This is a genomic window from Raoultibacter phocaeensis (assembly GCF_901411515.1).
GTDB classification, from domain to species: Bacteria; Actinomycetota; Coriobacteriia; order Coriobacteriales; family Eggerthellaceae; genus Raoultibacter; species Raoultibacter phocaeensis.
Window position 1 is genome coordinate 1,095,485 of sequence record NZ_CABDUX010000002.1, and the last position, 57,671, is coordinate 1,153,155.

The following is a 57,671-nucleotide window of genomic DNA, read 5'->3' on the forward strand; positions in this document are numbered from 1 at the left end:
TAAATCCACTTCAGCGGAGCGCCCACGAAAGCCGTGAGGCCGATCGCCACGAAATCAAACCCGTAGCGGTTTCTGAGGGCTTCGGCAGTCTGCGCATAGTGCGTGCATCCGCCGGCCAGGGTCTCTTCAGGAAAATTCGACGCAGCCATATATCCCCGTTCATGCTGTTCAGTTCGTTTTGCCTGTTCCATGATAGCACTTGGGCAGAAAAGCGCGAGCGGTTTATCGGGAAACGATAGCAGGGGGTGCGGGATTCGCATTTCGCGATGCTATTCAGGGCTCGCTAGCGGAGCTGCTCTACCAAATTCGGCTTCGCGGAAACAGGGAGCGGCCCTCGCCCTAGGCTGCTTTCAGGCATGCTGCCGCTTCCCGAAGCGCGAATTGCCTACCGCAACCTTACGTGGGCCATTTCCCGAAGTTTTTTCGGGAAGCGGCTTTTCAGCTGCTAATCCAGGATTGTACGTGAAACGGGCTGTTTCTGGCCAATTGTCTCGGCCGTCCCATGCTCTTCCCGCCTCGGCCGAAACGCCGGGATCGTCGCACCTTTGTGAGCTGGCCATACAAATCTCGAGGCATCGCCGTGGGCAACGCATTGAAGCTTTTGCGGCCCTTTTCGTGGGACGGCCGAGACAATTGGCCAGAACAGGGTCCTCCCGCATGCAAGCCCCCGCCTGCGAACCGATGCTGACGCTGCCCCGCAAAGCACCCGATGGCGATCCGGCCTACGCCCATGAAGTCCCGGCGCGCGACAACCGCGCAAGGGCCCCAGCGCGCCTTGGAGCCCCGTCCGCCCTCAGCCACTCCGCAGGCGGTCGGTTGGCGGCGGTTGCGTCCGCGCGTCGATGGCGGCATGACGGCGGACCGCCCCTGAAAGCCCAAAAAGCCGCGCTGTGAAGGGATCGGGCGGGTTTTCGGGCCCGCTTCGGGCCGCGGGCGGCGGCCTCTCCCGCGGCCCTCGACATCGCAAGCCATCGACCTGGCGTTTCCCGAGTCGGTAGTTCGATGCGAGAAGGTAGCGCATTACCGGGTCCTTCACAGCGCGACTTTTTGGGCTTTCGACCCCCCGTTTAGCTGTTAGATGGTTGCGAAAGGCCCGCTATGCGACGCACGAGAGCCTCCGATGATCTTTTTGAGAACGAAAGAGATCCTCAATGATGAACAGGCTAGTAGCAATACGAAAACAGGTCAGACGGCTTTCACCATCTGACCTGCACAATTCATGGTGGGCGATACAAGATTTGAACTTGTGACCCCTACCGTGTCAAGGTAGTGCTCTCCCCCTGAGCTAATCGCCCGCTTGGGTTGCTCGCATTCGCTTTGCACACCAGCGAATGGATATACTACCAGATTGAGCGCGCTTGGCAAAGCTCTTTTTCAAAAAACATCGGCGAGAAAAATTTGAAAAAAGGGCTTGCGCTCGCCCTGGGGTTTCAGTATCATATCTCCTTGCGTTGCGGACGTGGCTCAGTTGGTAGAGCACGACCTTGCCAAGGTCGGGGTCGCGGGTTCGAACCCCGTCGTCCGCTCCATCGAAACAACGGGCCGGTCATTCATAGCTGTGTATGGCCGGCCTTTTTCGATGAAACCGCTCGTCGTGGCGACGTGGCCAAGTGGTAAGGCAGAGGCCTGCAAAGCCTTCATCCCCGGTTCGAATCCGGGCGTCGCCTCCAACGTCTTTCCAAACGCCTTCGGGCGTTTTTTCATTTCCAGCCTTAGATTGAAACGGGATGGTAAACACGTCCGAGCGCCGCATGGGCGCGAGTGAAAAGCAGGTGCTCGGCCGTCCTGAACGCCGTTTAATGCAGCTCGAACCAGCTGTTCCCCTCTTTGCCGGTGCGGTACATAAACTCCTGAAGCTCTTCGGAATCGAAAACGGCGAGCAGTTCCCTGAAATCGGGGACGAGCGGATACGAATCGATGTCGCCGCGCTTGATCCAACGCATCTTGCCCTCAGCCGAAGAGGAAAGCTCGCCCGTAAAATCCGAAGTCTTGAACAAAAGCGCGATGTAGCGCTCGTCGTCGGCAGACTGGTACTGCTTTACGCCGCACAGACGCGGATGCTCGATGGTCAGCCCCGTCTCTTCCCAAATCCCGCGTTTAACCGCCTCGACGAACGACTCGCCATGCTCGACGTGCCCGCCGGGAAACGTCACGCCGGGCCAGTTCTCGGCAACGCGGTCCTGAAGAAGGATCTCATCGCCGTGGTAGACCATGCACAGCACGGTCACGATCGCTTGCTCGCTGGCCATATCAACACGCTTTCATCGGGGCGGCTGTTTCCGTGGATTCATTATAGCGCGCCTTCGACAGACTGCCGCTCCCTCGTTTACCTGCCGTTTACGAGATACGTCCTCGCTGCTCGACACGCTCGAGCGCATCGGCAAGCGCGTCGAGCGAGGGGATCGTATCGTATCCGGAGTCCGACCAAATCCCAGCGCGGTCGACGATGATCGGATGCACGCCGGCACTTCGGGCACCCGCACCGTCCGCATCGGGCCTGTCCCCCACGTGAACCGCTTCCGAAGCGTCGATGCCGAGGCGTTCGAGCATGACGGTGAATATCATCGGATTCGGTTTCCGATAGCCGACATCAGCCGACGAAACGATCTCGTCGAAGTACGGAGCCATCCTGAGACCCCGAATCAGATCTTCGAGGTTCGAAGACCAGTTGGATACGATACCGAGTCTCAGATGGCGCCTCTTGAGCTCTTTGAGGCACGGCAACGCATCGTCGAACACTGCCCAGTTTGCAGGGGTACGGTACGCCTCGTTCATCTCCCGCGCGATGGCCTCGGCATCATGGCCAAGGCCGCACAAATGGCTCAGGTAGCGGTACATGTCCAGATACATCTGCTCGGAGCCTTCGTGGGAGCACCAGAAATCCCCATCGCGCAGATACTCCTCTTCGTAGAAGCCGTTGACCGAGGGCATGTGCTTTAGTACAACCTCAGGATCGACGACATGCCCGCGACGCGCCGCAACCGCACAGAACGTACCGTCGATATCGGGTTCGGGATCGATGAGCGTCGAACCTACGTCGAACAGCACCGCTTTGATCATGCCGCCCTCAATCCACGTGTCCGTCATCGGGTTCGATATGTACGAGTACCTCGATAACCTGGGGGTAGTTGAGCTTTATCGCATCCTCGATACGCTCGCTCAAATCGTGCGCGGCTCTGACCGTCATGCCTTCGTCTACGCATATATGCAGATCGACGTACACTTCCCCTTCGGTGCCCCGCGTCCTGATCCGGTGGGTGCCATCGACGCCGGGAATGTTCAGCACGAACCGCTCGAGTTCGTCTTCGGGAATGCGGGCGTGATCGGAAAGCGTGGCGAGCGCATGCTTGAACACATCGTAGGCCGTCGCGAGGATGGCAACCGTCACCACAAGGGCAACGATCGGATCGGCCGCCGGAAAACCGAGCGCGACAAAGACGAGGCCCACGATGACACCGACGGAAACGAGCGCGTCGGACAACGTATGGCTCGCATCGGCCGAAAGCACTTCGCTTCGCAGAAGCTTTCCCTGGCGGCGTTCATAGAATGTGACACCCAAATTCACGCACAGTGTGACGATCATGACGACGAATGACACGGGCGTAACCTCAGCCGTATAGTTCTGCGATACGAGTTTGACAACGGCGCTGCTTCCCACCTCGAACGCCGCGAGCAGAAGCAGGATGCCGATCGCAAGGCTCGCGTAGGTTTCAAACTTCGCATGCCCGTAGGGATGGCTCTCGTCGGCGGGACGCGAAGCGAGCGCGATGCCGATGAGGCCGATGACGTTGCCGGCCGAGTCGAACACCGAGTGGATGCCGTCTGCCTGCATGGCAGCCGAGCCGCTCAGTGTTCCGTAGATGTACTTCGCAGCCGCAACGCCGAGGTTAAGAAAGAGAATGATCCAGAGGATGCGCTTGATAGCGCGCATGCGCTCGGACACGGGAGGTTTTGCCAGTAATGCTGCCTTCGCCATTGGTCGCGTCCTTTCTCGCTTTCGGCCTCGCGCGACGGATGCCTTCTTTTCCTGTGCGCCCGATGCGCTATCCCAAAACGATCGCGTGCGCTTCGGCTCTTCCGGAAAGTCAAGGGGTCATACTTCGCTTACCTATAGAAAAAGGGAGCCACTCGGACTCCCTTCTAGCTTCCTGGTGTCGGAGGCGGGATTTGAACCCGCACACCCGTAATGTGGGCACTAGCACCTCAAGCTAGCGTGTCTGCCGTTCCACCACTCCGACCTATGTATTGCTCAAAAGCAACGTTGGATATTCTACCAAAACCAGCGCCGATGTACAGGACTTTTTTAAACTTTATGCAATCGTTCCTTGCGGATAGATGATCATGAGCACGATAAGCGACAACAAGAAGATGACCGCGAAGATGATCGTGATGCGGTCGAGATTCTTTTCGACGATGCTCGTACCCGTTTGCGTCGAGTAGACCGAACTCGCGATCATATCGGAAATGCCGGTTCCCTTGCCGGAATGCAGCAAGATGAATATGATCAAACCGACGCCTGAAATGACCAGCAGGGCCAGTGTGATAATCAACAGTGGGTTCAACGTTCTCTACTCCTCAAAGCGCCGGACGGCGTTGTCATACACGTCATCGGCCATCGAATGCTCACGAACAATCAATTATACTTATTTACTCCTTACGCGCAAGGAGGTTTTTACCCGTCATCTCAGAAGGAACATCGACTCCAATCAGGTTGAGAAGCGTCGGCGCAATATCGCAGAGTGCACCCCGCGTGTCGACGAGCGTCCATTCGGTGTCCGCGTAGTCGATGAGCACGAGCGGCACGAGGGCCGTCGTGTGGGCCGTAAACGGACTCCCGTCATCGTCGAGCATCTTGTCGGCGTTGCCGTGATCGGCGGTCAGAAGTGCTGTGCCGCCCTGTTCCTTGAGCGCTGCAAGCACGCTTTCCACCCCCGCATCGACGGCTTCGACCGCCTTCACTGCTGCGGGAATGCTTCCCGTGTGGCCTACCATATCGCAGTTGGCGAAGTTAACCAGATACACGTCCGCCTCGCTCGCGCGTATGGCCGCCGCAAGCGCCGACGCAACCTCCGGCTCGCTCATTTCGGGTTTGAGATCGTACGTTGCCACTTTCGGGCTCGGCACAAGCGTGCGCCGCTCGCCTTCCTTGGGTTCTTCAATGCCGCCGTTTAAAAAGAACGTCACATGCGCGTACTTCTCTGTTTCGGCGATATGGTATTGGGAAAGACCTTCTGCGGCAAGCACGTCGGCAAGCACGTTTTTGGGAAACTCCTTTTCGAAGGCAACCGGCGCATCTATGGTGGGATCGTACTCGGTGAGGCACGTAAACGACACGCGGGGCCGCACGCCGCGGTCGAATCCGGAAAAATCCTCGTCAGTGAACGCGCGGGTTATCTCGCGGGCGCGGTCGGGTCGGAAGTTGAAGAACACAACCGCATCGCCGTCGTGCACGCCGCGTTCGTCGAACGCGAGCGGAACGAAGAACTCGTCGGTTACGCCGGCACCGTACGATGCGCGCATCGCCTCTGCAGGCGATGTTTTTGTCAGGGGATCCGCCTGTACGATGGCACGGTACGCCTGCTCGACGCGCTCCCAGCGGTTGTCGCGGTCCATCGCAAAGTACCGGCCGTCGATCGAGGCGATGCGCATCGAAGTGGTATCGGTCGAGACGCGCTCGATGACCCGTTCGAGCTCTTCGATGTAGCCGAGGCCGCTTTTCGGCGGCACATCGCGACCATCCATGAAGCAGTGCACATACACCTCGGGCACGCCCATCGATGCGGCAAGCTCCAGAAGCGCATAGAGGTGCGCGTTGCTCGAATGGACACCGCCGTCAGAGACGAGGCCCATGAGATGAAGGGCGGCTTTCGGCTTGCAGGCTTCGGAAAATGCCGCGCGGATAACCTCGTTTTCGGCGATCGAACCGTCGCGGCAGGCGCGGTTGATACGTGTGAGCTCCTGATAGACCACACGCCCCGCACCAATGTTCAGATGTCCTACCTCCGAGTTGCCCATTTGCCCGTCGGGCAAACCCACCGGCTCCCCCGAAGCATCGAGGACGGTGTGCGGACAGGTCTCGAACAGCTCGTCGAGCACGGGCGTCGAAGCAAGCGATATCGCGTTGCCCTCGCCCGCTTCGGCGAGGCCGAACCCGTCCATGATGATGAGGCATGCGGGAAGCACACGTCCCTTAGCGCTTTTTTCGCTCACAGACACCGCCTACAGACAAGCTTTGATGAGCTGCACGAACGATTCGGCTTTGAGGCTTGCGCCGCCGATGAGCCCGCCGTCGATGTTCTCCATAGCCAAAAGCGCATCCACGTTACCCGGGTTCATCGAACCCCCGTACAGCACGCGCATATCCTCCGCCGTTGCCTCGTCGGCGATTTCGGCGACGGTCGCCCTGATGGCGGCGCACACCTCGTCGGCCTGTTCGGGAGTGGCTGTGCGGCCCGTACCGATGGCCCAGATGGGTTCGTAGGCGACGACGCACTGCGCGACCTCGTCAGCATCGAGTCCCGCAAACGCAGCGCGCACCTGGGCGGTTACGAATTCGATCGTCGAGCCGTCTTCCCGTACGGCGAGCGATTCGCCCACGCATACGATGGCTCCGAGATCCTCGGCGACGAGCGCCTTGACCTTCTTGTTCACCGTCTCATCCGTTTCGCCGAACAGCTCGCGGCGTTCTGAGTGGCCGATGATGGAATACGCGCAGCCGATTTCCTTGATCATGGGAACCGATATCTCGCCCGTATAGGCGCCCGAAGGCTCCCAGTACACATTCTGAGCTGCAACCTCGATCTTCACCTTGTCGAAATCGAGAACGGTTTTCGCGGGCTTGAGGTCGACAAACGGCGTGCACAGCACGATCTCGACCGCTTCGTCCCACTCCTTCTTCTCATACTGGTTAGCGATTTCCTGCGTGAGGACGACCGCCTCCGAGATGGTGTTGTTCATCTTCCAATTGCCGGCCATCATGGGCATGCGCGCCATAGTCATCATTCCTTTCGCGTGATGTGCGTTTACCTGAGAGCTTCGACGCCGGGCAGCGCCTCGCCCTGGACGAGCTCCATGGAAGCTCCTCCGCCCGTCGAGATAAACGTCATCTTGCTTCCCAAATCGAATTTGTTGACCGCAGCAACGCTGTCGCCGCCGCCGATGATGGTATCGGCTTCGGCGTTTTCTGCTACGGCTTCGGCCACCGCTTTGGTGCCGCTTTCGAACGCCTTCATCTCGAACACGCCCATCGGACCGTTCCAGAACACGGTATTCGCACCGGCGATGGCGTCGGCGTAGAGCTTCGCCGTTTCGGGACCGATATCGAGGCCCATCATATCAGAGGGTATGGCGTCGGCCGAAACGGTTACCGTTGCGGCATCTTCGGAAAATGCGTCGGCCGCGATCACATCGACCGGCAGCAGAATATCGACGCCTGCGTCTTTCGCGCGCAAAAGCGTAGCCGCTGCGCGTTCGATCCAATCCTCTTCTTTGAGCGAGGTGCCCACCTCTTTGCCCTCGGCCAAAAGAAACGTGAAGCACATGCCGCCGCCGATGATAAGCGTATCGCACTTATCGATGAGCGCGTCGATCACCTTGATCTTGTCCGACACCTTCGAACCGCCGAGAATAGCGACGAACGGCCGCTTCGGATTCTCGAGCATGCTGCCGAGCGTGGACACTTCCTTTGAGAGCAAATAGCCTGCATATGCGGGCAGAAACGCTGCGATGCCCGCTGTGGAAGCATGGGCGCGGTGCGCGGCGCCGAACGCATCGTTCACATACACGTCGCCAAGCGCTGCGAGCTCTTCACTGAACGTCGGATCATTCTTCTTCTCGCGCTTGTCGAAGCGCAGATTCTCGATGAGCAGTACTTGACCGTTTGCAAGCGAGGCGGCCTTAGCCTGCGCGTCGGGTCCTACCGTATCGGTCGCAAACACGACGGACTTGCCCAAAAGCTCGCTTAGGCGCCGGGCTGCCGGGCGAAGCGAGAACTCCTCTTCGAAGCCGTTTCCCGAGGGACGCCCCAGATGGCTCATCAGGATGACGCGCGCACCGTTTCCGACCAGGTACTCGATCGTCGGCAGCGCCGCCTTGATGCGCGTATCGTCTGAAACTTCGCCGTCTTTGAGCGGCACGTTGAAATCGACGCGCACGAGCACGCGCTTGCCCGAAACGTCGGCCTCCTCGAGGGTTTTTATGTCGGACACAGGGCCCTCCTATCTAAACGGAAAGCGCATTGTCACCCGAAAAACACGCCTCTGCGAAACGAGGCGTGTTTTCAAAGCGGCAATGCGCCCTCAAAGGATGCAGTTACAGCAAGATCTTCGCAAGATCCTTCACGCGGTTCGAGTAACCCCACTCGTTGTCGTACCAGGAGATGCACTTGGCAAACGTTCCCTGGCCGCCCATGACCATGGTGAGCTTGCTGTCGAAGATCGAGGAATGCGCATCGCCCACGATGTCGACCGAAACGATCGGGTCTTCGGTGTATTCGAGGATGCCCTTCATCGGGCCCTCGGCCGCAGCCTTCATGGCAGCGTTGATCTCGTCGATCGTCGCCTCGCGCTCAAGCTCGACCGTGAGGTCGACCATCGATCCGTCGGGCGTGGGAACGCGGGTTGCAAACCCGTCGAGTTTGCCCTTAAGCTCGGGGAGCACGAGCGACACCGCGCGGGCGGCACCGGTGGTGGTCGGGATCATGGAGAGGGCTGCTGCGCGGGCGCGGCGCAGATCCTTGTGGGGAAGATCGAGGATCTTCTGATCGTTGGTGTAGGAGTGGATCGTGTTCATGTAGCCGCGTTTGATGCCGAAGGTGTCGAGCAGAACCTTGGCGAACGGGGCGAGGCAGTTCGTGGTGCAGGAAGCGTTCGAGATGATGTTGTGCTTTTCTTTGTCGTACTCGCCGTCGTTCACGCCCATGACAATGGTGATGTCCTCGTTCTTCGCAGGAGCGGAGATGATGACCTTCTTCGCACCAGCATCGAGGTGCGCAGCTGCTTTCGTGCCGTCGGTGAAGAATCCCGTCGACTCGACGACGACGTCGACGCCGAGCTCGCCCCAGGGAAGGTTTGCGGGCTCGCGCTCGGAGAGCACCTTGACCGCGCGTCCGTCGGCAATGAACCCTTCGTCGGTAACTTCGACCGTGTCGAATGCACGTCCATGGATGGAATCGTACTTCAGCAGGTGAGCCATCGTGGGAATGTCGCCCAGATCGTTCACGGCAACAACCTCAAGCTCGGGATCGTTCGCCATCGCGCGGAACACCAAGCGGCCGATGCGACCGAATCCGTTTATACCTACCTTAGTTGTCATTCGTATCCCCTTTCATACAAGAATACCGTGGGTAGTCGTAACTAGGCTGATCATACCACGCGTTTCTCGCATAGGCGCAACCACTTGCCCTTTCCCATGAAAAAGCCGCCGAACGGTTACGAAGGCCGCAGCCACGCTGCTCGCCCGAGCGCCTAGGTGGCTGCGGGTAGTGGCGTTGAGGCCGGCTCTTAACGTACCACCAAGTCCGGGCGTCGAACCCGAACGCACCGCCGAGCCCGGCCCTGGGCGTACAACGAGACCCTGGGTTTACGAAAGCACCGAGCGGAATGTATATGCACCAGGATGAGAATGACGAAAGCAGCACCGTCGGCGCCGCGAGAACCCCAAATCTAGTTTCCGAGTTCTTTCGCCATCTGCTCGATGCGGCGCACGCGGTGATACACCGCCGATTTGGACAGCGGCGGATTCGCCTTCTCGCCGAGCTCTTTGAGTGTGGCGTCGGGATTGGTTACGCGCAGCTTGATGAATTCCTGCAAGGCGGGCGGCAAGTGCTCCATCCCGTAGGCATCCACCACCTTGCGGATCGCGAATATCTGATCGACCGATGCATTGGCCGCCTTCGCCTGGTTCGCGATCTCGGCGTTGGTGATGCGGTTCACATCGTTGCGCACGCTTTTGATCACGCGCTCGTTCTCCATGGAGAGCGCGCTGTGATGGGCGCCGACAAACGCGAGGAATTCGAGGATCGCCGTGCCGCTTTTGAGATAGACCATATACGAGCTTCGGCGTTGCATGATGCGCGCCTTGATGTCCTTGCCCCCCATCAGCTCGACCAATCCCTCGGCAAGGCTCTCGTTTTCCACCGTGATCTCGAAATGGAAATCACCGCGGGGATTCGCGATGAATCCGCTTCCGAGAAACGCACCCCGCAGATACGCCGCCGCGCAGCACTGCTTTTCCACGAGCTCGGGCTTGATGCCCATTTCGAGGCCGTCGTCGGAAAGCACGCCCATGTCGCGCAGCGCAGCCTCGAGCGACGGCTGTGTCATCACCTCGATCAGGTAATTCGGCGTTTTATGGAGCACGCTTCGGCGCACGGTGAGGTTCGTCTTAAGCTCGTAGATGCCGTGTAGGAGCTTGATGACGAGGCGGGCCACGCTCGGCACGTCGGTCGCGATCTCGATGCGATAGCGCCCGGGCCCGCTGAAGAACAGCGTGCCCTCTATGCGCACGAGCGCCGCAAGCGTCGCCTTCTCGCAATGGCTGCACATGGGAGCCACGCGAGCGAGCTCGTCTTTTACCTCCGCGGTGAACGACACAGCCTCATCACCCCCGCAAACGCCGCGCGGAGCGCGCGCGGATCATGCCAAGTGGGACGTTGCGGATCGACGAGGTTACGGGCAACGACCACCGGACCCTCGGCCTGGATGGCCTGCACGTCGGCATACGATACCGCAACCGGGCGGATGCGCCCCGAAAGCTGCGCATCGCCCAGATCCGACATAGTAGACGGGCATTCGCGCTCGCCGACGGCAGCGTTGTAGCTTTCTGAAAGCGCATTGTCGGGGCGCAACTGCGCAGGCGTATGCACGAGCACGTAATCGAGCAGCCCGTACATGCCGTGCTCCATGAGCGCTTCGATATGCTCCTTCGCCGAAAGACCCCAGGTCTCGCCCTGCATGTCGGCGAGCGAGCAGACGAAAAGCGTTCGCCCTTTCGAAGCGCGGATCGCATCGACGACACCGGGGATAAGCAGATTGGGTACGATCGAGGTGAAGAGCGACCCCGGGCCGAGCACGATCAGGTCGGCCTGCTCAATCGCCTCAAGAGCAGGCGCGTACGGCTCGGGCTCTTCTGCTGCCTGCAGCCACACGTATTGAAGCGCGGTTGACGAAGCGCATGCGTTCGCCTGGCCGACGAGGTTCGAGCCGTCGCGCGTACGGGCGCAGAGCGTCACCCGGTCGAGCGTGGAGGGATATACGTGCCCCCGGGCATCGAGCAGCTTCTCGCAGATGGCGATGGCCTCGGGAAACGATCCGCACGCATCCTCGAGCGCCGAGAGCAGAAGGTTTCCGAGCGTGTGGTTCTGAGCGAACTCGAAGCGGTACTTGAACGCACGCGTAAGGGGATCGTTCGGGTCTTTCGCGAACGCGGCGAGGCACTTGCGCACATCTCCCGGCGGCGTGACGTTCGCCTCCTCGCGCAGGATGCCCGTCGAACCGCCGTCATCCGCCATGGCGACAACGGCGCTCGTTTCAAAGCCCATCGAAAGCAGCGTGCGGATGGAAACCGGAGCTCCGGTTCCTCCCCCGATCACCACGGCACGCGTTTCGCCGTTTGCGGAAACGAGCGGTTCCGATCCGCTGATGGCCGCAAACGCTGCCGTATTGGACGGATCCTGGCTGAAAGGATGGCCGTTCATCGCACGGCCCGTCCCGCCTTGCCCGTATCGGCAAGCGACAGATCGCGATGTGCGATGCTCACGCGGTAGCCCATCGCCTTCAAGTACTCCCCCGTCGTCTCGGCAAGCGCGACGCTTCTGTGCTGGCCTCCCGTGCAACCGATCGCAATGGCGAGCTGCTGCTTTCCCTCGGCAACGTAACCGGGCATCACGCAATCGAGCAGCGAGCGCCATTTTTTCTGGAATTCCTCGGTCTCTTTCCGATACAGCACGAAATCGCGTACAGGAGCATCGAGTCCGGTGAGGGTCTTCAGCTCTGGTTCGTAGTAGGGGTTCGGCAGAAAACGGACGTCCATGACGATATCGGCATCGAGCGCCGCACCGTGCTTGAAGCCGAACGAGTACACCGTCACCGTGAGCGCCGCCCTCTCGTCGTCTTCGGAAAACAGCGAGCGGATTGTTTTTTTGAGCTCCTGCGGAAGCATGTCGGTCGTATCGATGATGTCGTTGGCCGTCTCCTTGATGGAGAACAGCAGCTCGCGCTCTTGTTGGATGCCTTGCCCGATCGTCATGCCCTCGTTGCACATAGGGTGACGCCGCCTGCTCGATTTATAGCGCGCGATGAGCTTGTCGTCGTCGGCGTCGAGGAACAGAAGGCGGTAGTCGACGCCCTGCTCCTTAAGCTCGCCGATCTCGCACATGAGGTCGGCGAAAAAATCGCGATTGCGCGCATCGCACACGACGGCGAGCTTTCGATTCGCATCGGGCTGGCCGGGCATGCCCTTGAGCGTGAGCAGATCGCCGATCATGCTTGCAGGCAGGTTGTCGATGCAGAAATACCCGAGATCCTCGAACGCGTGCATCGCCTCGGTGCGACCTGCGCCGCTCATGCCCGTGACGATGACGAGTTCGGGCATGGAAGCTTCCTGCTCTAAGGTAACCGAGCAGCTCTCGGTTGCGCTTTCGCTCATAATGCCTCCTCCAACGGCGTGTCCTCGCATGCCGCTTCGCCTTGTTTCCGATGCGCTTCTTCGCCGACCGCATGCGAGGCCGTGCCGTCTGCGCCTGCCTGAAGCGCGCTCGCTGCCGCTTCGGCAAACCCTGGCGTGGACGAAAGGTCCTCGGACGCTTCGCTCGAAGCGGCTGCGAGCTCGGTGTTCTCTTTGTCATTATACTGCCGAAGCACCGCGTAGAGCTCTTCGGCCACCTCTTCGGGTACGACCTTGGCGGCCTTGATCTCTTCAAGCGCAGCGCTTTTGAGGTTCCTGAAAGATTTGAACGCTTTCAGAAGCGCCTTCTTGCGCACGGGCCCGAGTCCCACCACATCGTCGAGCACGCTCGCCGTCATGCCTTTGCCGCGCAGCTCGCGATGGAACGTGATGGCGAAGCGGTGCGCTTCGTCGCGCACCTGCTTGACGAGGTAGAGCGACGACGATCCGCTCGGGAGCACCACGGGGCCGGTATCCTGCCAAGGCACGAACAGTTCCTCGTCGCGCTTCGCGAGGCCCGCGAGCGCTATGTCGTCGATGCCGAGCTCGTCGAACATCTCGAGAGCCGCCGAAAGCTGCGGCTTGCCGCCGTCGAGGATGATGAGGTCGGGCTTTTTCCCGAAGCGCTCGTCGGCCATGCGCTCGGGAGCATACCGCCGTCCGAGCACCTCCTGCATAGAAAGGAAATCGTTCGCCTCGGTAAGCGGCGTTTTGATCTTAAAGCGACGGTACTGGTTCTTGTCGGGCTTGCCGTTGGTGAACACGACCATCGAGGCGACCGTATAGGAGCCGTGGATAGTCGAGATATCGAAACACTCGATGCGCATCGGCGGCTCGTCGAGCGCAAGCGCGCTCTCAAGCTGCAAAAGCGCATCGTTGATGCGTTTGTCCTCGTAGTTCGTGCGCACTTTATAGCGCATGAGCGCGTGGCGGGCGTTCGTTTCAGCCATGTCGAGCAGATCGGCCTTCTCGCCCTTCTTCGGCGCGGTGAAGCGGACCTTCGCACCGCGCACGCTCGCAAGCTTCTCGGTGAGCCACTCTTCCATGACCGCATCGTCGTCGGGCACCTCGCGCACGATCACCTCATGCGGGATCGAGGTGGTCGTGTCGTAGTAGCGCAAAAGGAACATATGGAGCAGATCCTGGTCGGGAACGTCTTTGCCTTTGTTCAGGATGAACTCGTTGCTGTTGATGATGCGGCCCTCGCGGATCATGAACACGTTCACGCCCGCAATGGTCTCCTCGCGGCATATACCGACCACGTCGGCATTGAGGTTGCGCGACGAGACGGCATGCTGCCGGTCGCAGAGCGAATTGATGGTGTCGATGCGCGCCTTGATACGGGCGGCCTTTTCGAAGTCGAGCTCTTCGGCGGCACTCGTCATCTCGTCTTCGAGCTCGACGATGAACTCGCGATGCGACCCCGAAAGGAACCGCTCGATGCGCTTCACGTTTTCCTGATACTCCTCGGGCGTGATGCCCCCGCAGCAAGCACCGGGACCGAGACCCACGTGCGCATCGAAGCACGGCTTTGCGCCTTCTGCATCGAGAAACGTGCTGAGATCCTCGCTTTCGAGCTTGCGCTTCATGCGCCGCCAATCCGCGCACGATGCGGCGCACAAGGGAACCACCCTGCGTGCGATGTCCACCATCTCGCGGGCGGCGCGGCTGTCGGTGTAGGGCCCGAAGTACAACGTACCCGGCCGGTGCTTCTCGCGCGTGTACTTGATGGCGGGAAACACGTCGCCTTTCGTGAGCGCGATGAACGGGTAGCTCTTATCGTCCTTGAAATCGGCGTTGAAGTACGGCGAGTACTGGTTGATGAGGTTCTTCTCGAGGACGAGGCTTTCGTGCTCGTTTTCGGTCACGATATAGTCAAACGTTTCGATCTGATCCACGAGCAGCGGGATTTTGGCGCGTTCGTCCTGATAGTTCACGTACTGGCGCATACGGGCGCGCAGCTGCTTCGCCTTACCGACGTAGATGACCTGGCCGTCTTCGTCCTTCCAGAGATAGACTCCGGGAAGCGCGGGCACGCTCGCAAGTTCGTTTTTGATGCGTTCGAGTTTTTCCATGCATCAAGTATACGATATCGCGCAAACATGCGTTCACGGTTCCTTCATAGGAGCAGAACGCCGAATGGGCGGCGTCTACCGCCCGCAGAACAGCGCGACGATCTGTGCTACCGCAGGATACAGCGGCGTTCGCGCACCGCGTTCGACATGCTCGGCGAAACGAACCGCCCACGTTCCCACATGGCGCTCAAGGAAGATCGCCTGCGCGTTGCGCATTTTCTCGGCTTCGTCGGCATCGCCCGCCTCCCATGCCGATGCCTCCTTCTCTGCGACAAGCGCAAGGAACTCGAGTTCGACGGCTATATGGTCGGGAAGGTCGGTGAACGATTCGGGCACTTCGTACCCGCTTTCCCGATACGCTGCGACAACGGCGCGCTCCTCTGCGGTCCGCAGCCTTCCGAATCCATTTCCGTCCCTATCGCTGGCATAGTAGCTTTCGTAGGGCGGCGCGAGAAGGGCCGCAGGCCCTACGAACAACCGATTGTAATCGAGTTCGAGAGCAAGTCGCACGTTTTCAGGAGCTGATGAAGCACAGTCCTGCTCGAATGCGGCGATACGCGCGAGAAGAGAAGCGACCGTGCCCGCTTCGGCATCGGACAGTATGGCTCCCAGCTCTTCCGAAAAGCCCGACCCGATGATCTTTTCGGCCAACGCATCGTCGGGCCTCCTGAAGCATGCCGCCAAAAGACAGCACAGCCGACCTTGCGCGCGAGCCAAACCCCTTTCTTCACAATATCCCATTGCCGCCACCTCGCCAGTCCGTCTTCCGTCCATTCCGTGTCTCACCCGAACCGCTTGTCCGCTTTGCCGCGCCCGCAGCCCGATATACCCGTCCGGGCTGCGGGCACATGCGGCGCTATGCCATGGAATCCCAGTAGTACACGTTCGGTCCCGTTTCCTCGTCTTCGAGGAGGCGGATCGTGTCGTGCTCTGCGACGATTTTCGCGATCCCGGAGTCGGGATCGTCGAGATCGCCGACTGCTATCGCTCGCCCGGGGCATGCGATCTCGCACATCGTCGTCCCGAGGCCCGCATCGATTCGATGAGCGCACAGCGTGCATTTATCAACAGTATTCGAAGCCTCATCGTACATGCGGGCATCGTAGGGGCATGCTTCGATGCACGATTTGCATCCGGTGCAGAGCTCCTTGTCGATCGTCACGATGCCGTCTTCGCGCTTCTGACTCGCGCCCGTTGGACACACGGCCACGCACGGCGCCGTATCGCAATGCTGGCACGGAACCGGCGTCCACGTCATCGAAAGCTTCGGATACGCCCCCGTTGGAATGTCGTAGACGAGCTTCTCCTCGTCGTTGAGCACGCGCATGCGAAGAAGACCGTCGGCAACGCTGTTCTCCATCTTGCAGCTGATCGAGCAGGTACGGCATCCGATGCAGCGGTGCAGATTGATGGCAAATCCATACTTCGTCATGGCGCACCACCTATGCCTTTCTCACGTCGACGAGGTTGTCGTACGGTGCGAAATTCGTCTCCGATATCGCGTCTTGCGCAGGATTAAGGGTCATGTGGATAAGCGAGCTGTAATGCGTTTCTTCGGGGAAGTCCTTCGGCCACCATCCCTGACGCTGGTTCAAGCATCCGGGCTTGATCTCGGGTGTCACAAGCGCTTTCACCTTGTACGAACCGCGGTCGTTGAACACCTCTACCACATCGTCGGTCGCGATGCCGCGCGCCTCGGCGTCTTCGGGCGCCATCTCGAGCCACGGATCCGGCGCCACCTCGCGGATCCACGGAAGCTGCACGTGCTGCGAATGCGTCGTGTACACGGTGCGGCAGTTCATGAAGGTGAGCGGGTAGGTCGCCGCCATCTCGTTGCGGTTTCCTTCGAGCGGCTCGTAATGGCAGGCGAGCTCTTCGCCGAACTCGGTCAGGCTCTCGGTATACAGTTCGATCTTGCCGCTCGGCGTCTGGAACCGCATGCTTTCGAACGCCACGTAGTTCTCAGGGTAGTTCGCCCGTACGACCTTCTTTTCCATAAGCTCATCGGTATCGATCGAAGCGAATTCAGGGGCGATGCTTTCTTTGAGAATATGGGTCAAGCCGTATTCCTCGATGTCGAGCTTCCACTCGGTTTCCTCGAGGATACCGAAGCGTTCGGCGAGCATCTGGGCTATCTGATAGTCGGTCTTCGCTTCGAACATCGGGCTTATGGCCTGTTCGCGCACTTGCACGTAGAACGACGACCACGCCGTCACGATTTCGAAGGGCTCTTCGTAATAGCTTGTGACGGGCAGCACGAGATCAGCGTACTGCGCGCCCGGCGTCATGATCGAATCGGATACGATGATGAAGTCAAGCTGGGGCAGCACCTCATTGATCATGCGGTTGCGATCGGGGCCTTGCGTGCCCCAACCGTAGTTCTGGGTCCACAGAAGCTTTACAGGGTACGGCTTCTGCGAGGCGACGATGTCGTACCATTGCGATCCCGGCTGCGGTGTCGAAGCGTGGCCCTCCCGCGTAGTGACGGCTGTGGGTCCGAGCGCGAAGAGGATGCGCATGAGGCTTCCGCCCGCCCAGTTTATGTTCGCATGCGGCTTGCCCACGTTGCCGGTGATGGCGGCAAGCTGCACGAGTGCGCGGGTGGGAAGATGGCCGTTCCAATAACGGTTCGTTCCCTGGCTCACGCGCAGGCTCGCAGGCGCTTCATCCGTATAGAGATCGGCAAGCGCCACGATGTCCTCGGCCGGAACCTCGCATATCTCGCTTGCCGCTTCGGGCGTGTAAGCCTCGAGCGATTCGACGAGCAGCTGAAACGCAGGTTTCGCCTCGACGGTTCGGCCGTCGGTTTCGACGCTGAACACCCCGAGCAGCGCAGCGGTTTCAGGAACTTCGGTTTCCTTCGGCAGATCGCCGTTCACCTCGACTGACGGGTATGCGGGCTTCATCTCGTCGGGAACGGCCGCAACGGGAACGGCCTTGCCTGCGCTCTCGTCCCAAACCGCGTACCCATCGTCCAAGCGCACGAGCTTCTTCGTGACGGTATCGACAAGAAACGCGCCGTTCGTGTACGTTCTGATATACGCTTCGTCGTACTTTTTCTGAGCGACAATATGATTCATCATGCCGAGCACCATAGCCGCATCGGTGCCGGGACGAATCGGTATCCACTGGTCGGCTTTCGCCGCCGTGCGCGAGAAGCGCGGATCCACGACGATGAGCTTGCTTCCAGCCTCCTGGGCGTCGAACAGAAAATGCATCTCCTGCATGTTGGTCTCGGCGTAGTTGCAGCCGAACAGGATGATCGCCTTCGAGCCGACCATATCCTCCCACGAGCTCGCATCCTGCTGGACTCCGAGCGGCGGTAAAAACCCCATGTTGCAGGCGTTGTCTCCCATAATGCCGAAGTTCGTGAATGCAGTGCCGTCGTACGTCATGGCCAGCAAAGAAGCCATGATCTGAGGGAACACGCCGTAGTTGCCCGTCATACCGAGAAACGAGTTCGCGGTCGGACCGTACGTGTCGATGTTGTACTGCATCTTCTCGTAGATGAGGTCGATAGCCTCCTCCCAGCTAATGCGCTCGAAATCTCCTGAGCCGCGTTCGCCGACGCGCTTCATAGGGTATTTCACGCGATCGGGAGAATACACGCGCTGCATGGCGTTCGATACGCCGCGCAGGCAGATACGATGGTACGCGTTATCGGGGAATTCCGCAGGCTCCACCTTCACAATCGTATCGTCTTTGACATAGGCGTTGATACCGCAGCTGCCCACGCAGTTGGGCGCGCATACCGTCCTCACGATTTTGTCGTAGTCGGGCTGCCCGGTGCCGACAGGCGTCGACTCGGGCTGAGCCTCTTCTTCCTTCGGGGCACAGGAAACCAGCAGGGTTCCGGTTGCCGCCCCCGCTGCCGCACCGGCGGCAAGCTTGAGGAAGCTCCGCCTTTTCATGCTCAGCCATTCGGTATTCTCTGTTCGAGGTTTCGACATGGATTCACTCCTCTCGTAGCGCATCACCAAACCGCAGGAAAGAACAGCGGAGAAATCTGCAGCTTCCTCCCATGCGACAACAAGGCAACGCCACGGCCCGCCAAGGCCGCATCCCGCAATCGTCTGCATGTTGTTTGGTTCTCCCTTTGTATCAGTATACGGAGCGTTCTGACACAAGGTGCTGTTTTGCGGGAACTCGGAAAACCCGCAATCGGGCCGTTCTGCCCGCCGCAAACGGCAGGGATGCGCCCCTCGCCGCAAAACGGTGATCGATGCGCATCGATCACCCGAGCGAATCGCGGTCTATCGGATGTTCGGGCGTGATGCGCCTGCCGATATCCTCGAGCAGATCGACCGCCCGGCGCGCCACGAACAGCCTTCCCCGCTGAAACCGGTCGAGCGTCTTCACGATGCCCGCCCGCTCAAGGCGCAAGAGCGCATCGTTGACCGCCGACAAGCTCTTCCCCGTCAAGACCGCTGCCTGCTTGACCGTCAGTATCGGAGTCCCCGGCAACAGGTTGAACAGATCTTCGAGCGCAGACCCTTTGTTCGGCTTTCCGAAATCTTCGAGCCACGATTCCTTGAGCTTGAGGATCGCGTCGAGGTACACATCGGCCGCCCGCGCCGAAACCTCCGCCGAAAGCGCGCAGAAATCCACCCATTGATCGATGAACTTCATGCGGTTCGTCTCGTCGATGGCGCACCCGAAGTTGTACGGGAGCAGCGATCGCGCATGACTTGGCGTATCGATTGCCGGTTCGAGCCCGATAGGGGCGATGATGCTGTTCGTGAGTCCGCGCCGATGCAGGATAGCATGGCACATGAGCCTGCCCGTCTTATCCATACCCGACTTGAACGGCTTGATGCTCTCGAATTGGAAATGAGCGAGTGCCGCTTGCGTGATGGGCGAATACGCTTCGTGCCCGCCGAACGCCACGAGATCCTCGACGAGCGCCTCAATCGCTTCGGGTCCGGGCGGCTCGTACACCCTGGCTACAGAGGCGGCCGATTCTGATATCCACGCCTTCCTCCTGAAGCCGACTCCGCTTTCTTGGGCAGAACATCCGAAGCGCGCAATCGAATGGATGTCGAGCAAGTACGCGGTATCGAACGGATTCGAATCGCCTATTCGACCGTATATGTGCTCGAGCGCGCGCTCGAAGAACAGCACCTCGACGGCGGTCTGCCGCTCTTCCTCGTTTTCGAATCCGAAGAAATCGAACGGCTCCCCGCGCTTGACCGGCTCATCATCCCCCTCCGCTGCGCAGGCTTCAAGTTGGAGCAGCGCCACAAGACGGGGCGCCTTGCCCTCTATCCTGATCGTGGAGATGGCTTCGAGCCGTGAAAGCACGCGCCTGAGCGAACCGCTTACATGGCCGTTGAGCGCTTTGTCCTCCATGCGAACAAGCGCGCGTTCGGCCCGTGACGTATTCGCCTGCGTCTCGGGCGATAGGACGAACCGCTGGTTTCTCAGAACATCCGGCGTATACACGATGACCTCCCTGCCATCCAAAGACAGCAACCCCTTTTCATGCTATCGCCTTTCGGGACGTGCGGCAACGCTTTTCCAGCTTTTCGGATTGCGCGGAACGCATCACCGGCCCCGAGTTCGGTCCCGATGCGAAATGCGGCGGCGCCCTGATGCAGAACCGCATCGCCGCCCGACCGCCTGCACCTGCTTTGTTTCGTCTTTTTTAAATCTTCGGTTCGGGCGCGCGAACCTCCGTATAATGGATGGAACCGTACAACCCCATAAAGGAGGTCCTTTGATGAGTTATGTCGATAACGTCATCGAGCAGGTCAAGGAGAAGAATCCGAACGAGCCCGAGTTCATTCAGGCTGTCACCGAAGTGCTCACGTCGCTTAAGCCCGTCATCGAGTCGAATCCCGCTTACGAGAAAGCCGGACTGCTCGAGCGCATCGTCGAGCCCGAGCGCGTAGTGATGTTTCGGGTCCCCTGGGTCGACGACGAAGGTGCCGTGCACGTCAACCGCGGCTACCGCGTCGAGTACAACAGCTGCCTCGGGCCCTACAAGGGCGGCCTGCGCCTCCATCCGTCGGTGAACCTCGGCATCATCAAGTTCCTCGGCTTCGAGCAGATCTTCAAGAACAGCCTGACCACGCTTCCCATGGGCGGCGGCAAGGGCGGAAGCGACTTCGATCCGAAAGGCAAATCGGACCTCGAGGTCATGCGTTTCTGCCAGAGCTTCATGACCGAGCTCTCCCGCCACATCGGCGCGAACACCGATGTTCCCGCAGGCGATATCGGCACCGGCGCCCGTGAGATCGGATTCATGTTCGGCCAGTACAAGCGCCTGCGCAACGAATGGGTCGGCGTGCTCACCGGCAAGGGCCTCTCTTACGGCGGATCGCTTGTGCGCACCGAGGCCACCGGCTACGGCCTCATCTACTTCGTGCAGGAATACCTCACCTGCCACGACGATTCCTTCGAGGGCAAGACGGTTGCCGTCTCCGGTTCGGGCAACGTCGCCATCTACGCGACCGAGAAGGCCCAGCAGCTCGGCGCGAAGGTCGTGACCCTGTCCGACTCAACGGGCTGGATCCATGATCCGGCGGGCATCGATCTCGCTCTTGTGAAGCAGATCAAGGAAGTCGAGCGCGGCCGCATCTCCGAGTACGCGAACCGCAAAGACGGCGTCGAGTACCACGAGGGCACGGGCGTCTGGTCGGTGCCTGTGGACATCGCGCTTCCCTGTGCCACGCAAAACGAACTCCATCTCGACGATGCGAAGAAGCTCGTCGAGAACGGCTGCAAGATCGTGGCGGAGGGCGCGAACATGCCCACCACCATGGATGCGACCGACTACCTCATGGAGCACGGCGTCGTGTTCTGCCCCGGCAAGGCCTCCAACGCAGGCGGCGTGGCCACCTCGGGCCTTGAGATGAGCCAGAATTCCGAGCGTCTTTCCTGGACATTCGACGAGGTCGACGAGAAGCTGCAGGGCATTATGAAGAGCATCTACCATGCAGCCGACGACGCGGCCAGGGAGTTCGGCCACGAGGGCAACTACGTCATGGGCGCGAACATCGCCGGCTTCAAGAAGCTCGCCGACGCCATGATGGCACAGGGCATCGTATAGAATAGGCTGGCTTCTCGGTACGGCGCGCCCAGCGGTTCGGTTAGGCGCTGCACAACCCGAGCAGCCTCGCTTCACATCATTGCTTGCGCCCGTACGACTTCGATCGTGCGGGCGCTTCGTTTTGTGTTCATATCCTGCATAGAAGGCTCGCTCGCAGTTTTTTTCGATAGGATTACGGTTCCACCACGATGACCGAGCATAAAGCGCTCGTCTGTTCGCAGGAATGTCTTGGAGGTAGCATGGTGCACGTGTCCCGCCGTCTGCTCTGCGCTCTCGCGCTTGCGTGTACCTGCGCGTTACTCACCTTGTGCGGGTGCTTCTCGCCCGAGTCAGTAACCAATGCGAAGCCAGCGTACGTGAGCCCCTACGATTTCTCCGGTCTTACCTACGAAAACGGACGTTTCGCTTATGCCGAAGACGGCGAGATGCGCTCGCGTACCGGCATCGACGTTTCGGTTCACCAGGGCGCCATCGACTGGAACGCGGTAGCCGCAGACGGTGTCGACTTCGCTATCATCCGCATCGGCAATCGGGGTGCGACCGAAGGCATTGTCTACCTTGACGAACGCTACGAGGCCAACATGCAAGGCGCTGCAACGGCGGGCATTCCCGTAGGCGTGTATTTCTTTTCGCAGGCCGTTTCGGTCGAGGAGGCCGAAGAGGAAGCGGATTTCGTGCTCGCCATGCTCGGCGGCGCTGAACTCGCCTACCCCGTCGTCTACGACCACGAGCCCGTTGCGGGCATCGAGGGACGGGCCGACAACCTCTCACGTACCCAGATGACCGAGAATGCCCGCGCATTCTGCTCGAGAATTTCCGATGCCGGATACGAACCGATGCTCTACGGGAACAAGAGCGACATCGCGAAATACGACCTTGACGAGCTTGCCGGTATCGACGTGTGGTTCGCCGAATACGGGGCTCCCGTTCCGAGCGGGCAATTCGATTTCTCGATATGGCAGTACTCGAATGCCGGCACGGTTGCCGGCATCGAAACATCGGTCGATCTCAACCTCCAATTCCTCCCTCATGCGGCATAACAAAGCGCGCAGCCACTTTCGAAAGGACCACCATGGACAACCACTCTGACTCCACCCAACCACCTTGTTCGGAAACCGACCGTTTGCTCGACCCCGTAAGCACCGTACCCCGACTTACCACCGAGCGGCTCGTACTCAGAGCGTTTTGCCTTGCCGACGCTGACGACGTGTTCGCCTATTCGAGCGATCCACGCATCGGCCACGATGCCGGCTGGCCGCAGCACCGCTCGCTTGACGATTCGCGTTCGTTTATCACCGATATCGCATCACAGGGCCATGTGTGGGCGATCATTCCCCGCGAAACAGCGACCGAATGCAATCCCGAAGGCACGGTGATCGGCTCGATCGGCCTGATCCCCGATCCTGCACGTTCGCTCGACTCGGTACTCATGCTCGGCTACGCGATCGGCAGCGATTGGTGGGGACGCGGCTTTACAACCGAAGCCGCGAAGGAAGTCGTCCGTTTCGGCTTCGAGCAGCTCGGTCTCATCGGCATCTCATGTACGTGCTACCCGTGGAATGCCGCCTCAAGGCGCGTGATAGAAAAATGCGGCTTCTCGTTCGAGGGAACCAGACACCTCGCAGAGATCGGCCAAGACGGCGTTCCCGAAGATCTACTCTGCCACCTGCTTGCAAAAGAAGCTTGGGAAGCATCATCTGAACAAACAACCGCCTAAGCGAACGTCAGCATTAAACAGATGCGATCGCTACGGCATACGCGCGACTCTAGCTCGGATGAACCGCTTTCGCTGAAACGACGTTGCTCGGTGAAATGAGGATGACCCCCACCGAGCCTATCTCGGGCGCATTGACGTAGAACGTTCCGTTGATGGTCTCGCCCATAACGAACAGGCCTTCGTCCTGCGTCGATATGACGATGTCGATGCCCTCGGCCTCTTCGACGATCTCTTTATCGGGGGTGAGCACGACGATGAAATCGACGTTGTACGTCTGGAAGTACGCAACCTGCGCTTCGATCATGCGCTTCGTCATCTTCGGCGTCACGCTGAACACGCCGAAACGGTCGCTGCCCTTTTTGAGGATGGTCCCCTCGCGGTACCGCTCGAGGTTCTCGGCGTCGATCGAGAATACCGTGGCGTTCTTGTCGAGATAGCTCTGCTCTACATCCTCGATGGCGATCGGCGGTTTCCGCTTCGTCGTCGACGAAGCGCTCCCGGTCGAGCCAGGTGCCGTTTCTGCGCCCTGCTCCGTATCGGCAGGCAGCCCCGAGGCAGCTGCATCCGAATCGTGCCCCGATTCGGCAGAGGAACCCGAAGCGCCCGGCTCCGAATCGTGCCCCGAGTCGGCAGGAGAACCCGACGCGCCCGCATCCGAACCGGTACCGCCCAATCCGTACGGATCCTCAAGGCCCGACAGCCCCGACTCGACGTCTCGCGCGGCATCTTCGGAGGCTTTCGACCCCGAAGACGCGCTTGCGTCGTTTTTCTTGTTCTCGGCTTTCGTCTCGAGGACTGCAGGATCGACGGTTCCCTTGAACACGATCGCCGTATAGCCGTCCATCTGCCCAGTCGCATCATCGATGTTGGAAGCTGCAACGTTCCACGAATGACCCACCGCCAAATAGCCCACAAGACCGAACAGCGAGACGGCAATGAGCCCGACGAAAACGACGAGAGCGATTTTTTCACGTGGTACGTTCGACATGGAACGTATTATACCCTTGCCCCAACCCCTCGTTTCGAGCCTGAGCCAAGCGACACAATTTCACAGCAAACGGGTACGAAGCGCGCAGTACATATGCACAGCTTCGCAGGTCAGAACATCTCCGACGGGCACGCTTCCAGCAGCACGCAGCCTCAGACCATCTTCTCGTACGCGTAGCGCTCAGACGTTGCGCCCTCCGCATGACTGATGTGAATTATCCCGCATTGCGCGAATCCGTTCTTCTCGAGCAGACGTTGCATAGGGGTATTGCCCGGATGTGTGTCGATCCTCACGCTCGTGCATCCGAGGCTTCGGGCCAAACGACAGGCGTAGTCGAGGATAGAAGATCCGACTCCCTTGTTCTTACCTTCGCTCGCAACGGCAACCCGGTGCACGACGACGTAGCACGGATCATCGGGAAGCGATTCGGTCAGCCACGATCCGTTTTCGATGGTGCGGTAATCAAGTTCGTCACGACAGGCCACCATGGCCGTAGCAACGAGCCGTGTTCCCTCGCATGCGACGATGCTCTCGCCGCGCGTGATATCGGCATCGATGACTTCGCGGGCGGGATAACCGCCCTGCCATTGATCGGTACCCAAAGCCGCAAGCGCAGCCCGCCCGTCGGCGAGAATGCCCATGATGCGGTCCAAATCGGAGTACGTAGCGTTTCTCAGCTCCAACCCGTGCTCTTTCTCTCGTAAATTAAAAGCGATACGAAACAATAGCAATGACGGGGCTTCGACACAACGGTTTTTTCAAGGTTTTACGCAGATGTACGTTCTTGACTCAGAATTATTCGCTGCTCTGGGAATAATGCATCCTTCTTCTGAGCACGGCAAGCTTTCCGGCAAGCAGGCACACGCCTGCAAGCAGCACGCATCCCAAGCCAAACGCAGCTGCGTTCGCATCGCCCGTCAAGGGAGCCACCGACGATCTTTTCGGTTCGGGGGAAGGCGCTTCGATCGGATGTGGTGTGGGATCGGTCAACGTATCCGGCTCGGACGATTCGGGCACCTCAGACTCAGAAGCGCCGGTTGCAGGAATCTCGACCGCTACGCCTCTGTTTCCGCAACGCTCACACACTTCGACCCGCAAACCCGACTGCACAGCGCTCGGCTCCTTCTCGACAATCCACGAGTACACATGATCCGCCATGGGAACATCTTCGCCACCCAGAAGCACTTTCCCGCAGGTAGCACATACGGTATCGCCGGTGTAGCCTTTTTCTGAGCAGCTCGCGGCCACGGCGTTTCTCGTCTCGGTTGCCGCATGGTCGCATACGATGCAACCGCCGTTGCCGTCAGGTACGGGCTCGAACCCCTCGGCACAATACTCCGGCTTCACCTTTTCCAAGAACACGCCGCCCGCTATGCCGACGGTACTCGGACGGATTGCGCCCGCCACCGCCACGCCAGCATCCCGACCGTCCCAGTAGTTATGCTCGAGCGAAACCGCGCTTGCATCGGAGAAAGCGATTCGGCTTTGAAGAGTTCGCCGTCGGAATCACCCGAATCAAGCATCACGTTGTTCTCGACGATGACAGACGAGGCCCTCGAAGCGTTGCCGAACCTGATAGCCCGGTCTCCTGCGCGCTGTATGATATTCTCGGCGATGATCACTTCGCCGAGCACGGGGTTCGCGTTGCTGCTCTGCAGTGCGATCGCGTTATGGGCGGTGTCTTCGATCAAGCTGTTCACAACGCAGGGGTTTATGGGTCCCTGAAGGTATATGCCCTGGAAATAGGACGAGAACGTGCACCGTGAAACCGTGACATTCGCAAACGGCTTCGTGTCGGCCATCATCTTAATCGCGGCAAAAGATCCGTCTCCCATCTTGCTCGCATCGCCCAGAAACGCGCATCCCTCGAACCGTATACCGTCGTTGACCGCATAGGCGCTGTAGTCGGCTACGAAGACCCGGCCTTCGATCGCAAGACCCTCGAACGTGATGTTTTTCAAAGAACTGAAATCGTAGTGGCTGCCGTTGGTATCCGAAGTCGTGGTTTCACGCACGTAATCGAAGGCAGGCGCGCTCCCTGTTCCATATACGTGGCCCGACGCTGCTTCGAACCCGGGGAGCACGACGCCGTCTTCACTCGTCAGAGTAAGGTTTTCAACGGTACGCACATAGCTGTACACGCCGGTCGGCGTCAATTCGCCAAGCGTTTCCGGAGTCCCGTTCCCGGTCGTCGCATACGATTGGTCGTAATAGATCGTACGGCTTCCCGGGTATTTCGTCGTACGGGCGAGTACAAGGGGGTCTTCGTAGGGGCCGCCGCTGAACCGTATCGTCTTCCCGTCGATCGGTCCGTACGCTCCGTCGAGCGCGTACTGCGCGTTTTCGGGCGTCACGATCCATACGGCGCCTTCCTTGCGGGGAGCCGCCGGTAGCTCCGTTCCGCCATAGCCCGCCGAAAGATCGACTGCAACGTATCCGCTTGCGGTTCGATTACTCGATTCGACGGAAGCTTCGGCCGCTTCGTCTGCAACCGCGCTCAGGGGGCCGCCGAAGACGGCGGCTGCGAACAGCAAAGCTGCGAAGACTATTCTACGCGTTCCTACTCGCTTCATGCGCCTCCTTCGTGGATACAGGTGCGAACGCTTTGTGCATAGCACGTACGGTACGGAATCTATGAGCATGTACATCAGTATTACACCATAGCATGGTGTTTTTTCAAGGGGCAAACCCTCGTCGAATCGCCTTTATATCTCCCCCCTGGAGCCGTAACGGGTTGCGAACTGCCGACAAGAAAAGAGCCGAAACCTGCCATAGGCTTCGGCTCTTATTACCGCAGGAGCTTTGATACGGTCCCTGTCAGCGGACATCAAACGCCCAGATCTCTGCGCTCCTCGGCTACGAGGCCTTTGTCTGGACGCGTGCGGTGCCTCCCTCGTCGAGCATTTTCGCGAGGAACTGCCCCGTGTAGCTTTCAGGAACCGCCGCTATGTCTTCAGGAGTGCCGGTCGCCACGATGGTGCCGCCGCGGTCGCCGCCTTCGGGTCCGAGGTCGATGATGTTGTCTGCGCTCTTGATGATGTCGAGGTTGTGCTCGATGACGAGTACGGTGTTGCCCGCATCCACCAAACGCTGAAGCACTTCGAGCAGCTGGCGCACGTCCTCGAAATGGAGGCCGGTCGTCGGTTCGTCGAGGATGTAGAACGTTTTGCCGGTCTGGCGGCGCTGCAACTCGCTTGAAAGTTTCACGCGCTGCGCTTCGCCGCCCGAAAGCGTGGTCGCCGGCTGCCCGAGCTTGATGTAACCGAGTCCCACGTCGTGCAGCGTCTGGAGCTTGCGCTTGATGCCGGGTATGTTCTCGAAGAACGCAAGCGCCTCCTCAACCGTCATCTCGAGGATATCGTAGACGTTTTTGCCGCGGTACGTCACCTGCAGCGTTTCGCGGTTGTAGCGCTTGCCGCCGCACACCTCGCACGGCACGTACACGTCGGGCAGAAAGTGCATCTCGATCTTTATCTGGCCATCGCCCTTGCATGCCTCGCAGCGCCCGCCTGCGACGTTGAACGAGAAACGCCCGGGTGCGTACCCTCGGGCCTTCGCCTCCTGGGTAGACGCGAACAGCTGGCGTATGTCGTCCCAGAGGCCGATGTAGGTTGCCGGGTTCGATCGCGGCGTGCGCCCGATGGGGCTCTGGTCGATGTTGATGACCTTGTCGAGCAGCTCGGCTCCCGTCATCTTCCGGTAGGCCCCGGTGCGTCTGCGCGCATGGTTCACGCGGTTCGCAAGCGCTGGAGCGAGGGTATCGGTGATAAGCGAGCTCTTGCCCGAGCCCGATACGCCCGTGACAACGGTGAGCTCGCCGATGGGAACCTCGATGCTCACATCCTTAAGGTTGTTCTCGGTTGCGCCCATGAGTTTTACAGAACCCCGTTTGGGATTGCGGCGGACCTCGGGAACCTCAATGCGCCTGCGACCCGAAAGGTAATCGGCCGTGTACGAGTTCTTCGCCTTGAGAATCTGTTTCGGCGTCCCTTGAGCCACGACCTCGCCCCCGTTCTCGCCCGCACCCGGCCCCATGTCGATCACGTAATCGGCATGGCGGATGGTATCCTCGTCGTGCTCGACGACGATGACCGTGTTGCCGAGATCGCGTAAGCGCTCAAGCGTAGCGATAAGCCGCTCGTTGTCACGCTGATGCAGGCCGATCGACGGCTCGTCGAGGATGTAGAGCACTCCCATGAGCCCGGCCCCAATCTGCGTGGCGAGTCTGATGCGCTGTGCCTCGCCGCCCGAAAGCGTTGCCGTTGCGCGCTCGAGCGTGAGGTAATCGAGCCCCACATCGACGAGGAAGCGCAGACGGGCGCGGATCTCCTTCACGATGGGGCCCGCGATCTGCTCATCGGACCCGGTGAAATCGAGGGCTTCGAAATACGCGAGCGAATCGGCGGCACTCATCTCGGTGACTTCGTGGATGTTCTTGCCGCCGACGGTGACGGCGAGGATTTCCGGTTTGAGGCGCTTGCCGCCGCACGTCTGGCACGGCACGATGGCGAAGTACTGCGCGTACTTCTCGCGCTGGTTATCGCTTGTGGACTCCTGATAGCGGTGCATGACCGCAGCAGTCGCGCCCTCCCAATCGATGTACCAGTACGTTTCGCGCCCATCGACCGTCACATAGTCGACGCGAACCTTTTCTTTGGGCAGGCCGAACAGAAGCGCATCGCGCACCTTCTTCGGCATGTCCTCCCACGGGGTGTCGGCCGACACCCCGAGGTGCTTGGCTACGGCGCGCAGCACCTGCGGATAGTAGTTGCCCGTCGTGAACGGCGCGATCACGCCCTCGTTCAGCGAAAGCGACGGATCGGGCACGAGCAGGCTCGGATCGACCTCTTCGCGGCTTCCGATGCCGAGGCAGTCGGGGCAGGCGCCGTAAGGCGCGTTGAAGGAGAAATCGCGCGGCTGCAGCTCGTCCATGGAATGGCCGTGTTCGGGACAGGCGAGCGCAAGAGAGAACACGTACTCGCCCTCCTGCAAGCCACCCGTAGCGCCCGAAGACGTGGGGCCGCCCGCCTTGGGTTTGCCGTCCTCGCCGAGCACCTGCACGAGCACGCGCCCGTCGGCGAGTTTGGTGGCCATCTCGACGGCTTCCGCGATACGGCTGGACGCATCGCTTTTCAGAACCACGCGATCGACTACCACGTCGATGAAGTGCTTGATCTTCTTGTTGAGCACGATCGGCTCACCGTCGAGCTTCTTCACTTCCCCATCGATGCGCACGCGGGAGAAGCCCTCTTTCTGCAGGTCTTGGAACAGCTTCGTGAATTCGCCTTTGCGCCCGACCACCACCGGAGCCATCACGAGTGCCTTGAGCCCGTCGCCGAGCGAAAGTATTTCGTCGGCTACCTGATCGGTCGTCTGCCGCCTGATTTCGCGCCCGCACTCCGGGCAATGGGGAACGCCCACGCGCGCGAACAGCAGGCGCAGGTAGTCGTATATCTCGGTGGTGGTGCCCACCGTGGAGCGCGGGTTCTTGCTCGTTGTTTTCTGGTCGATGGATACCGCAGGAGACAACCCGTCGATGCTGTCGAGATCGGGCTTGTTCATCTGGCCGAGAAACTGCCGTGCATAGCTCGAAAGGCTTTCCACGTAGCGGCGCTGGCCTTCTGCGTACATCGTGTCGAATGCAAGCGAGCTTTTGCCCGAGCCGGAAAGCCCCGTGATCACAACGAGCTTGTCCCGCGGAATAGTCAGGTCTATATCCTTCAGATTATGCTCGCGAGCACCCTTGATGACGATTGAGTTCTGTGCCATGTTCGTCTGCTTCTTTCGCTTCGTTTCCGTTAGCAACCGTTTCGGTTCCAAACATGACGCATGTCTGGAACCGCTCTGTCACGCAAACGTCTATTGTAACGCAGAAGGTACCAAACGCTGTACAAAAACAGAACTGTTGTTCTATGTTCAAAAGATGCGCACACTCTGTTCGACCCGCTGCCGCTCGCCGCCCGACATCGCAAACCGTGCAATTCGCCTAGAGCTGCCATGCACCTGCAGCGGCAGGTCCCTTGCGTGGCCGATGGATCACTTGCTGTACAGGTTCCAACCGTCCGCAGTATGGTTTTCCCTGAAATTAACCCTGTACAACTTCCCTGAGCACACCTTATGCTATCCTGCGGCCATGGAAGATACTCCGAACATAGCGAAGCGCCGCGAGCGAGAAAAACGCACCATCTCGCAGATGATCGCGTTGCACTGCGCAGGCACCCACGACGAGCAGGCTCGCACCGAAACGGCCTTCTGCGGCGAGACAATCTGCCCCGAATGCAAAGCCATCGACGACTACGCCGTGCTACGCACCGAACGCTGCCGCAAGATGGACGTGAAAACCTCGTGCGACGAGTGCGAAAACCACTGCTACCGGCCTGAAGAGCGCGAGCGCATCCGTGCCGTCATGCGCTATTCCGGGCCTCGCATGCTGAAGGTGCATCCCGTCGCCGCCATTCGCCATCTCCTCGGAAAGTAAAGGGCGGGCAACCGCTTCGAGGCGGGCGGATGACCACCCGAGCGGCCCCGCCCACCTTGAGCGGGTTGCCGCCCGAGCATCCACTTACCCGCGCAATCGCAGAGCCTGTCCGACGATGCTTCGCGATGCGGCGTAGGTGACGAGCAGGTACGAGCCGTACACGACCACCACGAGTACGACCGTCATAACCGTTGCTCCCGCGATCGACACGTTGAGCGCACTGAACAAGCTCGAGCTCGTCACCGCAATGGCGCAGGCCGCATGGCATACGGCGAGGCCGAGCGGAGCGAGGAAGTACACGAGCACCTGCGCGAGGAGCGAACGCCCGATCATGGGCCGATCGCAGCCGAGCTTCGAAAGCAGCCGGTAGCGGTCGAGGCTGTCGCTCGTCTCGGAGAGCTGTTGAATCGCAAGCACCGCCGCCGTCGTGATGAGGAACACGAAGCCGATGTAGAGGGCAAGATAGGTGATGAGCATGCGCATGCCGCCCGCTTGCGTGATAACCTCGTTCGCGGTGAACATGCTTGAGACGGGCCATGAATCGGGCTGATAATCGAATCCGTTGCGCGCATTCTGCTCGCTCGGCGGCAACGCCTGGCCGAGGGCGTCTGTGAGCGCAGCGTCGCCTGCTGCGCGATCCATCGCGTAGTCCACGTTGAGTACCGAAATATACGGTATCTGATCTTCTAAGGCCTCTACAACGCGATCCGGCACGACGAGCTGGGCCGCATCTCCTGAAAACGCATGGACGTCGGTCGGCTGGGAATACACGGTTTCGCTCGAACTCGCTAGCTCGATGCCACCCACGGCGATGGGTGTGTCGAGGGTGGCGAGCTTCTCGGAAAGGGCCTTGCCCGATTCGTTCAGGTTGTTCACCGCATAGCCCGCCCCGCCGAGGTCGATCGGATTTTCGCCGGTCGCGTCCCGCAGCGCGTTGAATTGCGATTCGCCCATAATCTGAACCGGGGTATCGCGCATCATCGCAGCACGATCCTCCGCCAAGCCGAGCGTCGACACGTCGACGAGCTGCCCGTAGGTGAGATCGGGCACCTGGTATAAATCAAGCGGCATCACCCGGTCTGCAAATGCATCCCAGTCGACACCGAGCGAGGCAAGGTACGCTTCGATGTCGAAATCGTACTCCCGCGCGAGCGCAACGGTGCGCCTCGCATCCTCTTGGTACTCGGGATCCATGTCCTCGATGTTCTGCGCGTCCCACCACAGATTCGAAGTCAACGACGCATCGTAGCGGGTACCCTGCTCGACGCCGCTCGTGAACGCCTCGACCATGCCCATACCGCATGAGAACACCGTAATGCTGAAGAACAGCATCACGCATACGACTGAAAGCGATGCGAACGCTGTGTTCACCTTGCTCGCGATTTGGCGCACGGTAAAGGTATTGAGCCCTTTGAGGTAGAAGCGCTTGCTTCTCTGCAGCATGGCTATCGCGAAACCCGAAAGCGAGTAGAAGAACAACGCCGTACCCGCCACCATGAGCACCGTCGCCCAGAAGAATTTCGGATCGTCGAGCAGAACGAGGCCGTTTTGCACGAGCAGCGTATACGCTGTTGCCAAAACGGCGATCGACACGACGAACAGCGCGAAGCTCACCGCAGGACGCCGTGTTTTGAGCTTCTCGTTTTTGCTGCGCGCCGACAAAAGGTCAATGAGCTTGTAGCGGTTGACGGTGAACGTGTTGAACAGCGCAACGATGAGGAAAATCACCGCGAAGCAGATGAGCGTGAGCATGCAGGCGTTCGCCGAGAACACGAACCGGTATTGGCCCATCGGTATGTCGAACAGGCCCGCCGTTACGAACGAGAGGCCTTGGGACAGCGCGATTCCCAACGCGAGGCCCACCGCAAGCGATACGAGACCCACGAGGATCGTCTCGATGAGCACGATCTGCGTAACCATCGAGGGGCGCATGCCGAGCGTGAGGTAGATGCCGAACTCGTGTTTGCGCCGCCTGATGAGAAAGCGGTTCGCATAGACGATGAGGAAACCGAGGACACAGGCGATGAACAGCGAGAACAAGCTTAAAATCTGCCCGGTCAACTCGAAGACGTTCGTACTGGCAAGATCGGCCAGATCGAACAGCACCGCCTGGTTCTGGATCGAATTGAACGCGTAGAATACGGCGACGCCGAACACGAGTGTGATGAAATAGATCGCGTAATCCTTGAAGGAGCGCTTGATGTTGCGTACGGCCAGTTTAGCGCGCATCGCTCGCATCGCCCCCTAAAAAAGAAACCACTTCCATGATGCGGCTGAAGAAATCCTTACGCGACGTATCGCCTTTGCGTATCTCGTTGAACACCGTGCCGTCCTTGATGAACAGGATGCGCTTGGCGAACGATGCGGCGTACGAATCGTGCGTGACCATCATGATGGTGGCCCCGAACTGCACGTTCATCATCTCCATCGCCTCGAGCATGACGGTTGCGCTGCGCGAGTCGAGAGCGCCGGTGGGCTCGTCGGCCAAGACGAGCTTCGGCTCGGCCGCCATCGCCCGTGCTGCGGCGATACGCTGCTTTTGTCCGCCCGACATCTGATAGGGGTATTTCTTCAGCACATCGGATACGCCGAGCGTTTCGGCGATGGCATGCACCTTCGCGGCTATCTGGTTTGCAGGAGCACCCTTGATCGAAAGCGCAAGCGAAATGTTCTCGAACCCGTTCAGCGTATCGAGCAGATTCGAATCCTGGAAGATGAAGCCGAGTTCATCGCGCCTGAACCGCGCAAGTTCGCGGGTTCGAAGGTTTGTAATGTCGCGTCCCCCGATGAGAATATGACCGCTCGTCACCGTGTCGATGGTCGCGACGCAGTTCAAAAGCGTCGTCTTGCCCGAACCCGAAGGCCCCATGATGCCCACGAATTCGCCGGGTGCAACGTCAAAGCTCACGCCCGCGAGCGCGTGGGTGACGGAATCCTTCGTTCCGTAGATCTTCTCGATGTGCTTGACAGAAAGAATCGGCTGGACACCGCCTGTCGGCGCGAACCCGGTTGCACCGGATGCTACAGCAGAGGTTGCGTATGCTTCTGGCATGGTCTATCCCTCGCTTCTTTTCGCACCGTGCAGGGGCATGACCACCCGCCGCACGGCATCGATCGCCTCAAGTATTCTTACTACTGCCTTTTCATTCATGGCTTTGCCTCCTTTGTATGACGATTCAAAGCTTAGAGGAGGAACCTTCCTTCTGCCATCGAACAGGCTTACCGCCGCCTTACGCTTTCGTAAGGTTCGCCAAGGCGCATTCGCATCGATCGCGCGCATCGGCGTCGTTTGGCGGCCCGCGTTAGCGGAGCGCGTCGATCCTGCGCCTGTCATGGGGAAACGCGATCATGACGCGTGTTCCTTTCCCCTCTTCCGAAGCAATGCCAAGGCCGAGTCCCATTTCGGCGCACATAACCGAGCACAAATACAGGCCCATGCCTGTCGAAGAGCCGTGCGTTCTGCCGTTTTGCCCGGTAAACCCCTTTTCGAACACCGAATCGATGTCGGCTGCCGCTATCCCGCATCCGTCGTCGGCAAGCTCGAGCACGGTGCGCGCATGGACGGTTCCCTCGCCTTCGATGCGAGCCGATGCGGTGAAGGTGGTCGCATCGTACCTCGCTGAGTTCGCGAGCACTTGCCCGATCACGAACTGCAACCATTTCGCGTCGGCGAATACCGTTGCCGCGTCGTCGATATCGACCGACACGCCGACTCCGGCGCCGATGAGCAGCTGCGCATTTTTCTTCACCGATTCGCGCACGCACGCGGCAAGCCCGGTTTCGCGAATCGAGTAATCCTTCTGAAGCGAGGTCGAGCGAGCGTAATAGAGCGCCTGCTCGACGTAGCCCTCGACGCGGCCGATTTCCGCCTTGATCTTATCGGCTTGCACGCCGTGGAGCCCGGAAGCCATGAGCTTTGCGGCGGCGATCGGCGTCTTGATCTCGTGGATCCAGGTTTCTACGTACTCGCGGTACGAATCGGCCAACGCGCGATAACGCGCCACCTCGTCATTCATAGACTTGCCCGCAACGCCGAGCGCATCGTAGGCGATGCGGCCTTCAAGGAACGAGGGGCGGCCTAAAAGCTCCGCTGCAAGAAAGCTTTCGGAACGCTCGGCCAAGGCGGCAACGACGGACTCGAGCTCGTCGTAGAAGCGCCTGCGGCGAACGTAACCGTAGACGATGGAGAACACGAGGCTCGCGGAAAGGATGCCCGCCAAGAACACGATTGCGGCAACGCCCACATCGAGGACGGCGAGCATCCATGATACGAGTACGATGACGAGCACCTGCACTGCGAGCTCGACCGCGCGATCGGCAAGGTACTCCGAAACCTTCATCGGAATCCTCAGACAAGGTAGCCCTGGCCCCTGCGGGTCACCAGGTAATCGGTGACGCCGAGGCGCTCGAGGCTTTTGCGGAGGCGGTTGATGTTCACCGTGAGCGTGTTGTCGTCGACGAACTCGTCTGATTGCCACAGCTCGTTCATGATCTCCTGACGCGAGATGATGGTATCGTGGTTCTCCATGAGCAGCGAGAGGATCTTGAGCTCGTTGCGGGTCAGATCGATGCTCGCACCGCCCGCAGAGGCTACGCCTTTCGCCAAATCGAGCACGAGCCCCTTGTGCGCGATGCGCGAGGGCGTGCCCTGGCGTTGCGAGCGTCTGAGAACCGATTGGATGCGCGCGAGCAGGATTGCCGGATTGTAGGGCTTGGTCACGTAATCGTCGGCTCCGAGGTTCATGCTCATCAGCTCGTCGAATTCGCTGTCAGATGAGGTGAGCATGATGATGGGAACCTGGCTTTTCGCCCTGAGATCGCGGCAGATGTCGAAGCCTGACGTTCCCGGCAGCTTGAGGTCGAGCACGACGCAATCGGGATCGAACGCGAGTATCTCGGCAGCGGCTCCCCCGTACGACAGCGGCACTCCGCACTCGTAGCCCTGCAACTCCAAAACGTGCAGCAGCTCGGATCTCAAGGATGCGTCGTCTTCGACGACGAATAACTTCGGCACGGCTTCCTCGCTTTCGAATCATTATGCCTATGGTAAACGAACCGTTACCGAAACGCATCCGTCGGCCCGACGCACGTTGCGGTTTCGTTGCCTAATGCTCAGAAGTAGCCCGCTCAGAGGACCCGGCCCGCCTGTCCGATTCGCCGAGCCCCTACCGCTTCGCGGTCGGACGCGCGTCTCTTGCACGACTTTGGGGAATGACGGGACATGCAGGATCTGAGCTTTTGAAGTAGCGGATGATGAAGCTCAATCCCGCCACGGCGAGGGCCAATCCGAGTCCCGTGTAGAAAAACGCGATGAACCATTCGGGCACGAAACCCGACATGCGCAGCGCGATACCGCCGCCCATCATGATCGCCATGACGATGTAGCCCTTCTTGTCGAAGAACTTCCAGATATGAGTCCGGTCGTCTTCGTACCCGCGGATGCGGTTCGTGTGCTTCCCCACCATCTTCGTGAACACGAAGATATGGAAGATTACGAAGATGGCGATGGTGCCGAGAAGGAGCACCCAGAAAATCCACCCGGCCTCGTGCAGGTACGCTCCTATGCCGATGTTGGCTATGTTCAGGCCGGCGATCATCCATACGACGCCCGCTACGAGCAGCAGCTTCTCGGTTGCTATCTTGAGTACTCCCATTATGCTACCTCGCCTTTCCCTTCATAGAGCGCCGCGCGCAAAAGCGCCGCGAGGACGCAGATGTTCTGCGAGCCTTCGCTCAGCGCATCGAGCATCGATTCGAGCACGAAGCGGCAGAGGTCCTGCGCATCGACGCAGCCGAGTCGCCGTGCGTCGGCGCAGGGATCGTCGGCGAGCACCGTAGCGAGCCCCTCTTCCATATGGGCGAACACCTGGCGCTCGCGCTCATGGCCGACCGCCTCGCCCCGAAGCGCCAAAGCCCTGACCTCGGGAAGCCAGTCAGAGCGAAACGCCGCAAGCGCCTCGTGCATCGCCTCGAAGACACGCTCGACGTACGCGACGAAATCTTCGCCCCTTTCAGGTCGGCACGCGGCATCGGAGAGCGAGTTCTGCCAAAACCGCGCGACGACCTCTGCGACGAGATCGGGTTTCGAGGGGAAATGGTTGTAGATCGTTCCGACCGAAACGCCGCACGAAAGCGCAACTTCGCGAATCCCGAGCGATGAGAGACCCTTTTCAGAGGCGAGCTTAAAAGCGCTCTCCGCAATCGCGTGCCTGTCAATCGTCTGCCTTGCCATACCCGGCCTTTCCAGAGCGCCGCCGTACGCGGCTGCATGTATATGAACAACGTTCATTATACGCGTTCCCCAAGAGGCACCCTGTATTCTGAACAATGTTCATAGTGTCTCTACAGAATCGTAGCCGCCTGGTTGCCTTTCGGCGAGCGGCTCGTATCGCGACGGAGCTCTACCGTCCGCTGCGGGGATGCGCCTGGCTGTGCACTTCTTTGAGCCTATCCGGCGTAAGGTGGGTGTAGATTTGCGTGGTCGAAAGCCGCGCGTGACCGAGCATTTCCTGCACGCTTCGCAAGTCTGCGCCGCCTCCGAGCAGGTCGGTGGCAAACGTGTGGCGCATATCGTGGGGCGAAAGCGTTTCATCGACGCCCGCAGCGCGCAGGGTCGCCTTGAACATCTTGCGCATGGCGTCGGTACTCATCTTGTTGCCGCGCGTCGATACGAAAAAGTATTCGCATGCCCTGCCCTCGAGCAGCTTGGGCCGACCGAAATGGAGATAGCGCGCCATCGATGAGGCGGCCAACTCGTGAATCGGCACGATGCGCTCCTTGGAGCCTTTGCCGAAAAGCCTCACGTGCGCGTTTTCGAGATCAACCCCCGATAGCTTCAGATCGGACGCCTCCGATATACGGGCACCGCACGCGTAGAGCAGTTCGAGCAGTGCCTGATCCCGCATATCGGACGGCGTCTGATCGCGTTCGTTTCCCGACAAATCCCTGGCGCTGTGAACGGTGAGTATCTTCGCCATGTCGGCAGGCTTCACGGTATGCGGCAGGCTCTTCGGCTGCTTGGGCCCCTGTAAAACGGCTCCAGGGTCTTCCTCGATCGCGCCCTCTGCGCACATCCATCCGAAATAGCCGCGCAACGAGCTCAGTTTGCGGTTGATGGTGGTCCGCGAGTACTGTGCGCGGTCGAGTTCGCCCAAATAGAGTCTGAGCTGCCGATACGTAAGCGCAAGGGCATCCACCTCATGGCGGTCGGCCCAGCGAAGGAAATCGAAGATGTCGATGCGGTACGCGCGCAGCGTATGGGGCGACATGCCGCGCTCTACCCGAAGCGTTTCGAGGTACTGTTCGGCAAGCGCAGAAGCGCGCGTGCCGCCAGGCTCACCCATGGACGCACCCCGATCCGAGCAACCCCCGAGCGCTCAGGCATTCGCAATAGTCATCGAGCGCAGCCTTGCCGCGCGCAGCGTAGGCGGCATAGCGCAGACGCTTGTTCTTGACCCGCTCGTCCAAAGGCTCCATGATGCCGAAATTCACATGCATCGGCTGGTAGTCGACCACCGCAGGATCGCTTGCGTAAGCCATGAGCGCTCCGAAGGCGGTGAGACGTGGCATTACGGGCGCCTCTTCGCCGTGAAGCGCCGCGTACGTGCAGAGGGCTGCGTGCAGTCCCGACATGATAGCCTCGCAGTACCCTTCGGTTCCCGCGAGCTGACCCGCAACGAACACCGGGTTCTTACGGCCGTCTTCCGTTCGCAAAAGCCTCAGATCGCGTCCCAGCAAACGCGGGGCGTCGATGAACGTGTTGCGGTGCATTACCCCGAAGCGCGCGAACTCGGCATGCTCCAAGCCCGGTATCATGCGAAACACCCGCTTCTGCTCTGAAAATGTCAAGTTCGTCTGGAAGCCGACGAGGTTGTAGCTCATCGCATGAGCGTCCTCTGCCCGCAGCTGCAGCGCGGCCCACGGGCGCCTGCCCGTTGCCGGGTCGGTAAGGCCCACGGGCTTCAGCGCTCCGTAGCGCGGCGCATCCGCGCCTTTGCGGGCGATCTCCTCGATCGGCTGGCACGCTTGAAAAAGATCTTTCGTCTCGAAATCCTTCATGACGATGCGCTCGGCTGCGACAAGCTCGGCTATGAACGCTTCGTATTCTTCCTTTGTGAACGGAGCATTGAGGTAGTCGCCGCTTCCCTCCTCGTAGCGGCTTTGGCTGAACAAGCGGTTCATGGCGAGGGAATCGGCCATAACGATGGGCGCTGCGGCATCGTAGAACGAGAGGTGTCCGCTTCCCGTGAGCGCCTCGATGGCGCACGCCAACGCGTCCGACGTGAGGGGCCCGCTTGCGAGAATCGTCGCATCGGCGCCGTCGGGAACGCTGACAGCCTCCTCTCTGACCAGTTCGATGCTCGGATGACGCTCGATCCGATCGGTCACCGCGCGCGCAAACGCCTCGCGATCGACCGCGAGCGCTCCCCCCGCGGCAACCCTCGTCTGATCGGCCGTTTCTATAAGCTGCGATCCGAGCGCCTTGAGCTCTGCTTTGAGCATACCCGCTGCGCTGTCGGGGTTCTCGCTTTTAAGCGAATTCGAGCACACGAGTTCGGCGCATGCCCCGGTCGTATGGACGGCTGTGCCCCGCACAGGCCTCATCTCGATCAAACGCACGGCTACGCCGCGATCGGCGAGCTGGAGCGCCGCTTCGCTGCCGGCAAGGCCGGCTCCCACTATGTCTACGTGTTTTTCCATACGTCGATGGTACCAAATGTCGCCCGATCACACCACGACGGGTCCGTATCGTCCATCGGGATAGCGCACGACGCGCCCCGAGCGCTGGAGTTCGGCGAGGCGGATCATCAGAAACGTGATCGCATTGCCCTCGATCCGAAACTCGTCGTGCAATCCGCCCGCTTCGACGAAGCCGAGCATATCCTCGATGCTCATCGGATTCGCGCAAATCGCGTCGAGTATCGCATCGCCCTCGCCCACAGTCTCCGGAGCATATGCGGCGTCTTTGCACGGCGGGTGCGGCACGCTTTCGGCCCCCGCCTGCTCGAACCCCGGCAACGCCTGCTGCCCAAACAGCGCATCGAGCACGCTCTCGAACGTCTCGTCGTCGATGATGGGCGTCGCGCCCTGGAACAGAAGACGGTTGGAACCCCGCGACGATTTCGAGGCGATCGACCCCGGCACCACAAGCACCTCCCTGTTTGCGGCAAGCGCCTCGTCGGCAGTGGAAAACGTACCCGACGGCAAACCCGCCTCCACGATAAGCGTTGCCTTCGCCAGTCCGGCAATGAGGCGGTTTCTCGCCCGAAACGTATGCTTCATCGGCGGAAACGACCATCCTTGCTCCGATACGACCGCACCGTGCGAATCGACGATCTCCTGGAATAAGCCGAAATGGGAGGCAGGGTAGAGCTCGTCGCACCCGCCGCCGAGAAACGCCACCGTCGTGCCGTTCGCCTCAAGCGCCGCCCGGTGCGCAGCTGCATCGCACCCGCGCGCTCCCCCCGAGACAACCGGAATGCCGTGTATCGCCGCAAGCCTCGCGAACCGCTTTGCGCACGAAATGCCGTAAGGCGTCGCGTTGCGCGCACCCACGATGGCGATGCCCTCCCCAAGCGCTCCGATGTCCCCGATGACATAGAGCCTCTCGGGCGGATCGGCGATCGTGCACAGGGCTTCGGGAAAGCCTTCCTGCCCGCAGACGAGTTCGGTTCTCGGCCCCCGCAGACGGGGGCCGCTGTAGCGTACGAATTCCTTGTTCTGTTGCATGGCCGATCCTTTCTATACCGCGCCTATTCCGTCGCGCAAGCGCAACCCGAGCGCTTCGCACACCTGCGCCCTTCCTACTTTTTCCCGTCCGTCCATATCGGCGATCGTCCTTGCGATGGAAAGCGTCTTGACGATACCCCTTCCGCTCATCCGATGCAGTGCAGCCATGTCTTTGAGGAATTCCTCATCGTCTTCCTCAAGCGAGCACGCAGCGATGATCGAACGCTCGGCCGGCATTCCGCGGTTCTGCTCTTTGCGCCACGAGGCGAATTCCCGTGCCTCCATGACACCCTTCCTGAGCACCTCCGAAGCCGTGCCGGCTCCGCCGCCGAGCACCATGTCGAAAGACGCCCTCCAAACATCGATATGGATGTCGATGCGATCCATGAGCGGCCCGCCGATCCTGCCCTGGTAGGTGCGTATCTGCGCCGCCGTACACGAGCACCGCTCGCCCGTATCCCCGAAATACCCGCACGGGCAGGGATTGGAGGCGGCAACGAGCATAAACCGCGCTGGGAACACCACGCTGCCTTCGGCCCTCGTAACTGCGATCCTACCCGATTCGATCGGCTGCCGAATCGCCTGTAGCACCGATGGCTTGAATTCCGGGAACTCGTCAAGGAAGAGCACGCCTCCCGTCGCAAGCGATATTTCGCCGGGTCTCGGAGGTGTTCCACCGCCCACAAGGCCCGCCATGCTCGCCGAGTGATGGGGCTTTCTGAACGGCCGTTTCCCCGCAAGAATGGGGCCTATGTCCTCCCCAGCAACCGAATGCACCAGCGCCGTTTCCACTTTCTCAGATTCCGTGAGCGGTGGCAAAATCGAAGGAAGCCTCGATGCGAGCATGGTTTTTCCCGAACCTGGCGGGCCCATCATGAGAACCCCGTGGCCGCCAGCGGCTGCCACCTGCAAGGCGCGCTTCGCCGCCTCGTGCCCCGATACGTCCGAGAAATCGAGCACCGCAGCCGTGTCGTGGCGAACCTGCGTGACCGGTACACCGAAGCTGCCGCGGCGAAACGACGAAAGGCTTGCAGCGGTCCTGCATACGAGCCCCTCGAGTTCGATCAGCCCATCTTCAGGCTGCGCGCATACAAGCGATAGGCCCTGGTTTCGAGCACAGAGCTCGAAGGCGAGCATGCCCTTGACTGCGCGCAGCTCGCCCTCAAGCGACAGTTCGCCGACACAGAGGGAACCCTCGATGAGCGAAGCGTCTATCTGTCGCGTGGCCGCAAGGATTCCGAGCGCAATCGGCAGATCGAATCCCGAACCCGATTTCTTGAGCGAACCCGGTGCCAGATTCACGACCACCTTGTCGGCCGGCATGCGAAAACCGCACGCCTTCACCGCCGCCCGCACGCGCTCGCGGGCTTCCTGGATTGCGGCATCGGGCATGCCGACGATCGAGAACCCCGGCATGCCGGTTCCCACGGATACTTCCACCGAAACGGGAACGGCCTCGACGCCGCGTATCGTCGCACCTTGCACGCTGCACTGCGCTTGCATGACGCAGCTTCCGCTCACTCGTCGGCCGAGAAGGCGTTATGATGATGGCGCAGCAACGCCCGCTCGCCGCCGATGACGAGGATCGACACCACATCGAACCTGACGGCGATGTCGACGGTGTCGAAGGTTGCGAGGAAAGCCGCTGCGATCCTCTCGTACCGCTCGCGTTTTTTCTTATCCACCGCCTCCTCGGGAAGCCCTTTATCGGCGTTCGAACGCGTTTTCACCTCGACGAAGACAAGCACGTCCTCGTCGAAGGCTATGATGTCCGCCTCCCCGGCCGCACATTCCCAGTTGCGCTCGAGTATCTCGAACCCTTTCCGCTCAAGATACCGCGCCGCTGCTTCTTCACCCCTTCTTCCAAGTTCCCGGTTGTGGCATTCGGCCGGCGCTTCCGCCTGCGGCCTTTCCTGCGTTGCTGTTGCATCCATCATGGCTCCTTTCCGTGGGAGGCCATGCTACCGCGCGCTGCTTGCACGGGGGTGCTCGCGAAAGGAGCGAAAGCTGGCAGGAAGCTCACACGCGGGGGAATCGCATATGATGCGATATGCACCCAAGGTATTCACGGAAAAACAACGTGACGCACATCAAGGGATGCGCGCGTGCGGTTTGCGTGCGGTTTAAAAGAGGGTTTCTTGCACGAACGCCGTGCAAAAGGTCGTACGGTGAATAGGGCACAGCCCCTGGTTCTTGATCGCCTCGATGTGCTCTTTGCTCGCATATCCCTTGTTCGCGTCGAAGCAGTATGCGGGATACTGCTCGGCATACAGGCACATGATGCGGTCGCGTTCGACTTTCGCAACGATCGACGCGGCGGCGATGGAGGCGCATTTCGCATCGCCCTTCACCACGCTTCGCTCACGCGGGTCGATGCGCAAGGGGTTTCCGTCAAGAAGGATCGCATCGGGCCGTATTCCCTGAGCTTCTATTTCCATGACGGCTTTGTGGAAAACGAACCGAAGCGACGCCGTCATGCCGACGGCATCGAGTTCGTCAGGTTGGACGTGTTGGATCGTCCAGGCGATTGCCACTTCCTTTATGCGAATGGAAAGCTCTTCTCGCCGCTCGGGCGTAAGCTGTTTCGAATCGTTCAGACCGGGAATGCGGGGCTCGCCCGGGAGAACGACCGCCCCTACCGTCAAAGGACCGGCTACCGGTCCCCTGCCGACCTCGTCGAGGCCGACGGCCAACCCGCCTTCGGCAAGCTCGTGCTGCAACGCGTAGAGGCTTGCGATGCGCTGCTCTTCAAGCGCCTCCGCTTCAAGCCGATGACGGGCCGATTCGAGCGCACTCGCGATGCCCTTGCGCGTATCGGCAACGAGCGAGCGCTCCAGTACGGCGAACTCGGCGGCATCGGCCTGCTGCAGGCGGCTGCGTATGTCGGCTACGGTTTGGCTCATGGGCACCAGTATATCGGATGCGCACCCGTTCGTCTTGCATCTGCGCGATCGCCGCCTTGTCGCAGAGGTCTATCCGCACAGAAAAAGACCCCTTGCGGGGTCTTTGGTTTACAGGAGCGCTTCGCGCTTAGTTGAAGGACTTCTCCTTGATTTTCGCGGCCTTGCCAACCTTCTTGCGCAGGTAGTAGAGCTTCGCACGGTTGACATCGCCCTTGCGCATGACCTCGATCTTCTCGATCTTCGGCGAATGGACCGGGAAGGTACGCTCGACGCCGACGGAGAAGCTGATCTTGCGAACCGTGAACGTCTCGCGGCTCGAGGCGCCGTGGCGGCGGATCACATCGCCCTGGAACACCTGAATACGCTCGCGGTTGCCCTCGGTGATGCGGTAGTGGACCTTCACGTTGTCGCCCACGTTGAAGTCAGGAACGTCCTGCTTGATCTGCTGTTGTTCGATAGCGCGAATGATGTCCATGTTCGATTCCTTCTATATACTCATCATACTTCTTAAACATACGCAACGGTATGGTGCTTCCATAAAGACACGATCAGTTAGTATAACGCCACACCCGATCAGGCGCAAGTACCTATCTGCGGGCATTTGGTGAATGCGTGCAGCTATACCGCCCGCACATGAACGTCCGATGCAGAAAACGAGCTTGAGCACTGCGCGACAGCGCATTATCTAGTAGCATGGACGCAGATTGTTTCTTCAAGAGAAACGGAAGCGCCCATGGCACCTATGACGTCCGCCCGCCCTTTGACTAAGAAATCCTGGCTGCTCATCGTGTTGCTCTCGTTCGTAGGCCAGGTGGCGTGGGCACTCGAGAACAACTTTTTCAACCTGTTCATTCAAGACGTGTTCAATGCCTCTCTCGCCGATGTGGCGCTCATGGTGTCGGCATCCGCGCTCACCGCAACTGCGACGACGCTGCTCGTGGGCGCGTGGTCCGACCGGGTGGGCAGGCGCAAGGTGTTTATCGGCGTAGGCACCATCCTCTGGGGCGCCTCCATCATCGTGTTCGCGTATCTGCAGACCATCTCGCTTGCACTCGCCGGCACCACAGCCGCCGCCATGGCGTTCGGCGTCACGCTCACCATCGTGTTCGACTGCGTCATGACGTTTTTCGGCAGCCTCGCGAACGATTCGTGTTTCAATGCCTGGGTGACCGACATCACCACCGAGAAGAACCGCGGCAAGGTAGAAGGCGTGAACTCCGCCATGCCGCTTCTTGCGATGCTCGCGGTGTTCGGCGGTGCGATGTTTCTCATGATCGTGCGGCCCGACGGCACGGTCACCTACGACTACCCGCTTTTCTTCATCATTATCGGCTGCTCGGTCATCGCGCTCGGCATCCTCGTACTCGTGCTTATGGACGACTCTTCTCCCGAACGCAAAGAAACGGGAGGGTATCTCAAAAGCGTGTTTTACGGCTTTCGGCCTCGCTCGCTCCGCGATAACCGCATGCTCTACCTCGTACTGCTCGCATACTTGGTATTCGCGACCGCCCTGCAGGTGTTCATGCCTTATTACGTGCTCTACCTGCGTCTTCCCTATATTCTCGGCGAAAGCTACGTGTTCATCATGGCTCCGGGCATCATCATCGCAGCCCTCTTCACCATCTTCTACGGCAAGCGGGTCGACAGACGCGGGTTCATTCGCTCCGTCGTCTTTCCGCTCGTCTTATTCGTTGCCGGCTGCATCGTGCTCACGCTGTTCACCGACGCCGTCTTCGTGTTCGCGGGTTCAGCGCTTATGCTCTGCGGGTACTTAGGGGCCGTCGCATGTTTCGGCGCGGAGGTGCGCAACAATACGCCGAGCGGTTACGTGGGCTTATTCCAGGGCGTGCGCATCTTCATGGTCGTGCTCATACCCATGCTCATCGGCCCGTGGATCGGGTCGGCGCTGAGCGCGTCGTCGGGCACGCTCGGCTTCGGCGTCGTCGGAGACGGGTTCACGCCCTCCTCACTCGTGTTTTTGGGCGGAGCGGCCGTCGCGCTTCTGACGTTTGTTGTTCTGATTGTCATCCGCCGTATACGCTCGAAAGCCGAATAGGGGGCGGGGCTGCATGCTTGACATCAAACGCGTTATCGCGAGCGCTCCAAGGAAAAATGAGCAGATTCAGCTCAAGCCGCTTTACACTGTATGGGGGAAGCGCGTTGCGGAAGACGGCGGTTCGGATGATGCCGCATCGGGCAAACCGCGTCAACAGCATAAGGACGAACGCCTAGCCGATGCATCCACGCACGCGGGAGAACCCTCATCGACCGCCGCCCGGCGCACGCTCGGCACCTCTGCGCACCACCCGCATCCGCAGTTCGAGCGGGCGAGCTTTCATGCGCTCGACGGCTGGTGGGATTACCGCATCGAAGCTTCGGACGATGCGGCGAACGCATGGCGATGCGCGCCCGTGCCCCTCACCTTCGAAGGGCGCATCCGCGTGCCCTTTTCTCCCGAAGCGCCGCTTTCCAGCGTGAACAGGCAGCTCAAACCGCACGAGTTCATGTGGTACCGGCGGTTTTTCCCAGCACCGCCCGAGCTGAGTGCGACACCCGACAACCGCTGCATGCTCCACTTCGAAGCGGTCGACTACGCCTGCGCCTGCTACGTGAACGGCACGTGCGTGGGCACCCATGTCGGCGGATACCTGCCGTTTCGCTTCGACGTCACCGATGCGCTTGCGTCAGACGGCGCAGACAACGAGCTTGCCGTGTGCGTATTCGATCCGAGCGATACGGGCGTTCAGCTGCGCGGCAAGCAGAAGCTCGAACGCGGCGGCATATGGTACACCGCGCAAAGCGGCATATGGCAGACCGTGTGGCTCGAAACGGTGCCGACACGCCGCATCGAATCGCTTGCGATCGACGCGCAAGCCGATACGGGCACGCTCAGCCTCGCCGTAGAAGTAACAGACGGCGCTGCGCAAGGCGATGCCGATGCGGCGCCGCTCTCGCCCACTGTGCGGCTGTTCGACGGAGACGACGAGATCGGATGCGCGACCGCCGATTCGAGCGCGAGTATCATCGACACCGCAGACGGCACCAATGATGCGAACGGACTCGATGCCGCAGACGACGGTCGCGCAGCGGCGTTTTCGAGCCCGACACGCACCTGCTCGCTTTCGCTTTCCGTATCCGATCCGCACCTGTGGAGTCCCGAAGACCCGCACCTGTACCGCCTCGAGCTCTCGTACGGCGCGGACCGCGTTTCGAGCTACTGCGCGTTTCGCACCGTCACCATGGAGCCGGACGAACACGGAATCATGCGCCTGTGCGTCAACCACGAGCCGCACTTCCTCAGAGGCGTGCTCGATCAGGGGTACTGGCCCGATGGACTGCTCACCGCCCCCGCAGACGACGCGCTTGTTTTCGACATCGAGACGTGCAAGGAGCTCGGCTTCACCATGCTGCGCAAGCACATCAAGATCGAGTGCGACCGCTGGTACTATCACTGCGACCGGCTCGGGATGCTCGTGTGGCAGGACATGGTTTCGGGTGGCTCGCCCTTAAGCGTGTGGCATTCGAGCTACAAGCCGACGTTCTTTCGAAGTTCGTGGACAAGATGCGCCGACGATACGCCGAAGCACCATCGCCGCTACTCGGCGGAAAACGCGATGTACCGCGCCGAATGGACCGAAACGTGTGCAGAAACCGTCTCCTACCTCAAAAACCATCCCTCCATCGTCACGTGGGTGCTCTTCAACGAAGCATGGGGGCAGTTCGATGCGCGAGCGGCGACCGAGATGGTTCGCCGCCTCGACCCGACCCGGCCGATCGATGCGGTCAGCGGCTGGTACGACCAGTCCTGCGGCGATTTCCTGAGCGTGCACAACTATTTCCGCCCCCTTGACGTGTACGAGGATCCCGCCCGCCCGCACCGCGCGTTCGTCATCTCCGAGTTCGGGGGCCTCTCGTTTCACGTGCCGGACCACAGCTCGCTCGCCACCTCGTACGGCTATGGGAGCTTTGCGGATGCGGAAGCGTTCGAAGACGCCGTGCGGTCTGCACTCGCCGAGGCGGACGCGCTCGAAGAAAAAGGGCTCGCCGGCTTCGTGTACACCCAGCTCTCCGACGTCGAAGAGGAGACGAACGGGATTCTCACCTACGATCGACGCATCAGCAAGCTCGCGGGGGCGATCCACCGTGACTGACGCCGCAGGAAAAGAAGCGATGAAAGAAGCGCACGTTCCGGGCCGCGCTGCTTCGGACGCAATGCGCGTGCGCGAGGAAGCGGCGCTCGTACTTCGCGAGCGTTTCGAGGCGCGCTTCGGCAACGCATCGTGCGAGGCACGCGCTTTCGAGCCATTCGTGCTCGCCTCGGCTCCCGGACGCGTCGAGCTCGCGGGCAACCACACCGACCACCAAGGCGGGCGCACCATCGCCGCCGCCATAGAAAAACGCGCCTGGGCTCTTGCCAGGCCCAACGGCACTGACGAGATCCGTGTCAGTATGGAAGGGTTCGGCGAAGCACGCTTTAGCACAACCGATCTCGAGGCGCGCGAGCGCGAGCGCGGGACATCACGGGCGCTCGTGCGCGGCATGGCGGCGGCCTTTGTGCGCTCGGGCTGCGCACTCTCGGGCTTCGACATGGTAACCCGCTCAGCCGTTCCCGTCGGATCGGGCGTTTCGTCGTCAGCCGCATTCGAAGTGCTTCTCGGCACCGCCATCCGCGCCCTGTTCGATCCTGCTGCCGAAACCGAACCACCTGATCTGACCGCCATCGCACTTGAAGGCGTATGGGCAGAACGCACGTACTTCGGCAAGCCGTGCGGCGCTCAGGACCAGCTGTCTTCCGCGTATGGCGGCATTGTCGCGCTCGACTTCTCGGACGCGGTAGCGCACGTCGAACCCATCGCCTTCGATGCGGATGCGTGCGCCTACTCGATCTGCCTCATCGATAGCCGCTGCGATCATTCCGCGTACACCGACGAGTACGCAGCCGTTCCCGCCGACATGTTCGATGTGGCCCGGTACTTCGACTGCGAACGGCTCGAAGACGTGCCGTACGATCTCTTCCTCAGCCGGCTTCCCGAGATCCGCGCTCAGCTCAAAGACCGCAAGGTTTTGCGTGCGCTTCACTATTTCGAAGAGACGCGCCGTGCCTCTGAGCAGGTACAGGCACTTAAGAAAGGTGATTTTGAGGCGTTTCTCGCATACGCGCGCCTCTCGGGCGCCTCATCGGCCCAATTCCTGCAAAACGTCTCGCCGCATGCCGATGGGTCGCAGACTCGGCAGCCGGCCATGGTCATCCTTGCGCTCTGCGCCCACCTGCTCGGCACGCGAGGCGCGTGGCGCATTCACGGGGGCGGCTTCGGCGGAAGCGTGCTCGCCTTCGTTCCCCGCGAAGAAGCCGCTTCGTTCGCAGCCTCGATGGACCGGCTGCTCGGCTACGAAGCCTGCTCGCTCGTCTCGATCAGCCCTCGCGGAGCTTGGGCGGAAAGGCTCGCATGATGGAGGACCGTCTTCCCGCACCGGAAGAAGTGCGCGCAACCTTTCGCCGCCTGTTCGACGACGATCCCGAAAAGGCTGTCGCCTACCTGTATGCACTGGGAACGGCGAGCGGCTATCTGAAATCGGAAACCGTCGAACGCGCCCTTCGCTGGACAAGCGAAAGCGCCTACGGAACGCTCGAATGCACGATTAACCTCGCCAAGCCCGAGAAGGACCCCCGCACGATCGCCAAGGCCGCCTCGAACTCGTCGGGCAATACGGGATCGAAGCGTGTCCAGACCGATGCCATCACGGCATTTCCCGAATCGCACCCCGCACGAGTGGCGCCGCTGTGCGATCTCTGCTGGGAGAACGAAGGATTCCCCGGCACGTGCGATCACCCTGCGAAGCCGGGCCTTCGTATCGCCCCCCTCTCGCTCGGCGGCGAATGCTGGGGGCTCCAATTCTCACCCTACGCCTACTTCCCCGAACATTGCATCGCGCTTTCGAGAGAACACCGACCCATGAAGATCGACGTAGCGTGCTTCGAGCGTTTACTTGATTTCGTCGACGCCCTGCCGTTCTACTTCGTTGGATCGAACGCCGATCTGCCCATCGTAGGCGGCTCGATCCTCTCCCACGATCACTTTCAAGGCGGCAGATACACGTTTCCGCTCATGAAGGCGCCCGTTGAACGCGAAGTCGCACTTTCGGGGGCACCCGGTGTGCGCGCCGGCATCGTGCGCTGGCCGGCGTCGGTTCTGCGCCTCCGCTCGGAAAACCGCAGCGAGCTCGCCCATGCGGCAACGAACGTCCTCTATGCGTGGCAAGGGTTTTCCTGCGATGCCTGCAACATTGTATCCGCAAGCGCAGGCGAAACAGGAATCGTCGTCACGCACAACACGCTCAACCCTATCGTGCGCAAGACGGGATCGACGTACAGCATGGACCTCGTGTTGCGCAACAACCGAATCGACGCAGAACACCCCTGGGGCATCTTTCATCCCGGCGCAGAACTCCATCACCTCAAGAAGGAGAACATCGGCCTTATCGAGATCATGGGACTCGCCATCCTACCCCCGCGCTTGGCTACGGAGATCCCCGCCGTCCAGCGCGAACTTATCGAAGCGGCGCGATCGGGGCTTTCCCCCGAAATGCTGGAAACGCGCTTGCGCGATCAGTCCCTCACCGCCTCCCATGCGTCGTGGGCAGCCGCTATCTACGCGCGCCGCAGCGCAGAATTTCTCAAAGGGCACGCCGACTTGGCGCAAAGCGGCCGTCATGCGACTTCACCGAGTGTGCCCAGAAAGCCCGGCGCCGACCTCTCCGCGCATGCCCATGCCGAAACCCGACCGTTGCAAGCTGAAGCACCTGAGCCAGACGACGTGCTCCATCCCGTCACGAGCAACGAAACCAAACCACCCGAGCCCGTCTGCGCACTCCATCCTGTCATCAAAGACGAAATCGGACGTGCGTTCGCACGCATCCTCGAAACCACCAGCGTATTCAAACGCGATGAAACCGGACAAGCAGGTTGGACAGCCTTCCTGGACGAGCTCAACCGCACGCGATGAATGCGAGGGAACACCGATCGACGTGCCGTCGCGATTCTTCAGCGATTCCCAGCAGCAACAACCTCCGACGACCAATATCGACGCATGGTGCCGTTCAGCCTCTGGATTCCATGCCGCTTGACCATCGATGGGCGGGCGATCGGCAAGGGGCGCAGGCGTGCGCCGATGGTGATTTGGCGGCGGAAGGCCGACCAAAGCCCAAAAACCGCCGTCGTGAAGCGTTCGACGGGCTTTAAGGCCTCGACGGGACACGCAAACGGAAGGCTGTCGCATACACTGAGAAACCGACGAGCCAATGAACAGGGGTTATCGTTTCCAAGAAATCTTCTTGTATCGGTAATGAATTATGAAGTCCTTCACAGCGGCGATTTTTGGGCTTTCGGAGGCTCCGCAGCTCGATATTGACGCGACCCAGCATGGCACCTGACGGCCATCTGGCGCGTCAGTGCTCCGAACGGGCACATGTCGATGCTGTTTTAAAGGCGGATTGCGAGGCATGCGATACTGCAGAGACTGAGCGGGCTTTTGCGGCCTTCGCGCTATGCGGAAGCCGAGCGGGCCTCGGCAGATATCGTGCGATGCGGCAGCCTAGATCATGAGCAGAAGCGCATAGGCAACGACACCCGTGATCGCGCACCACAGAAGCGACTTCGTCTTAAGGCCCACGATCACCACGAGCGCCGCCGCAAGCAAAGGAGCGGCCGCAGGCCAAAGGCCAGCATCGAACATGCCGGGCGTGAGCAGATCGTTTGCAACGAGGGCCGCGAACGCCGCAGGAGGTATGAACCCGAGGGCCTCGCTTACGCGCTCAGGCAGCTCCTTGCCCTTCAGCAGAAACAGCGGCACCACGCGGCACACGAGCATGGTGCCCGCGCAGCAGGCGAACACGATGAGGAATTCAGGCCAGCCCATGAGCTCGCTCACCTTTTCCTCACCTCCGAAAACACCATCGCCGCCACGACGCCGGCGACAGCTCCTATCAAAATGGCGGGGCCCGAAAGCCCGACCGCCTTGCACAAAAACACGCCCACTACGGCGACACCGACTGCGATCCCGTTTGCAGGCGTGATTTTCTGCGTGCAGAGCAGGCAGATGAATATCGACGTCATCGCAAACGACGCGATGGCAAGCGGGATGCCGATCGCAGATCCCACTAACACGCCGACCACGTTCGAAAGCGTCCACGACGTTTGGGAGAACAGGTTCACCATGGTGGCCCTGCCAACCGACCAGCCGCCCTCTTCGAACTTTGCCATGTTCACGCCGTAGCTCTCGTCGGTCACCGTAGCGGCGAACAGAAACGACACCCGCTTGCGCACGCCTTCGCACGCCTTCGCAAACGACGCGCTGTAGAGCATCTGGCGCGTGTTCACAAGCGACACCGATGCCACGATAGCCGAGATAGGAGCACCCGCAATCCACATGTTCGGAATCATGAACTGCCCCGCACCCGAATAGAACAGAGCCGAAAGCAGAAAGACCTGCAGGGCGTCGAGCCCGATCGAAGCGCAGAGGATGCCGCATGGAATGCCGATCGCCACGTATCCGAGCATGATCGGAAGCGCGGCTGAAAGCGATTGCTGTATATGTTCTCTCGATGGCATAACTTGCAAGATTATAACGGTATGCAGCCGTTTTGTAATCCCTTATTTACATTCGGCCGAGGTCCTGCGAAACCGAACCATTTGACTCTAGGCCAGCGCAACCGTGACCGCCAGCCGATTCCAGCCGAACCCGGCCAGCCTATCGATGCAGCGACTGCGGAACGAACAGCTCCTGGTAGAGGCTCTTCGCGTAACGGTCGGTCATGCCGGCGACGTAATCGGTGACTGCGCGCAAATCATCGCCCCCTGATATGGCGCGGTACTCGTCGGGCACCTCGTCGATATGCTCGACGTAGTAATCGAACACATCGCCGATGAGGTGCATGGCTTTGCGCACTTCCGCCATGACGACCGGCGCCATGTACACCCGCTCGAACAGAAACGACCTCAGCTCGCTCATAGCATCCCACACCTGCTCGCTCATCGCGATGTCGTCGCGGTCAGCCGAGGTCTTCACCATGTCGAGCACGAGCGTCTGTATACGCGAGGAATGATCGGGGCCCAAGACCTCATGCGTTGAGTCCGGAAGGTCTGATTCTCGCAGAACGCCTGCGCGAATCGCATCGTCGATGTCGTGGTTCACATACGCGATGCGATCGGCCGTAGCCACGATGCGGCCTTCGAGGGTCTCGGCGCGCTCGTCGCCCGTATGGCAGACGATGCCGTCGCGTACTTCGGGCGTGAGATTCAAGCCCTTGCCGCCATTCTCGATTACCTCGACCACGCGCAGGCTCTGCACGTTGTGATGGTAAAGCAACGGGTTGTCGGGGCCTTCGTAAGACACCCCTGTATGGCGCGCAAGGCAGATCGAAAGCGCCTCTTCCCCGGTGTGGCCAAAGGGGGTGTGGCCGAGATCATGTCCGAGCGCGATCGCCTCGGTGAGATCTTCGTTGAGGCCGAGCGCGCGGGCTATCGTACGGGCGATCTGGGATACTTCGAGCGTATGGGTGAGCCGGGTGCGGAAATGATCGCCTTCGGCAGCAAGGAACACCTGCGTCTTGTGGGATAAGCGGCGAAACGACTTCGTATGGAGAATCTTGTCGCGGTCGCGCTGGTAATCGTTTCTCAGGATGTCGGGTTCGGTCGAGCGCGCCCTTCCCTCGCTCTCGTCGGCATAGGCGGCCTCGTCCGATAAGACGACGTGCTCCCGTTCTTCCTGGTCCTCGCGATAGATGATGCGCATGGTGCCTCCTCGGCGTCGAACGCAAGGGTCTCGCCCGTTTTTCGCAAGTGTAGCAGAAGAACACCCCGATGCCGAGATCAACCGAGGGCCTGCGTGATGGATTCCGGCTCGAAGACGCCTCGTTCGGTGACTATTGCGGTTATCAGGTTTGCAGGCGTTACATCGAACGCAGGGTTGAACACGCAGACGCCGTCGGGAACGAAGGAGGCGACCTCGGTCGCATCGCGCTGTTCGATGGGGATCTGCGAACCCGCCGAAAGCACTGCATCGACGGTGGAAGTCGGTGCGGCGATATAGAACGGGACGCCATGGTGCTTGGCGAGCACAGCGAGGCCGTACGTGCCGATCTTGTTCGCCGTATCGCCGTTTGCGCAGATGCGATCCGCACCGACGACGACGGCATCCACCTTTCCTGCAGCCATGATCGAAGCCGCCATGTTGTCGCAGATGAGCGTGCAGGGAACCCCTGCTTGCCCGAGCTCCCACGCGGTTAAGCGCGAGCCTTGGCCAACCGGCCGTGTCTCATCGGCGTACACCATCGCCACCTTGCCCTGTTCGGAGGCAGCGTACACCACGCCGAGGGCTGTTCCGTAAAACGCCGTGGCGAGGCTTCCCGCGTTGCAGTGCGTGAGGATGCGGCAGTCCCGTCCGAGCAGTGCCGCCCCGTGCGCTCCGATCGCTCGGTTGGCTGCTTCGTCTTCTGCAATCATGGCACGCACGTCGGCGGCAAGCTCATCGAGCACGTCTGCGGCGGAGACCCCGCGGGAACCAGCCGAGCGCGCAACGCCGAGCGCCCTTTTGACGCCCCACGAAAGGTTGACCGCCGTAGGCCTGGCAGAAGCAACGAACTTTGCAACGTCTTCAAGCTCGTTGAGAAGCGCGGTGCCGTCCGCCGCCGTCGATTCGTTTGCCGCGTACAGGGCAAGCGCCGCCGCACCCCCGATGCCGATGGCGGGAGCCCCCCGAAGCGCCAGCGTTTTGATGGCTTCGACCATGTCGCCGCAGGTTGTCAAGTTGCGGTATCCAAGCGACCGCGGCAAGACGCGCTGATCGACGATGCGGGCGGCAAGCGCACCGCCGTCATGTTCGACCATCTCTATGGTACGGGGCAGGTTCTCGGTGCCCATCGACTCCTCCGATCGCAGTTCGTTCGAACTCGGTTCGTCCAGAGTATAGCAAAGCCTCCACCCGCTCGCCCGCAAAGGTGCGCACCGCCCCGATCACCCGCCGAAGCACATCTCGCAAATCCCCGATCGGAGCGACGCCCGTTTCATGCAAGCGCTCAAAAAGACGAAAGGGCCGCCCTCATCGCTTCGAGCGGCAACCGCAAGCACTTCTTCCGCGATCGACCGACCTCGACGGCACCGAGCGCCTCGATCACCTCTTCCTCGGAAAGTGCTAAACAGTCTGCAACAGAGCGCCCGCGCACGGCTTCCATCACTGCTTCGGCACTCGCAATGCACAGCGAGCATCCATAGCCCTCGTAGCACCCCCGCTCCACGATAGCGTCTCCCCCCAAGCACTCGCGTACGTGAAACGCAACGCTGAGCGAATCTCCGCACAGCGTGTTCTCGCCTGAAGCGGCGGTTATGCGAACGCCTTCGGCCTCTGCCCCGAGCGATGCGGGATCACCGCGAAACCGCGGATCGCGGTACCTTCTCATGACCTCATCGGTATCCACTGCAAAACGCCTCCTTCGCCTGCTCGATCCCCGCAAGAAGCCTGTCGACATCGCCTTCCTCGGAATACACGCCGAAGCTTGCGCGTACGCTCGCTGCGATACCGAGCGCCTGGTGAAGCGGCATCGCGCAATGGTTTCCCGCACGCACGGCAACGCCCCGATCGGCGAGCACCTGTGCGACATCGTGCGGATGCACGCCGTCGAGCGAAAACGACACGATAGACGACCGCCCGCCCAACTCGAACCCACCCGCTACCCGCACACCCCCGATCGCTTGCAAGCCCGTTAGAAGCCTGTCGCACAGCCCGCTTCCCCGCTCTTCGATCGCTGCAAGGCCGATATCGTCGAGAAAGTCGCACGCCTCCGCAAAGCCGACGGCTCCCGCAATGTTGGGCGTTCCCGCCTCGAAGCACAAAGGAGCCTCGGTACAGGTGAACCCCTTCGTATCGACGCGCTCGATCATGCCACCCCCGCCCATGAGCGGGCGCATGTGCTGAACGCGTTCGGAAGCGGCCCAGAGAAGGCCGATGCCGAACGATCCGTACATCTTGTGCGCCGACACGGCTGCGAAATCTGCGCCGAGCGCCGTAAACTGAAGCGGCATGTGGCCCGCAGCCTGGGCGCAATCGGCTACGACCGCCGCACCCGCCTCGTGCGCTTCGCGTGAAAGCAGCGGGATGTCGTTGGCGAGTCCCGTCACGTTGGAGACCTGGGTTAAGGCAGCCGCCTTGGGTTTTCGCTCGAGCAGTGCATGCCAGCTCGCCCGATCCACAAGCCCCCGCTCGTCGAGCCCGATATAGGCGAGCTCGATCCCCTTCTCGCGCGCAAGCATCTGCCACGGAACGATGTTCGCATGATGGCCCGCGGTATCGACGAGCACGAGATCGCCCGCTTTCAGGTTCGCGCCAGCCCAACCGAATGCTGCAAGGTTGAGCGCTTCGGTAGCTCCGTGCGTGAAGATCGCCTCCTGCTCCGGGATGCCGAAGAAGCGGGCAACGCGTTCGCGCGCTTCTTCGTAGCAATCGCTCGCCCGCTCTGCGAGCGGGTAGATACCGCGGTGGATGTTGCTGCGGGCTTCGGTTTCGAAGCGCTTTACCGCATCGAGCACCCGTTGCGGCGCCTGCGCGGTTGCCGCCGAATCGAGATACGCAAGGCCCGATTCGTCGCCGTCGCAACCAAGCAGCGGAAACAGCCTCTTCGAACCTTTCTCGCGAACCCATAGCGCCTGCGCATGCTCGTACGCATCCCGATCGTCAACATCGCCGAAGAGCACGGCGCCTCCCTGCTCGACGTCAACGACGCGATACCGCCCGAAGAGCTGCCGCGCGCCCTGGTCGCCTTCGAGTGCTTCGAGGTCGCCGAACACCGACGCGTCGAAAAGCACCGGGTTTCCGCGCTTACCCGCATGGGCCGAAGCAAAAAGAGCCGCATCGCCTACACGGTAGGCATCCGCGAGAGCACGCAGGTGCTTTGGTGTGACGAACGGCTGGTCTGCCACCATGACGATGGCAGCATCGAGTCCCTGCATCGATTGTATGCCCGCGCGCACCGACGTTGCCTGACCACGATCCCATGCATCGTTTTCGATGATGCACACAGGAAGGTCGGCAACCTCCTCGGCAATGCGGACCTTGTCGCTTCCGACAACGACGCATACGTGTTCGAACCGCGCGGCAAGCGCGGTTAGGGCTGCACGGCGCACGAGGCTCTTTCCCCCGAGCTCGAGCAGCAGCTTCTGATCTCCCATACGGGAGGAAGCCCCTGCGGCGAGCACGACGATCCCGATTCGGCACGTTTCATCCATCGCGACTTTACTCCTCTTCCCCATCGGGTACTGCACGCGTCTTTCCGCACACCACTTTCACGCCGACGGGAAGCTGATCGCTTTCAAGGGCCTCTTCGTCCTCGCTCGAAGCGGCATCGATGGTACCGTACGGCCACGAGAGGATGCCCCCGAAATCGTAGACTTCGGCATATCCCAGATCAGCGAGCTTTACAGCGGCTTCGGCCGAACGGACCCCGGTGCGGCAATACACGAACACCGGCTGATCCTTGTCGGGAGCGACCTCGCGAGCAGATTCTTCGGTTATGGCTTCTGCGGGCAAAAGCCGTGCGTTCGCAATATGCGACGCGTCGTACTCCTCTTGGGTGCGCACGTCGAGCACGACATCTTGGTCGGACACCATGAGATCACGCGCCTGTTCGGCCGTTATCGTGCAGACCGCACCGTTCGAACCCGATCCGTCCGCAGACCCGCCTTCGAAAGACTCCTCGGGTTCGCATCCGCTGAACGCGAGGAGCGAAACGCAGAGCGCGCAGACGATGCAGAGCCGAAGCCCGCACCGCACCCGACCCCACCTCTGCGCGGCGGATTTTCCGCAGCCGTTCATGCGCTTCTCTTCCCCGCACCTGCTGTGCATCGAGCCTCTTCGTCGAGCGCCCTGCGCGCCGATTCGAGCATGGTCGCGCTCAGGGCGGCACCGCCGTTTTTCGCAGCCGTCATCTCGGCGAGCACGGAAAGAGCTATCTCCGCGGGTTCTTTGCCGCCGATGTCGAGACCGATGGGACCGAAAATGCGTGCGATCTGCTCATCGA

General features: G+C 60.6%; 51 protein-coding genes and 4 tRNA genes (2 of these 55 running past the window's edge). 10 read left to right on the forward strand and 45 right to left on the reverse strand.

The window, feature by feature from the left end:
* On the reverse strand, nt 1–149 hold the 5' portion of the coding sequence (locus tag FJE54_RS12515; RefSeq protein WP_139653128.1) for a GAF domain-containing sensor histidine kinase. 1,042 nt of this gene lie to the left of the window's left edge; only the first 149 of its 1,191 coding nucleotides appear in the window; its start codon is at nt 147–149; its stop codon lies off the left edge, out of view.
* A gap of 1,071 nt (nt 150–1,220) precedes the next feature.
* Nucleotides 1,221–1,295 (reverse strand) — tRNA-Val (locus FJE54_RS12520).
* A 158-nt stretch (nt 1,296–1,453) separates the two neighbouring features.
* Here FJE54_RS12520 and FJE54_RS12525 point away from each other — a divergent pair.
* Together FJE54_RS12525 and FJE54_RS12530 are read left to right on the forward strand one after the other, a co-directional pair.
* Nucleotides 1,454–1,529, forward strand: a tRNA-Gly gene (locus FJE54_RS12525).
* Nucleotides 1,530–1,596: 67 nt separating this feature from the next.
* Nucleotides 1,597–1,670, forward strand: a tRNA-Cys gene (locus tag FJE54_RS12530).
* A 126-nt stretch (nt 1,671–1,796) separates the two neighbouring features.
* On the opposite strand, the gene FJE54_RS12535 is transcribed toward FJE54_RS12530, so the two are convergent.
* The 17 genes from FJE54_RS12535 to FJE54_RS12615 all read right to left on the reverse strand — a co-directional run bounded on the left by FJE54_RS12535 (nt 1,797) and on the right by FJE54_RS12615 (nt 20,201).
* Nucleotides 1,797–2,249: an 8-oxo-dGTP diphosphatase gene (locus FJE54_RS12535; RefSeq protein ID WP_139653130.1), complete on the reverse strand. Its 453-nt coding sequence runs from the start codon at nt 2,247–2,249 to the stop codon at nt 1,797–1,799.
* Between the two features lie 88 nt (nt 2,250–2,337).
* Complete coding sequence (locus FJE54_RS12540) at nt 2,338–3,087, reverse strand: HAD family hydrolase (RefSeq protein WP_139653131.1); 750 nt, start codon at nt 3,085–3,087, stop codon at nt 2,338–2,340.
* Complete coding sequence (locus FJE54_RS12545; protein ID WP_139653133.1) at nt 3,068–3,976, reverse strand: cation diffusion facilitator family transporter; 909 nt, start codon at nt 3,974–3,976, stop codon at nt 3,068–3,070. Before FJE54_RS12545 ends, FJE54_RS12540 begins: the two co-directional genes overlap by 20 nt.
* Nucleotides 3,977–4,149: 173 nt before the next feature.
* Nucleotides 4,150–4,238: transfer RNA gene (locus tag FJE54_RS12550), tRNA-Leu, on the reverse strand.
* Between the two features lie 72 nt (nt 4,239–4,310).
* Nucleotides 4,311–4,562, reverse strand: coding sequence for a preprotein translocase subunit SecG (secG, locus tag FJE54_RS12555; RefSeq protein ID WP_139653134.1), 252 nt, complete (start codon nt 4,560–4,562; stop codon nt 4,311–4,313).
* An 85-nt stretch (nt 4,563–4,647) separates the two neighbouring features.
* Complete coding sequence (gene gpmI / locus FJE54_RS12560) at nt 4,648–6,210, reverse strand: 2,3-bisphosphoglycerate-independent phosphoglycerate mutase (RefSeq protein WP_255467421.1); 1,563 nt, start codon at nt 6,208–6,210, stop codon at nt 4,648–4,650.
* Between the two features lie 9 nt (nt 6,211–6,219).
* The gene (gene tpiA / locus FJE54_RS12565; RefSeq protein ID WP_139653136.1) at nt 6,220–6,993 is read right to left on the reverse strand and encodes a triose-phosphate isomerase; all 774 of its coding nucleotides are present in this window, start codon (nt 6,991–6,993) and stop codon (nt 6,220–6,222) included.
* A 29-nt stretch (nt 6,994–7,022) separates the two neighbouring features.
* Nucleotides 7,023–8,207 (reverse strand): phosphoglycerate kinase, encoded by a 1,185-nt coding sequence (locus FJE54_RS12570; protein ID WP_139653139.1) that lies wholly within the window; start codon nt 8,205–8,207, stop codon nt 7,023–7,025.
* A gap of 103 nt (nt 8,208–8,310) precedes the next feature.
* Complete coding sequence (gene gap, locus FJE54_RS12575; RefSeq protein ID WP_139653140.1) at nt 8,311–9,312, reverse strand: type I glyceraldehyde-3-phosphate dehydrogenase; 1,002 nt, start codon at nt 9,310–9,312, stop codon at nt 8,311–8,313.
* 350 nt (nt 9,313–9,662) lie between these two features.
* Nucleotides 9,663–10,592: a DNA-binding protein WhiA gene (gene whiA / locus FJE54_RS12580; RefSeq protein ID WP_139653141.1), complete on the reverse strand. Its 930-nt coding sequence runs from the start codon at nt 10,590–10,592 to the stop codon at nt 9,663–9,665.
* Complete coding sequence (locus tag FJE54_RS12585) at nt 10,571–11,695, reverse strand: gluconeogenesis factor YvcK family protein (protein WP_139653143.1); 1,125 nt, start codon at nt 11,693–11,695, stop codon at nt 10,571–10,573. The genes whiA and FJE54_RS12585 overlap by 22 nt, the downstream gene beginning before the upstream one ends.
* Entirely contained in the window at nt 11,692–12,645 is a 954-nt protein-coding gene (gene rapZ, locus FJE54_RS12590; RefSeq protein ID WP_139653144.1) for an RNase adapter RapZ, read from the reverse strand. The genes FJE54_RS12585 and rapZ overlap by 4 nt, the downstream gene beginning before the upstream one ends.
* Complete coding sequence (gene uvrC / locus FJE54_RS12595) at nt 12,642–14,738, reverse strand: excinuclease ABC subunit UvrC (RefSeq protein ID WP_139653146.1); 2,097 nt, start codon at nt 14,736–14,738, stop codon at nt 12,642–12,644. Before uvrC ends, rapZ begins: the two co-directional genes overlap by 4 nt.
* A 75-nt stretch (nt 14,739–14,813) precedes the next feature.
* Nucleotides 14,814–15,479, reverse strand: coding sequence for a TorD/DmsD family molecular chaperone (locus FJE54_RS12600; protein ID WP_180326729.1), 666 nt, complete (start codon nt 15,477–15,479; stop codon nt 14,814–14,816).
* 115 nt (nt 15,480–15,594) lie between these two features.
* Nucleotides 15,595–16,170: a 4Fe-4S dicluster domain-containing protein gene (locus FJE54_RS12605; RefSeq protein WP_139653150.1), complete on the reverse strand. Its 576-nt coding sequence runs from the start codon at nt 16,168–16,170 to the stop codon at nt 15,595–15,597.
* Between the two features lie 10 nt (nt 16,171–16,180).
* A complete protein-coding gene (locus FJE54_RS12610; protein WP_139653152.1) occupies nt 16,181–18,688 on the reverse strand; it encodes a molybdopterin-containing oxidoreductase family protein in 2,508 nt (835 codons plus the stop codon).
* A 283-nt stretch (nt 18,689–18,971) separates the two neighbouring features.
* Entirely contained in the window at nt 18,972–20,201 is a 1,230-nt protein-coding gene (locus tag FJE54_RS12615; RefSeq protein ID WP_139653153.1) for a Fic family protein, read from the reverse strand.
* 256 nt (nt 20,202–20,457) lie between these two features.
* On the opposite strand from FJE54_RS12615, the gene gdhA reads away from it, so the two are divergent.
* The 3 genes from gdhA to FJE54_RS12630 all read left to right on the forward strand — a co-directional run bounded on the left by gdhA (nt 20,458) and on the right by FJE54_RS12630 (nt 23,506).
* A complete protein-coding gene (gene gdhA, locus FJE54_RS12620) occupies nt 20,458–21,789 on the forward strand; it encodes an NADP-specific glutamate dehydrogenase (RefSeq protein WP_139653155.1) in 1,332 nt (443 codons plus the stop codon).
* Nucleotides 21,790–21,977: 188 nt separating this feature from the next.
* Nucleotides 21,978–22,829 carry a glycoside hydrolase family 25 protein gene (locus FJE54_RS12625; RefSeq protein WP_255467422.1) on the forward strand — a complete coding sequence of 284 codons (852 nt, stop codon included), beginning with the start codon at nt 21,978–21,980 and terminating at the stop codon, nt 22,827–22,829.
* 32 nt (nt 22,830–22,861) lie between these two features.
* Nucleotides 22,862–23,506, forward strand: coding sequence for a GNAT family N-acetyltransferase (locus FJE54_RS12630; RefSeq protein WP_180326730.1), 645 nt, complete (start codon nt 22,862–22,864; stop codon nt 23,504–23,506).
* A 49-nt stretch (nt 23,507–23,555) separates the two neighbouring features.
* Here the strand turns inward: FJE54_RS12630 and FJE54_RS12635 are convergent, their stop codons facing one another.
* From FJE54_RS12635 to uvrA, 5 genes are all read right to left on the reverse strand, one after another.
* Entirely contained in the window at nt 23,556–24,494 is a 939-nt protein-coding gene (locus FJE54_RS12635; RefSeq protein ID WP_139653159.1) for a metallophosphoesterase family protein, read from the reverse strand.
* Nucleotides 24,495–24,646: 152 nt separating this feature from the next.
* The gene (locus tag FJE54_RS12640; RefSeq protein WP_255467423.1) at nt 24,647–25,177 is read right to left on the reverse strand and encodes a GNAT family N-acetyltransferase; all 531 of its coding nucleotides are present in this window, start codon (nt 25,175–25,177) and stop codon (nt 24,647–24,649) included.
* 112 nt (nt 25,178–25,289) lie between these two features.
* Nucleotides 25,290–25,907 carry a hypothetical protein gene (locus tag FJE54_RS12645; protein ID WP_139653161.1) on the reverse strand — a complete coding sequence of 206 codons (618 nt, stop codon included), beginning with the start codon at nt 25,905–25,907 and terminating at the stop codon, nt 25,290–25,292.
* Nucleotides 25,865–27,067, reverse strand: a complete 1,203-nt coding sequence (locus FJE54_RS12650; protein ID WP_180326731.1) for a right-handed parallel beta-helix repeat-containing protein — start codon at nt 27,065–27,067, stop codon at nt 25,865–25,867. The genes FJE54_RS12645 and FJE54_RS12650 overlap by 43 nt, the downstream gene beginning before the upstream one ends.
* A gap of 283 nt (nt 27,068–27,350) precedes the next feature.
* A complete protein-coding gene (gene uvrA / locus FJE54_RS12655; RefSeq protein ID WP_139653164.1) occupies nt 27,351–30,263 on the reverse strand; it encodes an excinuclease ABC subunit UvrA in 2,913 nt (970 codons plus the stop codon).
* Nucleotides 30,264–30,627: 364 nt separating this feature from the next.
* Between uvrA and FJE54_RS12660 the strand changes: the two genes are divergently transcribed.
* Nucleotides 30,628–30,972 (forward strand): nitrous oxide-stimulated promoter family protein, encoded by a 345-nt coding sequence (locus tag FJE54_RS12660; protein WP_139653166.1) that lies wholly within the window; start codon nt 30,628–30,630, stop codon nt 30,970–30,972.
* A gap of 84 nt (nt 30,973–31,056) precedes the next feature.
* Here FJE54_RS12660 and FJE54_RS12665 read toward each other — a convergent pair whose 3' ends face one another.
* The 13 genes from FJE54_RS12665 to rplS all read right to left on the reverse strand — a co-directional run bounded on the left by FJE54_RS12665 (nt 31,057) and on the right by rplS (nt 44,079).
* Nucleotides 31,057–33,201, reverse strand: a complete 2,145-nt coding sequence (locus FJE54_RS12665) for an ABC transporter permease (protein WP_139653168.1) — start codon at nt 33,199–33,201, stop codon at nt 31,057–31,059.
* Nucleotides 33,191–34,024: an ABC transporter ATP-binding protein gene (locus FJE54_RS12670; protein WP_139653170.1), complete on the reverse strand. Its 834-nt coding sequence runs from the start codon at nt 34,022–34,024 to the stop codon at nt 33,191–33,193. Before FJE54_RS12670 ends, FJE54_RS12665 begins: the two co-directional genes overlap by 11 nt.
* A gap of 250 nt (nt 34,025–34,274) precedes the next feature.
* Nucleotides 34,275–35,312 (reverse strand): sensor histidine kinase, encoded by a 1,038-nt coding sequence (locus FJE54_RS12675; RefSeq protein ID WP_139653172.1) that lies wholly within the window; start codon nt 35,310–35,312, stop codon nt 34,275–34,277.
* An 8-nt stretch (nt 35,313–35,320) separates the two neighbouring features.
* Nucleotides 35,321–35,986: a response regulator transcription factor gene (locus tag FJE54_RS12680; RefSeq protein WP_139653174.1), complete on the reverse strand. Its 666-nt coding sequence runs from the start codon at nt 35,984–35,986 to the stop codon at nt 35,321–35,323.
* A 151-nt stretch (nt 35,987–36,137) separates the two neighbouring features.
* On the reverse strand, nt 36,138–36,626 hold the full coding sequence (locus FJE54_RS12685) for a hypothetical protein (RefSeq protein ID WP_139653176.1): 489 nt from the start codon (nt 36,624–36,626) through the stop codon (nt 36,138–36,140).
* Complete coding sequence (locus tag FJE54_RS12690) at nt 36,626–37,204, reverse strand: TetR/AcrR family transcriptional regulator (RefSeq protein ID WP_180326732.1); 579 nt, start codon at nt 37,202–37,204, stop codon at nt 36,626–36,628. The genes FJE54_RS12685 and FJE54_RS12690 overlap by 1 nt, the downstream gene beginning before the upstream one ends.
* Nucleotides 37,205–37,373: 169 nt before the next feature.
* Entirely contained in the window at nt 37,374–38,315 is a 942-nt protein-coding gene (locus tag FJE54_RS12695; RefSeq protein WP_139653180.1) for a tyrosine recombinase, read from the reverse strand.
* The gene (gene trmFO, locus FJE54_RS12700; RefSeq protein WP_139653182.1) at nt 38,308–39,672 is read right to left on the reverse strand and encodes a methylenetetrahydrofolate--tRNA-(uracil(54)-C(5))-methyltransferase (FADH(2)-oxidizing) TrmFO; all 1,365 of its coding nucleotides are present in this window, start codon (nt 39,670–39,672) and stop codon (nt 38,308–38,310) included. The genes FJE54_RS12695 and trmFO overlap by 8 nt, the downstream gene beginning before the upstream one ends.
* Nucleotides 39,673–39,699: 27 nt before the next feature.
* Complete coding sequence (gene dprA, locus FJE54_RS12705) at nt 39,700–40,701, reverse strand: DNA-processing protein DprA (RefSeq protein ID WP_139653183.1); 1,002 nt, start codon at nt 40,699–40,701, stop codon at nt 39,700–39,702.
* Nucleotides 40,702–40,713: 12 nt separating this feature from the next.
* Nucleotides 40,714–42,204: a YifB family Mg chelatase-like AAA ATPase gene (locus tag FJE54_RS12710; RefSeq protein WP_139653185.1), complete on the reverse strand. Its 1,491-nt coding sequence runs from the start codon at nt 42,202–42,204 to the stop codon at nt 40,714–40,716.
* Between the two features lie 14 nt (nt 42,205–42,218).
* On the reverse strand, nt 42,219–42,635 hold the full coding sequence (locus FJE54_RS12715; protein WP_255467424.1) for a YraN family protein: 417 nt from the start codon (nt 42,633–42,635) through the stop codon (nt 42,219–42,221).
* Between the two features lie 189 nt (nt 42,636–42,824).
* Nucleotides 42,825–43,604, reverse strand: a complete 780-nt coding sequence (gene rnhB, locus FJE54_RS12720; protein ID WP_139653188.1) for a ribonuclease HII — start codon at nt 43,602–43,604, stop codon at nt 42,825–42,827.
* A gap of 127 nt (nt 43,605–43,731) precedes the next feature.
* On the reverse strand, nt 43,732–44,079 hold the full coding sequence (gene rplS, locus FJE54_RS12725) for a 50S ribosomal protein L19 (protein WP_139653189.1): 348 nt from the start codon (nt 44,077–44,079) through the stop codon (nt 43,732–43,734).
* A gap of 258 nt (nt 44,080–44,337) precedes the next feature.
* Here rplS and FJE54_RS12730 point away from each other — a divergent pair, with 258 nt between their 5' ends.
* The 4 genes from FJE54_RS12730 to FJE54_RS12745 are packed head-to-tail and all read left to right on the forward strand — an operon-like array spanning nt 44,338 to nt 50,608.
* Nucleotides 44,338–45,660, forward strand: coding sequence for an MFS transporter (locus tag FJE54_RS12730; RefSeq protein ID WP_139653190.1), 1,323 nt, complete (start codon nt 44,338–44,340; stop codon nt 45,658–45,660).
* 13 nt (nt 45,661–45,673) lie between these two features.
* A complete protein-coding gene (locus FJE54_RS12735) occupies nt 45,674–47,755 on the forward strand; it encodes a glycoside hydrolase family 2 protein (protein ID WP_139653191.1) in 2,082 nt (693 codons plus the stop codon).
* Between the two features lie 19 nt (nt 47,756–47,774).
* Nucleotides 47,775–49,055, forward strand: a complete 1,281-nt coding sequence (locus tag FJE54_RS12740) for a galactokinase (protein ID WP_139653192.1) — start codon at nt 47,775–47,777, stop codon at nt 49,053–49,055.
* Nucleotides 49,052–50,608, forward strand: a complete 1,557-nt coding sequence (locus FJE54_RS12745) for a UDP-glucose--hexose-1-phosphate uridylyltransferase (RefSeq protein ID WP_255467426.1) — start codon at nt 49,052–49,054, stop codon at nt 50,606–50,608. The genes FJE54_RS12740 and FJE54_RS12745 overlap by 4 nt, the downstream gene beginning before the upstream one ends.
* 588 nt (nt 50,609–51,196) lie before the next feature.
* Here FJE54_RS12745 and FJE54_RS12750 read toward each other — a convergent pair.
* The 8 genes from FJE54_RS12750 to FJE54_RS12785 all read right to left on the reverse strand — a co-directional run.
* Nucleotides 51,197–51,520: an AzlD domain-containing protein gene (locus FJE54_RS12750; RefSeq protein ID WP_139653816.1), complete on the reverse strand. Its 324-nt coding sequence runs from the start codon at nt 51,518–51,520 to the stop codon at nt 51,197–51,199.
* 8 nt (nt 51,521–51,528) lie between these two features.
* Nucleotides 51,529–52,212, reverse strand: coding sequence for an AzlC family ABC transporter permease (locus FJE54_RS12755; RefSeq protein WP_139653193.1), 684 nt, complete (start codon nt 52,210–52,212; stop codon nt 51,529–51,531).
* Nucleotides 52,213–52,351: 139 nt separating this feature from the next.
* Complete coding sequence (locus tag FJE54_RS12760; RefSeq protein ID WP_139653194.1) at nt 52,352–53,395, reverse strand: deoxyguanosinetriphosphate triphosphohydrolase; 1,044 nt, start codon at nt 53,393–53,395, stop codon at nt 52,352–52,354.
* 77 nt (nt 53,396–53,472) lie between these two features.
* On the reverse strand, nt 53,473–54,522 hold the full coding sequence (mtnA, locus tag FJE54_RS12765; RefSeq protein WP_139653195.1) for an S-methyl-5-thioribose-1-phosphate isomerase: 1,050 nt from the start codon (nt 54,520–54,522) through the stop codon (nt 53,473–53,475).
* A 155-nt stretch (nt 54,523–54,677) separates the two neighbouring features.
* The gene (locus FJE54_RS12770) at nt 54,678–55,076 is read right to left on the reverse strand and encodes an iron-sulfur cluster assembly scaffold protein (protein WP_180326733.1); all 399 of its coding nucleotides are present in this window, start codon (nt 55,074–55,076) and stop codon (nt 54,678–54,680) included.
* Nucleotides 55,063–56,880, reverse strand: a complete 1,818-nt coding sequence (locus tag FJE54_RS12775) for an aminotransferase class V-fold PLP-dependent enzyme (protein ID WP_180326734.1) — start codon at nt 56,878–56,880, stop codon at nt 55,063–55,065. Before FJE54_RS12775 ends, FJE54_RS12770 begins: the two co-directional genes overlap by 14 nt.
* A 7-nt stretch (nt 56,881–56,887) precedes the next feature.
* Nucleotides 56,888–57,466, reverse strand: a complete 579-nt coding sequence (locus tag FJE54_RS12780) for a rhodanese-like domain-containing protein (protein ID WP_218971931.1) — start codon at nt 57,464–57,466, stop codon at nt 56,888–56,890.
* Nucleotides 57,463–57,671: the 3' portion of an XdhC family protein gene (locus FJE54_RS12785; protein ID WP_180326735.1), read on the reverse strand. The gene runs 979 nt beyond the window's last position; only the last 209 of its 1,188 coding nucleotides appear in the window; its start codon lies beyond the right edge, outside the window; it ends in the stop codon at nt 57,463–57,465. Before FJE54_RS12785 ends, FJE54_RS12780 begins: the two co-directional genes overlap by 4 nt.

What these genes read in the sequence shown, in the direction of transcription:
- rnhB (WP_139653188.1), bottom strand. Translation starts at nt 43,604, where the DNA reads ATGAGCCAAACCGTAGCCGACATACGCAGCCGCCTGCAGCAGGCCGAT.
- FJE54_RS12585 (WP_139653143.1), bottom strand. Translation starts at nt 11,695, where the DNA reads ATGAACGGCCATCCTTTCAGCCAGGATCCGTCCAATACGGCAGCGTTT.
- FJE54_RS12605 (WP_139653150.1), bottom strand. Translation starts at nt 16,170, where the DNA reads ATGACGAAGTATGGATTTGCCATCAATCTGCACCGCTGCATCGGATGC.
- FJE54_RS12745 (WP_255467426.1), top strand. Translation starts at nt 49,052, where the DNA reads ATGATGGAGGACCGTCTTCCCGCACCGGAAGAAGTGCGCGCAACCTTT.
- FJE54_RS12665 (WP_139653168.1), bottom strand. Translation starts at nt 33,201, where the DNA reads ATGCGCGCTAAACTGGCCGTACGCAACATCAAGCGCTCCTTCAAGGAT.
- FJE54_RS12650 (WP_180326731.1), bottom strand. Translation starts at nt 27,067, where the DNA reads ATGAAGCGAGTAGGAACGCGTAGAATAGTCTTCGCAGCTTTGCTGTTC.
- FJE54_RS12630 (WP_180326730.1), top strand. Translation starts at nt 22,862, where the DNA reads ATGGACAACCACTCTGACTCCACCCAACCACCTTGTTCGGAAACCGAC.
- FJE54_RS12695 (WP_139653180.1), bottom strand. Translation starts at nt 38,315, where the DNA reads ATGGGTGAGCCTGGCGGCACGCGCGCTTCTGCGCTTGCCGAACAGTAC.
- FJE54_RS12660 (WP_139653166.1), top strand. Translation starts at nt 30,628, where the DNA reads ATGGAAGATACTCCGAACATAGCGAAGCGCCGCGAGCGAGAAAAACGC.
- FJE54_RS12755 (WP_139653193.1), bottom strand. Translation starts at nt 52,212, where the DNA reads ATGCCATCGAGAGAACATATACAGCAATCGCTTTCAGCCGCGCTTCCG.
- FJE54_RS12535 (WP_139653130.1), bottom strand. Translation starts at nt 2,249, where the DNA reads ATGGCCAGCGAGCAAGCGATCGTGACCGTGCTGTGCATGGTCTACCAC.
- FJE54_RS12740 (WP_139653192.1), top strand. Translation starts at nt 47,775, where the DNA reads ATGAAAGAAGCGCACGTTCCGGGCCGCGCTGCTTCGGACGCAATGCGC.
- mtnA (WP_139653195.1), bottom strand. Translation starts at nt 54,522, where the DNA reads ATGGGCACCGAGAACCTGCCCCGTACCATAGAGATGGTCGAACATGAC.
- FJE54_RS12635 (WP_139653159.1), bottom strand. Translation starts at nt 24,494, where the DNA reads ATGTCGAACGTACCACGTGAAAAAATCGCTCTCGTCGTTTTCGTCGGG.
- FJE54_RS12780 (WP_218971931.1), bottom strand. Translation starts at nt 57,466, where the DNA reads ATGAACGGCTGCGGAAAATCCGCCGCGCAGAGGTGGGGTCGGGTGCGG.
- tpiA (WP_139653136.1), bottom strand. Translation starts at nt 6,993, where the DNA reads ATGGCGCGCATGCCCATGATGGCCGGCAATTGGAAGATGAACAACACC.
- rapZ (WP_139653144.1), bottom strand. Translation starts at nt 12,645, where the DNA reads ATGAGCGAAAGCGCAACCGAGAGCTGCTCGGTTACCTTAGAGCAGGAA.
- rplS (WP_139653189.1), bottom strand. Translation starts at nt 44,079, where the DNA reads ATGGACATCATTCGCGCTATCGAACAACAGCAGATCAAGCAGGACGTT.
- FJE54_RS12710 (WP_139653185.1), bottom strand. Translation starts at nt 42,204, where the DNA reads ATGCAAGCGCAGTGCAGCGTGCAAGGTGCGACGATACGCGGCGTCGAG.
- FJE54_RS12685 (WP_139653176.1), bottom strand. Translation starts at nt 36,626, where the DNA reads ATGGGAGTACTCAAGATAGCAACCGAGAAGCTGCTGCTCGTAGCGGGC.
- FJE54_RS12625 (WP_255467422.1), top strand. Translation starts at nt 21,978, where the DNA reads ATGACCGAGCATAAAGCGCTCGTCTGTTCGCAGGAATGTCTTGGAGGT.
- uvrC (WP_139653146.1), bottom strand. Translation starts at nt 14,738, where the DNA reads ATGGAAAAACTCGAACGCATCAAAAACGAACTTGCGAGCGTGCCCGCG.
- FJE54_RS12760 (WP_139653194.1), bottom strand. Translation starts at nt 53,395, where the DNA reads ATGCGCATCATCTATCGCGAGGACCAGGAAGAACGGGAGCACGTCGTC.
- FJE54_RS12715 (WP_255467424.1), bottom strand. Translation starts at nt 42,635, where the DNA reads ATGGATGCAACAGCAACGCAGGAAAGGCCGCAGGCGGAAGCGCCGGCC.
- FJE54_RS12690 (WP_180326732.1), bottom strand. Translation starts at nt 37,204, where the DNA reads ATGGCAAGGCAGACGATTGACAGGCACGCGATTGCGGAGAGCGCTTTT.
- FJE54_RS12775 (WP_180326734.1), bottom strand. Translation starts at nt 56,880, where the DNA reads ATGGATGAAACGTGCCGAATCGGGATCGTCGTGCTCGCCGCAGGGGCT.
- FJE54_RS12735 (WP_139653191.1), top strand. Translation starts at nt 45,674, where the DNA reads ATGCTTGACATCAAACGCGTTATCGCGAGCGCTCCAAGGAAAAATGAG.
- gdhA (WP_139653155.1), top strand. Translation starts at nt 20,458, where the DNA reads ATGAGTTATGTCGATAACGTCATCGAGCAGGTCAAGGAGAAGAATCCG.
- FJE54_RS12545 (WP_139653133.1), bottom strand. Translation starts at nt 3,976, where the DNA reads ATGGCGAAGGCAGCATTACTGGCAAAACCTCCCGTGTCCGAGCGCATG.
- dprA (WP_139653183.1), bottom strand. Translation starts at nt 40,701, where the DNA reads ATGCAACAGAACAAGGAATTCGTACGCTACAGCGGCCCCCGTCTGCGG.
- FJE54_RS12750 (WP_139653816.1), bottom strand. Translation starts at nt 51,520, where the DNA reads ATGGGCTGGCCTGAATTCCTCATCGTGTTCGCCTGCTGCGCGGGCACC.
- FJE54_RS12610 (WP_139653152.1), bottom strand. Translation starts at nt 18,688, where the DNA reads ATGTCGAAACCTCGAACAGAGAATACCGAATGGCTGAGCATGAAAAGG.
- FJE54_RS12675 (WP_139653172.1), bottom strand. Translation starts at nt 35,312, where the DNA reads ATGAAGGTTTCGGAGTACCTTGCCGATCGCGCGGTCGAGCTCGCAGTG.
- trmFO (WP_139653182.1), bottom strand. Translation starts at nt 39,672, where the DNA reads ATGGAAAAACACGTAGACATAGTGGGAGCCGGCCTTGCCGGCAGCGAA.
- FJE54_RS12600 (WP_180326729.1), bottom strand. Translation starts at nt 15,479, where the DNA reads ATGGGATATTGTGAAGAAAGGGGTTTGGCTCGCGCGCAAGGTCGGCTG.
- uvrA (WP_139653164.1), bottom strand. Translation starts at nt 30,263, where the DNA reads ATGGCACAGAACTCAATCGTCATCAAGGGTGCTCGCGAGCATAATCTG.
- FJE54_RS12540 (WP_139653131.1), bottom strand. Translation starts at nt 3,087, where the DNA reads ATGACGGACACGTGGATTGAGGGCGGCATGATCAAAGCGGTGCTGTTC.
- FJE54_RS12670 (WP_139653170.1), bottom strand. Translation starts at nt 34,024, where the DNA reads ATGCCAGAAGCATACGCAACCTCTGCTGTAGCATCCGGTGCAACCGGG.
- FJE54_RS12730 (WP_139653190.1), top strand. Translation starts at nt 44,338, where the DNA reads ATGGCACCTATGACGTCCGCCCGCCCTTTGACTAAGAAATCCTGGCTG.
- gap (WP_139653140.1), bottom strand. Translation starts at nt 9,312, where the DNA reads ATGACAACTAAGGTAGGTATAAACGGATTCGGTCGCATCGGCCGCTTG.